The sequence below is a fragment of the Rhizobacter sp. Root1238 genome, assembly GCF_001425825.1.
Taxonomy (GTDB): Bacteria; Pseudomonadota; Gammaproteobacteria; order Burkholderiales; family Burkholderiaceae_C; genus Rhizobacter.
Window position 1 is genome coordinate 54,246 of record NZ_LMDM01000010.1, and the last position, 53,659, is coordinate 107,904.

58 protein-coding genes and 1 tRNA gene (2 of these 59 only partly in view) are annotated in these 53,659 nt (G+C 68.2%); 12 read left to right on the forward strand and 47 right to left on the reverse strand.

The features are described from left to right. The 23 genes from ASC98_RS10220 to ASC98_RS10330 all read right to left on the reverse strand — a co-directional run. Positions 1–340, reverse strand: the 5' portion of a protein-coding gene (locus ASC98_RS10220; RefSeq protein WP_056807915.1) for a DUF1178 family protein. The gene continues 122 nt to the left of window position 1, outside the view; only the first 340 of its 462 coding nucleotides appear in the window; its start codon is at positions 338–340; its stop codon lies off the left edge, out of view. 170 nt (positions 341–510) lie between these two features. After that, on the reverse strand, positions 511–1,995 hold the full coding sequence (gene nuoN, locus ASC98_RS10225; protein ID WP_056808106.1) for an NADH-quinone oxidoreductase subunit NuoN: 1,485 nt from the start codon (positions 1,993–1,995) through the stop codon (positions 511–513). Between the two features lie 13 nt (positions 1,996–2,008). Next, the gene (locus ASC98_RS10230) at positions 2,009–3,484 is read right to left on the reverse strand and encodes an NADH-quinone oxidoreductase subunit M (RefSeq protein ID WP_056807918.1); all 1,476 of its coding nucleotides are present in this window, start codon (positions 3,482–3,484) and stop codon (positions 2,009–2,011) included. Positions 3,485–3,508: 24 nt separating this feature from the next. Next, positions 3,509–5,587, reverse strand: coding sequence for an NADH-quinone oxidoreductase subunit L (gene nuoL, locus ASC98_RS10235; protein WP_056807920.1), 2,079 nt, complete (start codon positions 5,585–5,587; stop codon positions 3,509–3,511). Positions 5,588–5,594: 7 nt separating this feature from the next. Beyond that, positions 5,595–5,921: an NADH-quinone oxidoreductase subunit NuoK gene (gene nuoK / locus ASC98_RS10240; protein ID WP_056807921.1), complete on the reverse strand. Its 327-nt coding sequence runs from the start codon at positions 5,919–5,921 to the stop codon at positions 5,595–5,597. Beyond that, positions 5,918–6,592, reverse strand: a complete 675-nt coding sequence (locus ASC98_RS10245) for an NADH-quinone oxidoreductase subunit J (RefSeq protein WP_056807923.1) — start codon at positions 6,590–6,592, stop codon at positions 5,918–5,920. The genes nuoK and ASC98_RS10245 overlap by 4 nt, the downstream gene beginning before the upstream one ends. A gap of 135 nt (positions 6,593–6,727) precedes the next feature. Continuing rightward, entirely contained in the window at positions 6,728–7,225 is a 498-nt protein-coding gene (nuoI, locus tag ASC98_RS10250) for an NADH-quinone oxidoreductase subunit NuoI (protein WP_056807925.1), read from the reverse strand. A gap of 12 nt (positions 7,226–7,237) precedes the next feature. Further along, positions 7,238–8,302, reverse strand: coding sequence for an NADH-quinone oxidoreductase subunit NuoH (gene nuoH / locus ASC98_RS10255; RefSeq protein WP_056807927.1), 1,065 nt, complete (start codon positions 8,300–8,302; stop codon positions 7,238–7,240). 7 nt (positions 8,303–8,309) lie between these two features. After that, positions 8,310–10,631, reverse strand: coding sequence for an NADH-quinone oxidoreductase subunit NuoG (gene nuoG / locus ASC98_RS10260; RefSeq protein ID WP_056807929.1), 2,322 nt, complete (start codon positions 10,629–10,631; stop codon positions 8,310–8,312). Positions 10,632–10,649: 18 nt separating this feature from the next. Then, entirely contained in the window at positions 10,650–12,017 is a 1,368-nt protein-coding gene (nuoF, locus tag ASC98_RS10265; RefSeq protein WP_056807932.1) for an NADH-quinone oxidoreductase subunit NuoF, read from the reverse strand. 12 nt (positions 12,018–12,029) lie between these two features. After that, positions 12,030–12,512, reverse strand: a complete 483-nt coding sequence (gene nuoE, locus ASC98_RS10270; protein ID WP_056807934.1) for an NAD(P)H-dependent oxidoreductase subunit E — start codon at positions 12,510–12,512, stop codon at positions 12,030–12,032. Then, positions 12,509–13,765, reverse strand: coding sequence for an NADH-quinone oxidoreductase subunit D (locus tag ASC98_RS10275; RefSeq protein WP_056807936.1), 1,257 nt, complete (start codon positions 13,763–13,765; stop codon positions 12,509–12,511). Before ASC98_RS10275 ends, nuoE begins: the two co-directional genes overlap by 4 nt. 24 nt (positions 13,766–13,789) lie before the next feature. After that, positions 13,790–14,386, reverse strand: coding sequence for an NADH-quinone oxidoreductase subunit C (locus ASC98_RS10280; RefSeq protein WP_056807937.1), 597 nt, complete (start codon positions 14,384–14,386; stop codon positions 13,790–13,792). Positions 14,387–14,394: 8 nt separating this feature from the next. Continuing rightward, entirely contained in the window at positions 14,395–14,871 is a 477-nt protein-coding gene (locus ASC98_RS10285) for an NADH-quinone oxidoreductase subunit B family protein (RefSeq protein ID WP_056807940.1), read from the reverse strand. 108 nt (positions 14,872–14,979) lie between these two features. Further along, positions 14,980–15,339, reverse strand: a complete 360-nt coding sequence (locus tag ASC98_RS10290) for an NADH-quinone oxidoreductase subunit A (RefSeq protein ID WP_056807942.1) — start codon at positions 15,337–15,339, stop codon at positions 14,980–14,982. Positions 15,340–15,400: 61 nt separating this feature from the next. Further along, positions 15,401–15,485, reverse strand: a tRNA-Leu gene (locus tag ASC98_RS10295). 154 nt (positions 15,486–15,639) lie between these two features. Beyond that, positions 15,640–16,071: a preprotein translocase subunit SecG gene (secG, locus tag ASC98_RS10300; protein WP_056807944.1), complete on the reverse strand. Its 432-nt coding sequence runs from the start codon at positions 16,069–16,071 to the stop codon at positions 15,640–15,642. Positions 16,072–16,102: 31 nt separating this feature from the next. After that, complete coding sequence (tpiA, locus tag ASC98_RS10305; protein WP_056807946.1) at positions 16,103–16,843, reverse strand: triose-phosphate isomerase; 741 nt, start codon at positions 16,841–16,843, stop codon at positions 16,103–16,105. A gap of 23 nt (positions 16,844–16,866) precedes the next feature. Further along, positions 16,867–17,853, reverse strand: coding sequence for an NAD(P)H-quinone oxidoreductase (locus tag ASC98_RS10310; RefSeq protein ID WP_056807948.1), 987 nt, complete (start codon positions 17,851–17,853; stop codon positions 16,867–16,869). Positions 17,854–17,923: 70 nt separating this feature from the next. Continuing rightward, entirely contained in the window at positions 17,924–20,038 is a 2,115-nt protein-coding gene (pnp, locus tag ASC98_RS10315) for a polyribonucleotide nucleotidyltransferase (protein WP_056807949.1), read from the reverse strand. A gap of 207 nt (positions 20,039–20,245) precedes the next feature. After that, positions 20,246–20,515: a 30S ribosomal protein S15 gene (gene rpsO, locus ASC98_RS10320; RefSeq protein ID WP_047502936.1), complete on the reverse strand. Its 270-nt coding sequence runs from the start codon at positions 20,513–20,515 to the stop codon at positions 20,246–20,248. A 127-nt stretch (positions 20,516–20,642) separates the two neighbouring features. Further along, complete coding sequence (locus ASC98_RS10325; protein ID WP_056807952.1) at positions 20,643–21,794, reverse strand: pyridoxal phosphate-dependent aminotransferase; 1,152 nt, start codon at positions 21,792–21,794, stop codon at positions 20,643–20,645. 55 nt (positions 21,795–21,849) lie between these two features. Then, on the reverse strand, positions 21,850–23,133 hold the full coding sequence (locus tag ASC98_RS10330) for a branched-chain amino acid ABC transporter substrate-binding protein (RefSeq protein WP_056807954.1): 1,284 nt from the start codon (positions 23,131–23,133) through the stop codon (positions 21,850–21,852). A 93-nt stretch (positions 23,134–23,226) separates the two neighbouring features. Between ASC98_RS10330 and ASC98_RS10335 the strand changes: the two genes are divergently transcribed. Continuing rightward, entirely contained in the window at positions 23,227–23,655 is a 429-nt protein-coding gene (locus ASC98_RS10335; protein WP_056807956.1) for an Hsp20/alpha crystallin family protein, read from the forward strand. Here the strand turns inward: ASC98_RS10335 and tsaD are convergent. Further along, positions 23,648–24,706: a tRNA (adenosine(37)-N6)-threonylcarbamoyltransferase complex transferase subunit TsaD gene (gene tsaD, locus ASC98_RS10340; RefSeq protein WP_056807958.1), complete on the reverse strand. Its 1,059-nt coding sequence runs from the start codon at positions 24,704–24,706 to the stop codon at positions 23,648–23,650. The two genes, ASC98_RS10335 and tsaD, sit on opposite strands and share 8 nt — an antisense overlap. A 184-nt stretch (positions 24,707–24,890) precedes the next feature. On the opposite strand from tsaD, the gene ASC98_RS10345 reads away from it, so the two are divergent. The 5 genes from ASC98_RS10345 (at position 24,891) to ASC98_RS10365 (ending at position 29,140) form a co-directional block, all read left to right on the forward strand. After that, positions 24,891–25,184 carry a hypothetical protein gene (locus tag ASC98_RS10345; protein ID WP_157598296.1) on the forward strand — a complete coding sequence of 98 codons (294 nt, stop codon included), beginning with the start codon at positions 24,891–24,893 and terminating at the stop codon, positions 25,182–25,184. Between the two features lie 64 nt (positions 25,185–25,248). Continuing rightward, a complete protein-coding gene (locus ASC98_RS10350) occupies positions 25,249–25,899 on the forward strand; it encodes an ANTAR domain-containing response regulator (RefSeq protein ID WP_056807962.1) in 651 nt (216 codons plus the stop codon). A 288-nt stretch (positions 25,900–26,187) separates the two neighbouring features. Continuing rightward, positions 26,188–27,411 carry a CmpA/NrtA family ABC transporter substrate-binding protein gene (locus ASC98_RS10355; RefSeq protein WP_369820486.1) on the forward strand — a complete coding sequence of 408 codons (1,224 nt, stop codon included), beginning with the start codon at positions 26,188–26,190 and terminating at the stop codon, positions 27,409–27,411. A gap of 20 nt (positions 27,412–27,431) precedes the next feature. After that, the gene (ntrB, locus tag ASC98_RS10360; protein WP_056807966.1) at positions 27,432–28,331 is read left to right on the forward strand and encodes a nitrate ABC transporter permease; all 900 of its coding nucleotides are present in this window, start codon (positions 27,432–27,434) and stop codon (positions 28,329–28,331) included. Between the two features lie 2 nt (positions 28,332–28,333). After that, positions 28,334–29,140 (forward strand): ABC transporter ATP-binding protein, encoded by an 807-nt coding sequence (locus tag ASC98_RS10365; protein ID WP_056807967.1) that lies wholly within the window; start codon positions 28,334–28,336, stop codon positions 29,138–29,140. Between the two features lie 7 nt (positions 29,141–29,147). On the opposite strand, the gene ASC98_RS10370 is transcribed toward ASC98_RS10365, so the two are convergent. From ASC98_RS10370 to uvrB, 11 genes are all read right to left on the reverse strand, one after another. Then, positions 29,148–29,471 carry a type II toxin-antitoxin system RelE/ParE family toxin gene (locus ASC98_RS10370; RefSeq protein WP_056807969.1) on the reverse strand — a complete coding sequence of 108 codons (324 nt, stop codon included), beginning with the start codon at positions 29,469–29,471 and terminating at the stop codon, positions 29,148–29,150. After that, on the reverse strand, positions 29,468–29,740 hold the full coding sequence (locus ASC98_RS10375) for a YlcI/YnfO family protein (RefSeq protein ID WP_056807971.1): 273 nt from the start codon (positions 29,738–29,740) through the stop codon (positions 29,468–29,470). Before ASC98_RS10375 ends, ASC98_RS10370 begins: the two co-directional genes overlap by 4 nt. 182 nt (positions 29,741–29,922) lie before the next feature. Beyond that, complete coding sequence (fdx, locus tag ASC98_RS10380) at positions 29,923–30,261, reverse strand: ISC system 2Fe-2S type ferredoxin (protein ID WP_056807973.1); 339 nt, start codon at positions 30,259–30,261, stop codon at positions 29,923–29,925. Positions 30,262–30,266: 5 nt separating this feature from the next. Next, a complete protein-coding gene (gene hscA / locus ASC98_RS10385) occupies positions 30,267–32,123 on the reverse strand; it encodes a Fe-S protein assembly chaperone HscA (RefSeq protein ID WP_056807976.1) in 1,857 nt (618 codons plus the stop codon). Positions 32,124–32,128: 5 nt separating this feature from the next. Beyond that, positions 32,129–32,647 carry a Fe-S protein assembly co-chaperone HscB gene (hscB, locus tag ASC98_RS10390; protein WP_056807978.1) on the reverse strand — a complete coding sequence of 173 codons (519 nt, stop codon included), beginning with the start codon at positions 32,645–32,647 and terminating at the stop codon, positions 32,129–32,131. Positions 32,648–32,711: 64 nt separating this feature from the next. Next, complete coding sequence (gene iscA, locus ASC98_RS10395) at positions 32,712–33,035, reverse strand: iron-sulfur cluster assembly protein IscA (protein ID WP_047502965.1); 324 nt, start codon at positions 33,033–33,035, stop codon at positions 32,712–32,714. A 4-nt stretch (positions 33,036–33,039) separates the two neighbouring features. Next, positions 33,040–33,447, reverse strand: coding sequence for a Fe-S cluster assembly scaffold IscU (iscU, locus tag ASC98_RS10400; RefSeq protein WP_056807980.1), 408 nt, complete (start codon positions 33,445–33,447; stop codon positions 33,040–33,042). A 30-nt stretch (positions 33,448–33,477) separates the two neighbouring features. Continuing rightward, positions 33,478–34,692 (reverse strand): IscS subfamily cysteine desulfurase, encoded by a 1,215-nt coding sequence (locus tag ASC98_RS10405; protein ID WP_369820487.1) that lies wholly within the window; start codon positions 34,690–34,692, stop codon positions 33,478–33,480. Positions 34,693–34,737: 45 nt separating this feature from the next. After that, the gene (locus ASC98_RS10410) at positions 34,738–35,274 is read right to left on the reverse strand and encodes a Fe-S cluster assembly transcription factor (protein ID WP_056807984.1); all 537 of its coding nucleotides are present in this window, start codon (positions 35,272–35,274) and stop codon (positions 34,738–34,740) included. Between the two features lie 181 nt (positions 35,275–35,455). Continuing rightward, positions 35,456–35,944 (reverse strand): low molecular weight protein-tyrosine-phosphatase, encoded by a 489-nt coding sequence (locus ASC98_RS10415; protein WP_056807986.1) that lies wholly within the window; start codon positions 35,942–35,944, stop codon positions 35,456–35,458. Further along, positions 35,941–38,139 (reverse strand): excinuclease ABC subunit UvrB, encoded by a 2,199-nt coding sequence (gene uvrB / locus ASC98_RS10420; RefSeq protein WP_082542335.1) that lies wholly within the window; start codon positions 38,137–38,139, stop codon positions 35,941–35,943. Before uvrB ends, ASC98_RS10415 begins: the two co-directional genes overlap by 4 nt. A 99-nt stretch (positions 38,140–38,238) precedes the next feature. Between uvrB and ASC98_RS10425 the strand changes: the two genes are divergently transcribed. From ASC98_RS10425 to nth, 6 genes are all read left to right on the forward strand, one after another. After that, positions 38,239–39,438, forward strand: coding sequence for an amino acid aminotransferase (locus ASC98_RS10425; RefSeq protein WP_056807988.1), 1,200 nt, complete (start codon positions 38,239–38,241; stop codon positions 39,436–39,438). 189 nt (positions 39,439–39,627) lie between these two features. Further along, entirely contained in the window at positions 39,628–40,935 is a 1,308-nt protein-coding gene (locus ASC98_RS10430; protein ID WP_056807990.1) for a polyhydroxyalkanoate depolymerase, read from the forward strand. Positions 40,936–40,942: 7 nt separating this feature from the next. Next, a complete protein-coding gene (gene rsxB / locus ASC98_RS10435) occupies positions 40,943–41,575 on the forward strand; it encodes an electron transport complex subunit RsxB (RefSeq protein ID WP_056807992.1) in 633 nt (210 codons plus the stop codon). 159 nt (positions 41,576–41,734) lie between these two features. After that, the gene (locus ASC98_RS10440; RefSeq protein ID WP_056807994.1) at positions 41,735–41,932 is read left to right on the forward strand and encodes a CsbD family protein; all 198 of its coding nucleotides are present in this window, start codon (positions 41,735–41,737) and stop codon (positions 41,930–41,932) included. 22 nt (positions 41,933–41,954) lie between these two features. Beyond that, positions 41,955–42,092 carry a hypothetical protein gene (locus ASC98_RS30270; protein ID WP_157598297.1) on the forward strand — a complete coding sequence of 46 codons (138 nt, stop codon included), beginning with the start codon at positions 41,955–41,957 and terminating at the stop codon, positions 42,090–42,092. Between the two features lie 58 nt (positions 42,093–42,150). Further along, positions 42,151–42,825 carry an endonuclease III gene (gene nth, locus ASC98_RS10445; RefSeq protein WP_056807995.1) on the forward strand — a complete coding sequence of 225 codons (675 nt, stop codon included), beginning with the start codon at positions 42,151–42,153 and terminating at the stop codon, positions 42,823–42,825. Here nth and ASC98_RS10450 read toward each other — a convergent pair. The 12 genes from ASC98_RS10450 to ASC98_RS10505 form a co-directional block, all read right to left on the reverse strand. Next, complete coding sequence (locus tag ASC98_RS10450) at positions 42,789–43,331, reverse strand: histidine phosphatase family protein (protein WP_056807997.1); 543 nt, start codon at positions 43,329–43,331, stop codon at positions 42,789–42,791. The two genes, nth and ASC98_RS10450, sit on opposite strands and share 37 nt — an antisense overlap. Next, positions 43,328–44,119, reverse strand: a complete 792-nt coding sequence (cobS, locus tag ASC98_RS10455; protein WP_200953119.1) for an adenosylcobinamide-GDP ribazoletransferase — start codon at positions 44,117–44,119, stop codon at positions 43,328–43,330. The genes ASC98_RS10450 and cobS overlap by 4 nt, the downstream gene beginning before the upstream one ends. 3 nt (positions 44,120–44,122) lie before the next feature. Then, positions 44,123–45,166 (reverse strand): nicotinate-nucleotide--dimethylbenzimidazole phosphoribosyltransferase, encoded by a 1,044-nt coding sequence (gene cobT / locus ASC98_RS10460; RefSeq protein WP_056807999.1) that lies wholly within the window; start codon positions 45,164–45,166, stop codon positions 44,123–44,125. A gap of 3 nt (positions 45,167–45,169) precedes the next feature. Then, the gene (locus ASC98_RS10465; protein WP_056808001.1) at positions 45,170–46,627 is read right to left on the reverse strand and encodes a cobyric acid synthase; all 1,458 of its coding nucleotides are present in this window, start codon (positions 46,625–46,627) and stop codon (positions 45,170–45,172) included. After that, on the reverse strand, positions 46,624–47,562 hold the full coding sequence (locus ASC98_RS10470; RefSeq protein WP_056808003.1) for an aminotransferase class I/II-fold pyridoxal phosphate-dependent enzyme: 939 nt from the start codon (positions 47,560–47,562) through the stop codon (positions 46,624–46,626). The genes ASC98_RS10465 and ASC98_RS10470 overlap by 4 nt, the downstream gene beginning before the upstream one ends. Beyond that, the gene (gene cbiB / locus ASC98_RS10475; RefSeq protein WP_082542336.1) at positions 47,559–48,530 is read right to left on the reverse strand and encodes an adenosylcobinamide-phosphate synthase CbiB; all 972 of its coding nucleotides are present in this window, start codon (positions 48,528–48,530) and stop codon (positions 47,559–47,561) included. Before cbiB ends, ASC98_RS10470 begins: the two co-directional genes overlap by 4 nt. 7 nt (positions 48,531–48,537) lie before the next feature. After that, a complete protein-coding gene (gene cobO, locus ASC98_RS10480; RefSeq protein WP_056808005.1) occupies positions 48,538–49,107 on the reverse strand; it encodes a cob(I)yrinic acid a,c-diamide adenosyltransferase in 570 nt (189 codons plus the stop codon). A 239-nt stretch (positions 49,108–49,346) separates the two neighbouring features. Continuing rightward, complete coding sequence (locus ASC98_RS10485) at positions 49,347–50,105, reverse strand: ABC transporter ATP-binding protein (protein WP_056808006.1); 759 nt, start codon at positions 50,103–50,105, stop codon at positions 49,347–49,349. Continuing rightward, positions 50,102–51,064, reverse strand: a complete 963-nt coding sequence (locus ASC98_RS10490) for an iron ABC transporter permease (RefSeq protein ID WP_082542356.1) — start codon at positions 51,062–51,064, stop codon at positions 50,102–50,104. Before ASC98_RS10490 ends, ASC98_RS10485 begins: the two co-directional genes overlap by 4 nt. A gap of 58 nt (positions 51,065–51,122) precedes the next feature. After that, positions 51,123–52,010, reverse strand: a complete 888-nt coding sequence (locus ASC98_RS10495) for an ABC transporter substrate-binding protein (RefSeq protein ID WP_082542337.1) — start codon at positions 52,008–52,010, stop codon at positions 51,123–51,125. Further along, positions 52,007–52,570, reverse strand: a complete 564-nt coding sequence (locus ASC98_RS10500; RefSeq protein WP_056808010.1) for a bifunctional adenosylcobinamide kinase/adenosylcobinamide-phosphate guanylyltransferase — start codon at positions 52,568–52,570, stop codon at positions 52,007–52,009. Before ASC98_RS10500 ends, ASC98_RS10495 begins: the two co-directional genes overlap by 4 nt. Before the next feature lie 9 nt (positions 52,571–52,579). Next, a protein-coding gene (locus ASC98_RS10505; RefSeq protein WP_157598298.1) for a TonB-dependent receptor crosses the window boundary here: on the reverse strand, positions 52,580–53,659 show its 3' portion. It continues 915 nt past the right edge of the window; the window shows 1,080 of its 1,995 coding nt (coding positions 916–1,995); the start codon falls outside the window, past its right edge; the stop codon is at positions 52,580–52,582.

Below are 53,659 nucleotides of genomic sequence, written 5' to 3' on the forward strand. Positions count from 1 at the left end.
CACCGTAGTGCATGCGGCGCGCCTCTTCGGCAAAGCGCTCGCCGACATCGTCGGTGTTCGCCATCACGTGCTGCACCGCCTTCAGCCACATCGCCTGCATCGTGATCGCCTCCGGCGTGGCCGGCAGCGCCGGCTCGGCCGGCGCGGGTGCCGCGGCCTTCGGCTCGCGAGCGCCCGACACGTTCAGGCGCGGTGCGCTCGGCAGCCGGGCGACGGTCTTGTCACCGCACAACGGGCATTCGACCAGCCCGCCATCGAACTGCGACTGGAAATCGGCTTCCGAGCCGAACCAGCCTTCGAAGCGATGGTCTTGCGCGCAGCACAGGTTGAGCACTTTCATGCGCGCATTATCAGCAGACGCGGCCGCCCGCGGGGCCGATCGAGCGATGCCCCGTCGAAGAGCACGCCAATTCCGCAACGATCCAGCGGCCCCCGTGGAACCGGCTCCGCCGGGCCACTGGGGGCGCCCCCTTGAGGGGGAGGCGCGCAGCGCCTCGGGGGTGGGTCAATTCAGGTCGACAGCGCCTTCAGGATCGCCTGCGAGCACAACGCCATCAGGCCGCCCGGCAGGATGCCGAAGACCAGCACCGCCGCGCCGTTCAGCGACAGCACCAGCCGCACATCGCTCGCGGCGACGATCGGCTGCGTGTCGACCGGGTCTTCGAAGTACATCACCTTCACCAGGCGCAGGTAGTAGAACGCGCCCACCAGCGACAGCAACACCGCCAGCACCGCGACGACGATGTAGAAGGTGACGTTGGTCGTGATCAGCGCCTGCAGCACCGCGAGCTTGGCGTAGAAACCCACCGTCGGCGGGATGCCGGCCAGCGAGAACATGAAGATCGCCATCACGCCGGCGTACCACGGGTTGCGCTTGGCCAGGCCCTTCAGGTCGTCGATGTTCTCCGACTCGAACCCCTGGCGCGACAGCAGCATCACGACGCCGAAGGTGCCGAGCGTCGTGAAGACGTAGGTCACCATGTAGAACAGCGCCGAGCTGTAGCCGTTCGACGCCGACAGCGTGTTGCCGGTGATCACGGTGGTCGTGAAACCGAGCAGCATGAAGCCCATCTGCGCGATCGTCGAGTACGCCAGCATCCGCTTCAGGTTGCTCTGCGCGATGGCGGCCAGGTTGCCGAGGAACATCGACGCGATCGCCAGCACCATCATCATCTGCTGCCAGTCGCCGGCCACGCCCGACAGGCCCTCGACCAGCAGCCGGAAGGTCATCGCGAAGGCCGCGAGCTTCGGCGCGCCGGCGATCAGCAGCGTGACCGCCGTCGGCGCGCCGTGGTAGACGTCGGGCAGCCACATGTGGAACGGCACCGCGCCGAGCTTGAACGCGAGGCCGGCGACGATGAACACCAGGCCCAGCGCCAGCACGGTCGGGTTCAGCTGGCCGGTCGCGATCGCGTTGAACACCTTCGGGATGTCGAGCGAGCCGGTCGCGCCGTACATCATCGACAGGCCGTACAGCAGGAAGCCGCTGGCCAGCGCGCCGAGCACGAAGTACTTCATCGCGGCTTCGGTCGACTGCGCATGGTCGCGGCGCATCGCGGTCAGCGCATACAGCGACAGCGACATCAGCTCCAGGCCGAGGTAGATCACCAGGAAGTTGTTGGCCGCCAGCATCACCGAGATGCCGAGCAGCGAGAACAGCGACAGCGTGAACAGCTCGCCCTTCAGCATCTCGCGGCTCTCGGCGTACGGCCGCGCGTAGACCAGCGTCACCATCACCGCCAGCGCCGCAAAGAAGCCCAGCAGGTGGCCGAGCGGGTCGGTCACCATCATGCGCTGCATGCCGTAGACGGTGAAGCCGGCGTCGAAGTACAGCAGGTGCATGACGCCGACCACGGCGAGCGTCGCCTGCGTCAGCCAGTAGGTCGGCGTGCGCTTCGGGTCGGTGACCCACAGGTCGACCATCGCGACCACGCAGGCCATCGCGAGCAGCACCAGTTCCGGGTAGACGGCCAGCCAGTTCATGTCTTTGATCATCATTGCCGCCGCTTCAATTCAGTTTCGAGACGGCCACGTGCTTCAGCAGTTCGGTCACGCTGACGTGCATGGTGTCGGTAAAGGGCTTCGGGTACACGCCCATCCACAGCACGGCCACGGCCAGCAGCGCGAGCATCAGGAATTCGCGGGCGTTGATGTCTTCGAGCGCGCGCACGTCTTCGTTGGCCACCGGGCCGAAGTACACCCGCTTGACCATCCACAGCGTGTAGGCGGCGCCGAACACCAGCGTGGTCGCGGCCAGCGCGCCGAGCCAGAAGTTGGCCTTCACCGCGCCGAGGATCACCATCCACTCGCCGACGAAGCCGCCGGTGCCCGGCAGGCCGCAGTTGGCCATCGCGAAGAACACCGCCAACGCGGCGAACTTCGGCATCGTGTTGACGACGCCACCGTAGCTCGAGATCTCGCGCGAGTGCACCCGGTCGTACAACACGCCGATGCACAGGAACATCGCGCCGGACACGAAGCCGTGCGAGATCATCTGCACCAGCGCGCCGGAGACGCCGAGCTCGCTGAAGATGAAGAAGCCGAGCGTCGCGAAGCCCATGTGGGCGATCGACGAATAGGCCACCAGCTTCTTCATGTCCTGCTGCACCAGCGCGACCAGCCCGATGTAGACGACCGCGATCAGCGACAGCGCGATGATGAACCAGTCGTACGCATGGCTCGCATCGGGGGCGATCGGCATCGAGAAGCGCAGGAAGCCGTACGCGCCGAGCTTCAGCATGATGGCCGCCAGCACCACCGAGCCGCCGGTCGGCGCCTCGACGTGGGCGTCGGGCAGCCAGGTGTGCACCGGCCACATCGGCACCTTGACCGCGAACGCCGCGAAGAACGCGAAGAACAGCAGCGTCTGCGCGTTCATGTTCAGCGGCAGCTTGTGCCACGTGAGGATCTCGAAGCTGCCGCCCGACTTGAAGTACAGGAAGATCAGCGCGATCAGCATCAGCAGCGAGCCGGCCAGCGTGTACAGGAAGAACTTGAACGCCGCGTAGACCCGGCGCGGGCCGCCCCACACACCGATGATGATGTACATCGGGATCAGCGTGGCCTCGAAGAACACGTAGAACAGCAGGCCGTCGAGCGCGCTGAACACGCCGACCATGATCCCCGACAGGATCAGGAACGCGCCCATGTATTGGTTCACGCGCTCGGTGATCACCTGCCACGCGGCGATCACGACGATGACCGTGATGAAGGCCGTCAGCAGCACGAACCACACCGAGATGCCGTCGACCCCCAGGTGGTAGTGCACGTTCAGGCGCTCGATCCAGTCCAGGTTCTCCTGGAACTGCATCGCGGCGGTGCCGGCATCGAAGCCGGTGATCAGCGGAATCGTGACCGCGAAGCTCGCGATCGCGGCGACCAGCGCGATCCAGCGCACCGCATTGGCGTGCTCGTCGCGGCCGACCAGCAGCAGGACGATGCCCGCGACGATCGGCAGCCAGATGGCAAGGCTCAACAAACCCATGTTCTTGTTCTCCGGTGCCGCTTTTTACTTGCCGAACAGGCTGCTGGCGGCGCTCATCAGCGGTCCCCACAGCTGCCAGGTCATCAGGAGGATCACGCCGAGGATCATCACCAGCGCGTACCAGTAGAGGTAGCCGGTCTGCACGACGCGCACCACCGACGCGAACGCACCGACCGCGCGTGCCGAGCCGTCGATCAGCACGCCGTCGATGACGGCCTGGTCGCCGCCCTTCCACAGCCCGCGGCCGAGCAGGCGCGCGCCGGCCGACAGCACGTTCTCGTTGAACCAATCGAAGAAGTACTTGTTCTCGAGGATCGCGTAGACGAAGCCGAACTTCGACTTGAACCAGGCGGGAATCGCCGGCTTGACCATGTAGAACACGTAGGCGGTGACGACGCCGGCCAGCGCCAGCCAGAACGGCAGCGACATCAGCCCGTGCAGCGCCATCGCGACGGCACCGTGGAACTCGTTCTTCATCTCTTCCATCGCCGGGTGCTTTTCCGGGTTGATGAAGATCGCGTCCTCGAAGAAGCCGCCGTACAGCATGCCCTGGATTGTCATGAAGCCGATCACGACCGACGGGATCGCCAGCAGCAGCAGCGGCGCGGTGACGACCCACGGCGATTCGTGCGGCACGTGGACGTGCGGCTCGGCGTGGCCGTGCGCATCGTGCCCGTGCGCGTCGTGCGCATGCTCGTCGTCGTGGTGGTCGTGCTCGCCGGGGAACGGCTTGTGGCGGAAGTTCTCCTTGCCGTGGAAGACGAGGAAATACATCCGGAACGAATAGAAGGCCGTGACGAACACGCCGATCAAGACCGCGATGTATGCGAAGCCGGCACCCGGCAGGTGGCTTGCATGCACCGCCTCGATGATGCTGTCCTTCGAGTAGAAGCCCGAGAACAGCGGCGTGCCGATCAGCGCCAGCGAGCCCAGCAGCGACGTGATCCAGGTGATCGGCATGTACTTGCGCAGGCCGCCCATGTTGCGGATGTCCTGGTCGTGGTGCATGCCGATGATCACCGAGCCGGCCGCGAGGAACAGCAGCGCCTTGAAGAACGCATGCGTCATCAGGTGGAACACCGCGACCGAGTAGGCCGACGCGCCGAGCGCCACCGTCATGTAGCCGAGCTGCGACAGCGTCGAGTACGCGACGACGCGCTTGATGTCGTTCTGGATGATGCCGAGGAAGCCCATGAACAGCGCGGTGATCGCACCGATCACCAGCACGAAGCTCAGCGCGACGTCGGACAGCTCGAACAGCGGCGACATGCGCGCCACCATGAAGATGCCGGCGGTGACCATCGTCGCCGCGTGGATCAGCGCCGAGATCGGCGTCGGGCCTTCCATCGAATCCGGCAGCCACACGTGCAGCGGCACCTGGGCGCTCTTGCCCATCGCGCCGATGAACAGGCAGATGCAGGCCACCGTCAGCAGCATCCATTCGGTGCCGGGGAACACGGCCTTGGCCAGCTCGGGCGCCTTCGCGAAGATCTCGGTGTAGTTCAGCGTGTTGCCGAAGGCCAGCAGCAGGCCGATGCCGAGGATGAAGCCGAAGTCGCCGACCCGGTTCACCAGGAAGGCCTTCATGTTGGCGAACACCGCGGTCGGCCGCGTGAACCAGAAGCCGATCAGCAGGTACGACACCAGGCCCACCGCTTCCCAGCCGAAGAACAGCTGCAGCATGTTGTTGCTCATCACGAGCATCAGCATCGAGAAGGTGAACAGCGAGATGTACGAGAAGAAGCGCTGGTAGCCCGGGTCTTCCTCCATGTAGCCGATGGTGTAGATGTGCACCATCAGCGACACGAAGGTCACGACGCACATCATCATCGCGGTCAGGCCGTCGACCAGGAAGCCGATCTCCATCTTCAGCGAGCCGAGCGTCATCCACTCGTAGACGGTGGCGTTGAAGCGCGCGCCGTCGACGGCCACCGCCTTCAGCGTCATCGCCGAGATGATGAAGGCGATCAGCACGCCGAGGATGGTCACGGTGTGCGCGCCGCGGCGGCCCACCTGCTTGCCGAACAGGCCGGCGACGACGGCACCGACCAGCGGTGCCAGCGGCACCGCGAGCAGCATGTTCTGGGAGAGTTGTGCGGACATGGTGTGCTCAGCCCTTCAGCGAGTCGAGCTCGTCGACGTTGATCGTCGCGCGGTTGCGGAACAGGACCACGAGGATGGCCAGGCCGATGGCCGACTCGGCCGCGGCGACGGTCAGGATGAAGAACACGAACACCTGGCCCGCCATGTCGCCCAGGAAGTGCGAGAACGCGACGAAGTTCAGGTTGACCGCCAGCAGCATCAGCTCGATGGCCATCAGCAGCACGATCAGGTTCTTGCGGTTCAGGAAGATGCCGATCACCGACAGCGCGAACAGGATCGCGCCCAGCGTCAGGTAGTGGCCCAGCGTGACCGGGCCGAGGGCGAAGGTGCTCATGACTTGGCTTCTTTCTTGGCAACTCCTGCGACCAGCGGTGCGCTGTCCAGCGACGCGGGCGGTGCCGGCGGGGCTTCGACCTCGGCCTTCATCTTGACGATGCGCACGCGGTCGGCCTTCTTTGCGCGGACCTGCAGCGACGGGTCCATCGCCTTCGAATCCTTGCGCTGGCGCAGCGTCAGCGCGATCGCCGCGACGATCGCCACCAGCAGCAGCACGGCCGCGATCTGCAGCGGGTACAGGTAGTGCGTGTAGATCTGGATGCCGAGCAGCTTGGTGTTGCCCATCTGCAGCGCGGCGGCATCGGCCGCCGGCGCGCTGCGCACGTCGAAGCCGGGGATCAGCACCGCGGCCATCTCGAGCGCGATGACCACGCCGACCAGCGCCGCGACCGGGAAGTGGGTCCAGAAGCCCTGGCGCAGCGCGTCGACGTTGATGTCGAGCATCATCACGACGAACAGGAACAGCACCATCACGGCGCCGACGTAGACGAGCACCAGCGAGATCGCGAGGAACTCGGCATGCAGCAGCATCCACACGCAAGAGGCCGAGAAGAAGGCCAGCACCAGGAACAGCGCGGCATGCACCGGGCTGCGCGCGGTGATGACGCGGAACGAAGCTCCCAGCAGCACGGCCGAGAAGATGTAGAAAAGCGCGGTCGGGATGTCCATATTTGCTTTGCCAGTTTCTATCGCTCCACCCAAAAACACATCTGAGCTTCCTACCCAGCGGCCGCCGCGGAACCGGCTTTGCCGGGCCGCTGGCGGTGCCCCCTGGGGGGAGGCGCCGAAGGCGCTTCGGGGGGGTCAACGGTACTTGGCGTCTGCCTCCTTGTTGGCGGCGATCTCGGCTTCGTACCGGTCACCGACGGCCAGCAGCATGTCCTTCGTGAAGTACAGGTCGCCGCGCTTTTCGCCGTGGTATTCGAAGATGTGCGTCTCGACGATCGAGTCGACCGGGCAGCTCTCTTCGCAGAAGCCGCAGAAGATGCACTTGGTCAGGTCGATGTCGTAGCGCGTCGTGCGGCGCGAGCCGTCGTCGCGGATGTCGGACTCGATCGTGATCGCCATCGCCGGGCACACCGCCTCGCACAGCTTGCAGGCGATGCAGCGCTCTTCGCCGTTGTCGTAGCGGCGCAGCGCATGCAGGCCGCGAAAGCGCGGCGATGCCGGCGTCTTTTCTTCCGGGAACTGCACGGTGATGTGCGGCGACAGGAAATGCCGGCCGGTCAGGGCCAGGCCCTTGAACAGCTCGGTGAGCATGAAGCTCGAGAACAGGTCCTTGATGGAGGCCACTGCAGACATGGTCTTCTCTCCTTACTTCCAGAGGCTGAGCGGGGACTGCAGCCACAGCCCGACGACCACCAGCCACACGAGCGTGACCGGGATGAAGATCTTCCAGCCCAGCCGCATGATCTGGTCGTAGCGGTAGCGCGGGAAGGTCGCGCGCACCCACAGGAACATGGTCACGACGACGAAGGTCTTCAGGCCCAGCCAGATCCAGCCCGGGATCCAGGTGAACGGCGCGAAGTCGAGCGGCGACAGCCAGCCGCCGAGGAACAGCGTGACGCACAGGATCGACACCAGGATCATGTTCGCGTATTCGGCCAGGAAGAACATCGCGAACGACATGCCCGAGTACTCGACCATGTGGCCGGCGACGATCTCCGATTCGCCTTCGACGACGTCGAACGGGTGGCGGTTGGTTTCCGCGAGGCCCGAGATGAAGTAGACGACGAAGATCGGCAGCAGCGGCAGCCAGTTCCACGAGAACAGCGTGAAGCCGTGGGTCGCGGCGAACCCCTTGCCCTGCCCCATCACGATGTCGGTCATGTTCAGGCTGCCGCTGACCATCAGCACGACGACCAGCGCGAAGCCCATCGCGATCTCGTAGCTGACCATCTGCGCCGACGCGCGCAGCGCGCCGAGGAACGCGTACTTCGAGTTCGACGCCCAGCCGGCGATGATCACGCCGTAGACCTCGAGCGAGGTGATCGCCATCAGGAACAGCAGGCCGGCGTTGATGTTGGCGAGCGCCACTTCGGGGCCGAACGGCACGACGGCCCAGGCGGCCAGCGCCGGCATGATCGTCATCACCGGGCCGATCAGGAACAGCGGCCGGTTCGCCGCGGTCGGCAGGATGATCTCCTTGAAGATCAGCTTGACCGCATCGGCGATCGGCGTCAGCAGGCCCCACGGGCCGACGCGGTTCGGACCCGGGCGGATCTGCGTCCAGCCGATGGCCTTGCGTTCCCACAGCGTGAGGTAGGCGACGCAGCCCAGCAGCGGCAGCACGACGACGATGATCTTGATCAGCGTCCAGACCACCGGCCAGGCCGCCCCCAGGTACTGGGTGCCGTAGAGGTTGAAGGTATCGATCATGGTGTGCTCAGGCCTTCTCGATCGACAGCGGGCCGAACATCGCGCCGAGCGCGGCGGTCAGCGCATGGCCGGCGGGAACGCGCACGGTGCCGGCCGCGAGGCCCGCATCGAGGCGCGCCGGCAGCGTGATGGCGGCGCCGCCTTGCGAGACGCGCACGGTGTCGCCGTCCTTCAGGCCGAGCTGCGACCACTGTGCGCTGCCGATCGACGCGACCGGCGGGCGGGCATCGGCGGTCAGCTGCAGCGACGTCGCGCGGCGCACCAGGCTGTCGGCCGAATAGATCGGCACGTCGGCGATGCGTTCGATGCCGGTGCCCGCCGCTGCGGTCGCCGACGCGGTCTGCGTCGTCGCATTGCTCAGGCGAGCGGCCACCGTGGCGACATCGCCCAGCGCTTCGGCGCGCACTTCTTCGGAGGTCTCCTGGTCGAAGCCCTTCAGGCCCAGCAGGTTGCCGAGCACGCGCAGCACCTTCCAGGCCGGGCGGGCGTCGCCCAGCGGCTTGACGACGCCGTGGAAGCTCTGCACGCGGCCTTCGGCGTTGACGAAGGTGCCCGAGGTTTCGGTGAACGGCGCGATCGGCAGCAGCACGTCGGCGACGTCGAGCGCCGCGTCCTTGAACGAGGTCAGCGCAACCACCATGTCGGCCGATTGCAGTGCCGTCTTCGCGACCACCGGGTTGGCGGCATCGAACTCCGGCTCGACATTCAGCAGCAGGCAGGCGCGCAGCGAACCGCTGAGCATCTCGCCGGCGTTCAGGCCGCTGGCACCCGGCAGCGCATTGACGAGCTGCGCGCCGACGCTGTTGCCGGCTTCGGTCAGGTAGCCGACGCTGGCGCCGGTCTGCGCGCCGATCCAGTTGGCCAGGGCCAGCAGTTCGGTGGCTTGCGGATGCTGCGCGGCGGCGTTGCCGAGCAGCACGGCCTTGCGTTCGCCGCTCAGCAGCGAGGCTGCAACCGCATTGGCGGCATCGGTCGCCACGAACGACGACGGCGCAGCGACGCCCTTCGCGGCCGCCACGGCCGCGGCGATCGCGCCCAGCGCACCGACCCAGCCGCTCGGCGCCACCGCCTGCTGGCTGGCCATCGGCATCAGCCAGTCATCGGCCAGCGCGTGCAGGCTGTGCACCTTGGCGCCCTTGCGGGCGGCCTGGCGGATGCGCTGCGCGAACAGCGGGTGGTCCTTGCGCAGGAACGAACCGACGACCAGCACGCGCTGCAGCGCCGACAGCGATGCGATGCTGGTGCCGAGCCAGCGCACGCCGGCTTCGCCCGCGCTGCGGAAATCGGCATGGCGCGTGCGGTGGTCGATGTTCTCGCTGCCCAGGCCGCGCACCAGCTTCGCGAGCAGGTGCAGCTCTTCGACGGTGGCATGCGCCGAGCCGACGGCGCCGATGCTCTTCGCGCCGTGGTCGGCCTTGATCTGCGACAGGCCCTTGGCCACGTACTCGAGCGCGGTGGTCCAGTCGACCGTCTTCCATTCGCCGCCCTGCTTGATCATCGGTGCGGTCAGGCGCTGCTCGCTGTTGACGGCTTCGTACGAGAAGCGGTCGCGGTCGGCCAGCCAGCATTCGTTGATGTCTTCGTTCTCCAGCGGAACGACGCGCAGCACCTTGTTGTTCTTGACCTGCACGATCAGGTTCGCGCCGGTGCCGTCGTGCGGGCTGACGCTCTTGCGGCGCGACAGCTCCCAGGTGCGGGCGCTGTAGCGGAACGGCTTGCTGGTGAGCGCGCCGACCGGGCAGATGTCGATCATGTTGCCCGACAGCTCGCTGTCGATGGTGTCGCCGGCGACCGTGGTGATCTCGGAGTGCTCGCCGCGGTGGATCATGCCGAGCTCCATCACGCCCGCCACTTCCTGGCCGAAGCGCACGCAGCGCGTGCAGTGGATGCAGCGGCTCATCTCTTCCATCGAGACCAGCGGGCCGACGTCCTTGTGGAAGACGACGCGCTTTTCTTCGGTGTAGCGCGACGACGACCCGCCGTAGCCGACCGCCAGGTCCTGCAGCTGGCATTCGCCGCCCTGGTCGCAGATCGGGCAGTCGAGCGGGTGGTTGATCAGCAGGAACTCCATCACGCCCTGCTGGGCCTTCAGCGCCTTGTCGCTCTTGGTGCGGACGATCATGCCCTGCGTCACCGGCGTGGCGCAGGCGGGCATCGGCTTCGGCGCCTTCTCGACGTCGACCAGGCACATGCGGCAGTTGGCCGCGATGGACAGCTTCTTGTGGTAGCAGAAGTGCGGGATGTAGGTGCCCGCCTTGTCGGCCGCATGCATCACCATGCTGCCTTCGGTGACCTGGACCTTCTGGCCGTCGAGTTCGATTTCAATCATGTGAGAAAGCCCAGCAGGTCAGGCGTGCACCTTGACCGCGCAGGTCTTGTGCTCGATGTGATGGATGAACTCATCACGGAAGTGTTTGATCATCGCGCGCACCGGCATCGCCGCCGCATCGCCGAGCGCGCAGATGGTGCGGCCCTGGATGTTGTCGGCCACCGAGTTCAGCAGGTCGATGTCTTCCATGCGGCCCTGGCCGTGCTCGATGCGGTCGACCATGCGGAACAGCCAGCCGGTGCCTTCGCGGCACGGCGTGCACTGGCCGCAGCTCTCGTGCATGTAGAAGTACGACAGGCGCAGCAGGCTCTTGACCATGCAGCGGGAGTCGTCCATCACGATGACGGCGCCGGAGCCGAGCATCGAGCCGGCCTTCGCGATGGCGTCGTAGTCCATCGTCGTGTCCATCATGATGGCCGCCGGCAGCACCGGGGCCGACGAGCCGCCGGGGATCACCGCCTTCAGCGTGCGGCCCTGGCGCACGCCGCCGGCGAGTTCGAGCAGCTTCGAGAACGGCGTGCCCAGCGGCACCTCGAAGTTGCCGGGGCGTTCGACGTCGCCGACCACCGAGAAGATCTTGGTGCCGCCGTTGTTCGGCTTGCCGATCTCGAGGTAGGGCTGGCCGCCGTTGCGGATGATCCACGGCACCGCGGCGAAGGTCTCGGTGTTGTTGATCGTGGTCGGCTTGCCGTACAGGCCGTAGCTGGCCGGGAACGGCGGCTTGAAGCGCGGCTGTCCCTTCTTGCCTTCGAGCGATTCGAGCAGCGCGGTCTCTTCGCCGCAGATGTAGGCGCCGAAGCCGTGCGCGCCGTGCAGCTGGAAGCTGAAGTTGGAGCCGAGGATCTTGTCGCCGAGGAAGCCGGCCGCGCGGGCTTCTTCGAGCGCGGCTTCGAAGCGCTCGTACACCTCGAAGATCTCGCCGTGGATGTAGTTGTAGCCGACCGTGATGCCCATCGCGAACGCGGCGATCGCCATGCCTTCGATGACGATGTGCGGGTTGAACATCAGGATGTCGCGGTCCTTGCAGGTGCCCGGCTCGCCTTCATCCGAGTTGCACACCAGGTACTTCTGCCCCGGGAACTGGCGCGGCATGAAGCTCCACTTCAGGCCGGTCGGGAAGCCCGCGCCGCCACGGCCGCGCAGGCCGGAGGTCTTGACTTCGGCGATGACCTGCTCGGGGGTCATCGGCTCGCCGGTGGCGCCCTGGAACTCGCCGGTCAGGATCTTGCGCAGCGCCTGGTAGCCGCCGCGCGCGACGTAGTCCTTCAGCGACCAGTTGCGGCCGTTCAGGTCGGCATAGATCTGCGCGCCGATGTGGCGGCCGTGGAAGCAGGTCTCGGCGCCGGTGGCCTGGAACTTCGAGAGGTCCAACAAGGGTTGCGACATGGTTCGTTCCGTTTACTTCGCCGCGCGCAGCGTGTCGACGAGCTCGTCGAGGCGCTGCTCGTCCATGAAGCTGCACATCTGGCGGTCGTTGACCAGCATCACCGGCGCATCGGCGCAGGCGCCCAGGCATTCGCTCTTCTGCACGGTGAACAGGCCGTCGGCGGTGGTGCCGCCTTCGTCGACGCCGAGCCGGCTGCACAGGTGCTCGAGCGCGGTCTGGCCGCTGCGCAGCTGGCACGGCAGGTTGGTGCAGACGTTGAGCTTGAAGGTGCCCCGCGGCTGCTGGTTGTACATGTTGTAGAAGGTCGTCACCTCGTGCACCGCGATCGGCGGCATGCCGAGGTACTCGGCGACCAGCTTCTCGCTGTCGGCCGAGACGAAGCCCTGCTCCTGCTGCACGATGGCCAGGCAGGCCATCACGGCGGACTGCTTCTGGTCGGCGGGGTACTTGGCCACTTCGCGGTCGAAGCGGACGCGGGTCGATTCCGAAATCATCGGTCGATTTCTCCGAACACGATGTCCATCGTGCCGATGACCGCGACGGCGTCGGCGATCATGTGGCCACGGGCCATCTCATCAAGGGCTGCCAGGTGCGCGAAGCCGGGGGCGCGGATCTTCAGGCGGTACGGCTTGTTCGCACCGTCGCTGACGATGTAGATGCCGAACTCGCCCTTCGGGTGTTCCACCGCCGCGTAGGCTTCGCCTTCGGGCACGTGGAAGCCTTCGGTGAAGAGCTTGAAGTGGTGGATCAGCTCTTCCATGCTGGACTTCATCTCGACGCGTCCGGGCGGCGCCACCTTGTGGTTCGCGGTGATGACCGGGCCGACCGGGTTGGCACGCAGCCAGTCGACGCATTGCTGCACGATGCGGTTGGCCTGGCGCATCTCCTCGACGCGCACCAGGTAGCGGTCGTAGGTGTCGCCGTTGACGCCGACCGGCACATCGAAGTCCATCTTGTCGTAGACGTCGTAGGGCTGCTTCTTGCGCAGGTCCCAGGCGATGCCCGAGCCGCGCAGCATCGCGCCGCTGAAGCCGAGGTTCAACGCACGCTCGGGCGACACGACGCCGATGCCGACGGTGCGCTGCTTCCAGATGCGGTTGTCGGTGAGAAGCGTCTCGTAGTCGTCGACGTTCTTCGGGAAGCGCTTGCTGAAGTCCTCGATGAAATCGAGCAGCGAGCCCTGGCGGTTCTCGTTCAGGCGGCCGATGGTCTTCGCGTTGCGGACCTTCGATGCCTTGTACTGCGGCATCGCATCGGGCAGGTCGCGGTAGACGCCGCCCGGGCGGAAGTAGGCCGCGTGCATGCGCGCGCCCGACACCGCCTCGTACATGTCGAAGATGTCCTCGCGCTCGCGGAAGCAGTAGATGAGGATGTTCATCGCACCGCAGTCGAGCCCGTGCGCGCCCAGCCACAGCAGGTGGTTCAGGATGCGGGTCAGCTCGGCGAACATCACGCGGATGTACTGCGCGCGCAGCGGCACGTCGACGCCCAGCAGGCGCTCGATGGCCAGGCAGTACGCATGCTCGTTGGACATCATCGACACGTAGTCGAGGCGGTCCATGTAGGGCAGCGACTGGATGTAGGTCTTGCTTTCGGCCAGCTTCTCGGTCGCGCGGTGCAGCAGGCCGATGTGCGGATCGGCGCGCTGGATCACTTCGCCATCGAGCTCCAGCACGAGCCGCAGCACGCCGTGGGCTGCCGGGTGCTGGGGTCCGAAATTGAGCGTGTAGTTCTTGATTTCAGCCATGTCATCGCCTCGAGGCGCGAGCCTCTAGTGCAGCCCGCCGTAGTTGTCTTCGCGAATGATGCGCGGCGTGATCTCGCGCGGCTCGATCGTCACCGGCTGGTAGATCACGCGCTTCTGCTCGGGGTCGTAGCGCATCTCGACATGGCCGGTGGTCGGGAAATCCTTGCGGAACGGGTGGCCGATGAAGCCGTAGTCGGTCAGGATGCGGCGCAGGTCGACGTGGCCGTCGAACAGGATGCCGTACAGGTCGAAGGCCTCGCGCTCGAACCAGTTGGCCGAGTTCCAGACCTCGTTGACCGAGGCCACCATCGGCAGGTCGTCATCGGGCGCGAACACCTTCAGGCGCAGCCGCCAGTTGTGCGTGATCGACAGCAGGTGCGACGCGACGCAGTAGCGCAGGCCTTCGTTCGGCTGGTCCTTGTACGACGAATAGTCGAGGCCGCACAGGTCGACCAGCTGCTCGAAGCGCAGCGCCGGGTCGTCGCGCAGCGCGAGCGCGACGGCGGCGTAGTGCTCGGCGGTGACGGTCAGCGTGAGTTCGCCGCGGTCGCGCACCAGGCGCTTGATCTTGCCGGCAAAGGCCGCTTCGAGCGCCGCCTGCAGGGTGTCGAGTTTGCTCATGCGGGCTTTCAGCGGGCGATGGTGTTTTCGCGGCGAATCTTGGTCTGCAGCTGCAGCACGCCGTACAGCAGCGCCTCGGCGGTCGGCGGGCAGCCGGGCACGTAGACGTCGACCGGCACGATGCGGTCGCAGCCGCGCACCACCGAATAGCTGTAGTGGTAGTAGCCGCCGCCGTTGGCGCACGAGCCCATCGACAGCACCCAGCGCGGCTCGGCCATCTGGTCGTAGACCTTGCGCAGCGCCGGCGCCATCTTGTTGCACAGCGTGCCGGCGACGATCATCAGGTCGCTCTGGCGCGGGCTGGGACGAAACAGCATGCCGAAGCGGTCGATGTCGTAGCGGGCGGCGCCCGCGTGCATCATTTCCACCGCGCAGCAGGCCAGACCGAAGGTCATGGGCCACAGCGAACCGGTCTTCGACCAGTTGATCAGCGTGTCGACGCTGGTGGTGACGAAGCCTTCTTTCAGAACACCTTCGATACTCATAGTCCAATTCCTGCCGTTAGCGAGACGGGCCGAGCGCCGGGCCGCCCCAAGCCGGCCCGCATCCCCTTGGGGGATCGGCCGACGTACTCGTCGGACGAGGGGTTCACATCACTCCCAGTCAAGGGCGCCTTTTTTCCACTCGTAGGCAAAGCCGACGACGAGGATTCCCAGGAACACCATCATCGACCAGAAGCCTGCCGGACCGATTTCCTTGAGCGACACCGCCCACGGAAAGAGAAATGCAATCTCGAGGTCGAACAGGATGAAGAGAATCGCGACGAGGTAGTAGCGCACGTCGAACTTCATGCGCGCGTCTTCGAAGGCCTCGAAGCCGCATTCGTAGGGGGAATTCTTCGCGGTGTCCGGCTTGTGCGGACCCAGCAGGAAACCGAGCACCTGAGGCGCTACGCCTACCCCTACGCCGACCAGGATGAACAGGATGACGGGCAGGTAGGGAGCGAGGTTCATGGTGTGGTTTGAGCGGTCTTGAAACAAACGAGGCACTGGGTAAGTGCCTCGTTCAAAGATCTGGTGCCGTCGGCGAGACTCGAACTCGCACAGCTTTCGCCACTACCCCCTCAAGATAGCGTGTCTACCAATTTCACCACGACGGCTTTTTTCAAACACTCATCAATTTTGCTGCCCGGTTGGCATGAGGACTGGCTTACCGGGCAGCCGCAAATTCTAACCTCAAAGACCCCGGGTTTACGCGCTGTGCACCGTAGTGCAGCACGACAGTCGGATACCCGCAAAGGTCCTTGATGCGAATCACTTGGTCGGGATCGCGCCCGCGCCCGACGCGGCCTGCACCGGCGCGGCCGGCACGACCACCGCCGAGGCGGCGTCCGCCGGGGCCGAGGCACCGGAAGCCGCACCCGACGCACCACCGGCGGGAGCGCTTGCAGCGATGCCGGGCGCGCGGTCGAGGATGGTCGAGCTCGACGACGGCGAGGCGCTTGCGCGCTCGTGCGAGAAGTACGCGAGCGTCAGCGTGCAGACGAAGAAGACCGCCGCGCACACCGCCGTCGAGCGCGACAGGAAGTTCGCGCTGCCGGTGGCACCGAACAGGCTGCCGGACGAGCCGCTGCCGAACGAGGCGCCCATGTCGGCCCCCTTGCCGTGCTGCACCAGCACCAGGCCGATCATGATCAGGGCCGCCAGCATCTGGATGGCCACGACGAAATTCAACAGCACTTGCATTGTTCTTGCTCCAGAAAAATCATTCGCGCGGTCAGGCCGCGGCTTTGCAAATGGCCGCGAAATCCGCGGCCTTCAGTGACGCCCCGCCGATCAGCCCGCCGTCGATGTCGGCTTGGGCAAACAGGCTGGCGGCGTTGTCGGCTTTCACACTCCCGCCGTACAACAACAACATCTCGTCGGACTTCTGCGTCGCCGCGTGCAGTTGCGCGCGCAGCAGCGCATGCACCGCCTGCGCCTGCTCGGGCGACGCGGTGCGGCCGGTGCCGATCGCCCACACCGGCTCGTAGGCCACGACGACCTGCGAGATGCAGTGCGCGAGCGTGTGGATCACTGCCGACAGCTGGCGCTTGACCACCGCATCGGTCTGGCCGGCTTCGCGCTCGGCCAGCGTCTCGCCGACGCAGACGATCGGCGTCAGCTTGTGGGCCAACGCCGCCTTCGCCTTGTCGGCCACCAGTTGATCGGACTCGGCATGCAGAGCACGGCGCTCCGAATGGCCGACGATCACGTAGCGGCAACCGAACTCGGCCAGCATCGACGCCGACACCTCGCCGGTGAAGGCGCCGCTTTCATGTTTCGAGCAGTCCTGTGCGCCCCAGGCCAGGCGATGGCCCTGCAAGGACAGCGCGACCTCGCCCAGGTACGGGAACGGCGCGCAGACCGCAACGTCGGCATCGAACGGGCCGGCTTCGACCAGCCCGGCCAGCAGCTCGGCATTGGCCACGCGGCCGCCGTTCATCTTCCAGTTGCCGACGACGAGTTTGCGACGCATGCCCGAAGCTCCTTGTTGGATGCTCACCATGTGAGCACCAGCTTGCCGATGTGCTGGTTCGATTCCATCAGCGCGTGGGCCTCGGCCGCCTGCGCGGCCGGGAACACCTGGTGGATCACCGGCTTCACGCGACCGGCTTCGAGCCAGGGCCATGCGTGCGTGCGCAGCGCCTTCGCGATCGCGGTCTTGAACGCGACCGAACGCGGGCGCAGCGTCGAACCCGAAATGGTCAGGCGACGGCGCAGCACGGCACCGGCGTCGATCTGCGCGGTGGTACCGCCCTGCACCGCGATCAACGCGATGCGGCCGTCGTCGGCCAGGCACTGCAGTTCGCGCGCGAGGTAGTCGCCGGCCACCATGTCGAGGATCACGTCGGCGCCGCGGCCGTCGGTGACCCGCTTCACTTCGGCGACGAAGTCGTGCGTGCGGTAATTGATCGCGTGGTCGGCGCCGAGCGACACGCAGGCGGCGCACTTCTCGTCGCTGCCTGCCGTTGCGATCACGCGCGCGCCGAACGCCTTGCCCAGCTGGATCGCGGTGACGCCGATGCCGCTGGTGCCGCCCTGCACCAGCAGCGTCTCGCCGGGCTGCAGGTGCGCGCGGTCGAACACGTTCGACCAGACGGTGAAGAAGGTCTCGGGCAGGCTCGCGGCCTCGATGTCGCTGAAGCCCTTCGGCACCGGCAGGCACTGGCCGACCGGCGCGACGCACAGCTCGGCATAGCCGCCACCGGCCACCAGCGCACAGACGCGGTCGCCGATCGCGATGCCGGCGGCCGACATCGCCGCCGCATCACCGTCGACCACCTCGCCCGCGACCTCCAGCCCCGGCAGGTCGGACGCCCCCGGCGGCACCGGGTACAACCCCTTGCGTTGCAGCACGTCGGGCCGGTTGACGCCCGATGCAGCCACACGGATCAGCAACTCGCCGGCCGCAGGCACCGGTGCCGCGCGCTCGATGGCACGCAGCACGTCGGGCGCGCCGGGGGAGGTGATCGCGATGGCTTTCATCGGAAGCTCGGTGGGCAGGACGCCGCCACACGGCCACCGCGTCGGGACGCAGCGGCCGCGCGGCCGGTCATCATTCCTGCGCAGGCGCCTGGTCGCGGTCGATCAGGGCCTTCATCGACAGCTTGACGCGGCCCTTCTCGTCGGTCTCGAGCACCTTGACCTTGACGATCTGGCCTTCCTTCAGGAAGTCGGTGACCTTCTCGACGCGCTGGTGCGCGATCTGGCTGATGTGCAGCAGGCCGTCCTTGCCCGGGAGCAGGTTGACCAGCGCACCGAATTCGAGCAGCTTGGTGATCGGGCCTTCGTAGACCTTGCCCACTTCGACTTCGGCGGTGATCTCTTCGATGCGCTTCTTCGCGTAGGCGGCCTTGTCGGAGTCGGCCGACGCGATGGTGATCGTGCCGTCTTCGCCGATGTCGATCGTGGTGCCGGTTTCTTCGGTCAGCGCACGGATGGTCGCGCCGCCCTTGCCGATCACGTCACGGATCTTCTCCGGGTTGATCTTCATCGTGTACAGGCGCGGTGCGAACTGCGAGACCTCGGTCTTGGCTTCGCCCATCGCTTCGGTCATCTTGCCGAGGATGTGCAGGCGGGCTTCCTTGGCCTGCGCCAGCGCGACCTGCATGATTTCCTTCGTGATGCCCTGGATCTTGATGTCCATCTGCAGCGCGGTCACGCCGGCGGTCGTGCCGGCGACCTTGAAGTCCATGTCGCCCAGGTGATCTTCATCGCCGAGGATGTCGGTCAGCACCGCGAAGCGGTTGCCGTCCTTGATCAGGCCCATCGCGATGCCGGCGACGTGCGCCTTCAGCGGCACGCCGGCGTCCATCAGCGCGAGGCAGCCGCCGCACACCGAGGCCATCGACGACGAACCGTTCGATTCGGTGATCTCGGAGACGACGCGCATCGAGTACGGGAACTCGACGCGGTCCGGCAGCACCGCGACCAGCGCGCGCTTGGCCAGGCGGCCGTGGCCGATCTCGCGGCGCTTCGGGGTGCCGACGCGGCCGGTTTCGCCGGTGGCGAACGGGGGCATGTTGTAGTGCAGCATGAAGTGCTCGCTGAACTCGCCGGCGAGTGCATCGATCTTCTGCGAATCGCGGTCGGTGCCGAGCGTCGCGGCGACCAGCGCCTGCGTCTCGCCGCGGGTGAACAGCGCCGAGCCGTGGACACGCGGCAGCACGCCGTTGCGGATCTCGATCGCGCGCACGGTGCGGGTGTCGCGGCCGTCGATGCGGGGCTCGCCCTGCAGGATCTGGCTGCGCACGATGCGGGCTTCGATGTCGAACAGCACGTTGTCGACCTTGACCTTGTCGACCACGACGCCTTCGGCGGTCAGCGCGGCGACGACCGACGCGGTGGCTTCGCGCGTGGCCTGCGTGCGGGCCTGCTTCGAGCGGATCTGGTAGGCGGCGCGCAGCTTCTCTTCGGCCAGGCCGGTGACCTTGCCGATGAAGGCTTCGTCCTTGGCGGGCGCGGCCCAGTCCCAGGTCGGCTTGCCGGCGTCACGCACGAGTTCGTTGATCGCGGCGATGGCGATCTTGCTCTGGTCGTGGCCGTAGACCACGCCGCCGAGCATCACTTCTTCGCTCAGTTGCTGGGCTTCGGATTCGACCATCAGCACGGCGGCTTCGGTGCCGGCGACGACCAGGTCCATCTGCGAATCGAGCAGCTGGGTCTTGCCCGGGTTCAGCACGTACTGGCCGTTGACGTAGCCGACGCGCGCGGCACCGATCGGGCCGTTGAACGGGATGCCGGAGATCGCGAGCGCGGCGCTCGAGCCGATCAGCGCGGCGATGTCGGCCGAGACTTCCGGGTTCAGCGACAGCACGTGGATCACGACCTGGACTTCGTTGTAGAAGCCTTCGGGGAACAGCGGGCGCAGCGGGCGGTCGATCAGGCGCGAGGTCAGCGTCTCGAGTTCGCTCGGGCGGCCTTCACGCTTGAAGAAGCTGCCGGGGATCTTGCCGGCGGCGTAGGTCTTCTCGATGTAGTCGACGGTCAGCGGGAAGAAATCCTGGCCAGGCTTCGCATTCTTGGCACCGACCACGGTGGCGAGGATCACGGTGTCCTCGATGTCGACCAGCACGGCACCGCTCGACTGGCGGGCGATCTCGCCGGTTTCCATGCGGACCGTGTGCTGGCCCCATTGGAAGGTCTTGGTGACTTTGTTGAACATGCTCATGTCTTTTCTCCGGTTTGTTGTCAGCGCCAGGTGAGGGCGGCGCCTTTGCACCCGGAACTGCGGCAACCTGGCGCGATGCCATTCCAGCGGCGCTCGTGTCCTTGAACGCTGGTGGAATGACACATCGTCATCTGTGGGTGCTCAGCTCCAAAAGCGCAAAGAGCCTGTGCTGGTGATCCAGACAGGCTCTCGGCTTTCATTCGCGGATTACTTGCGCAGACCCAGCTTCTGGATCAGCGCGGTGTAGCGGTCGGCATCGGTCTTGCGCAGGTAGGCCAGCAGGCTCTTGCGGGTGTTGACCATCTTCAGCAGGCCGCGCCGACCGTGGTGGTCCTTCAGGTGCAGCTTGAAGTGGGGGGTCAGCTCGTTGATGCGGGCGGTCAGCAGGGCCACTTGCACTTCGGGGGACCCGGTGTCGTTGGCGCTGCGGGCATTGGCCTTGACGATCTCGGCCTTGTTCAGATCTGCGACGGACATGTCAGTTTCCTGATGATCCCGCCACGTTGCTGGGCGGGAGGTTGCTACTTGCGGTCGCGGGTGAAACTGACCCGCGCCGTGCGACTTGCTTCACGCACCGAAGGGTTCAGAGCGCAAAGCCCGTCGATTATAGCCTCAACGCGCGTTTCAGCCGCTCCACCCCGTCGACCAGCCGCTCAGGGTCGCGCGACGCGAAGCACCAGCGCAGCCAGCCTTCAGCCTCGTCGCCAAAGGCCGCCCCGGGCGCGAGACCCAGCCCGACGCCGGTGACCAGCCGCTTCGCCAGCGCCAGCGAATCGTCTTCGCCGTCGACCCGGAAGAACGCGTACATGCCGCCCGCCGGCAGCGCGAGCGTGACGCCCGGCAAGGCCTGCAGGCGCGGCACCAGCGTGTCGCGGCAGGTCTTCAGCCGGCCGATCAGGCCCGGCACGAAGTCGGCGGCGCCCTGCAGCGCCGCGATGCCGGCGCGTTGCACGAACACCGGTGCGCACGAGGTGTTGAACTCGATCAGCTTGCCGATGTCGGCGGTCAGCGCGGCCGGCACGACCAGCGAGCCGAGCCGCCAGCCGGTCATCAGGAAGCTCTTCGAGAAGCTGTGCGCGACCACCAGCCGGTCGTCGGCCTCGGCGATGTCGAGGAAGCTCGGCGCCGCAGCCTGACCCGGCTCGTAGTACAGCCGCTCGTAGACCTCGTCGGCGACGATCCAGGTGCCGGTGCGGCGGCAGTGGTCGAGCACCGCCTGCTGCTCGGCGCGGGTCATCGTCCAGCCGGTCGGGTTGTTCGGCGCGTTGACCAGCAGCAGCCGGGTCTGGTCGGTGATCGCGGCCAGCAGGCGGTCGAGGTCGAGTTGCCACGCGCCGTCGCGCACCTGCAGCGACACCCGCCTCACGTCCGCCCCGAGGATCGCCGGTTGCGCGGTGATGTTCGGCCACACCGGCACCACCGCAACCACCTCGTCGCCGGCGCCGACCAGCGCCTGCGTCGCGATCATCAGCCCGTTGACGCCCGACGACGTCACCGCGATGCGGCCGGCATCGACCGGCCGGTGCAGCGCGCTCGCATAGGCGGCCAGCGCCTCGCGCAATTCGGGCAGGCCGAGGTTGTGCGCATAGGCCGTCTCGCCGCGGCGCAGCGAGGCGACCGCCGCTTCGGTGACGAAGTCCGGCGTCGGCTCGTCGCTCTCGCCGAACCAGAACGGCAGCACGTCGGTGCGACCGATCGCCGCGTTCGCGACCTCGCGGATCTTCGATGCAGGCAGCTGGCGGATCACATCTCTCATCAGGACTCCTTCGTGCTTCGCACTGCGGTGTTCGCCTTGGGGCGGCCCGGCGGGCTCACGGCCGCTCCATCGCACAGCGGTGCGGCATCTCGGTCTGGGACTCGGTGAGCTGCAACACGGTCTTGAAGCCGTAGCCGGAGCCCTCGTTGTCGAAGCGCACGCCGGGGCTGCCGACGCGCTGCATCACGCTGACGACCAGCGGCTGCTCGAACTGGTGATCGGCGGCGCGCATCGTGCCATGGTGGAAGCCGCCGAGGTGGCGCGGGTCCAGCTTCAGGCCTTCGAGCGCACGCGCCACCGCCAGCGGGTCGGCACTGCCGGCCTTCTCGATCGCGGAAGCCAGCATCTCGACCATCGCCTGCATGCGCATGTGCACGTAGTCGTCCTGCGGATTCGGGAAGCGCTCGCGGAAGCCCGCGTAGAACTTGTCCGACGCCGCACCACCGAGGTTCGGATGCCATTCGGCCACCGCCAGCACGCGGTCGACACCGGCCTCGCCGATCGCCGCCGGCGCGCCGAGCGCGTTGCCGTAGAAGGTGTAGAAGCGCGCGTCGAGCCCGGCCTCGCGCCCGGCGCGGATCAGCAGCGTCAGGTCGTTGCCCCAGTTGCCGGTGAGCACCGCCTGCGCGCCGCTCGCCTTGATCTTCGCGGCGTACGGCAGGAAGTCCTTGATGCGGCCGAGCGGGTGCAGCTCGTCGCCGACGATCTCGATGTCCGGCCGCTTGGCCGCGAGCATCGTGCGCGCCTGGCGCAGCACGCTCTGGCCGAAGCTGTAGTCCTGGCCGATCAGGTAGACCTTCTTGACGCGCGCATCGGCCGCCAGCACGTCGGTCAGCGCCTGCAGCCGCATGTCGGCATGCGCATCGAAGCGGAAGTGCCAGAAGCTGCATTTCTCGTTCGTCAGCGCCGGGTCGACGGCCGAGTAGTTCAGGAAGATCGCGCGGCGCGACGGCTCGCGCTGGTTCTGCTTGTTCAGCGCATCGATCAGCACCGCTGCGGTGGCCGAGCTGTTGCCCTGCATCACGAAGCCGATCTTCTGGTCGATGGCCGCGCGCAGCAGCGACAGCGCCTCTTCGTTGCTGCCCTTGCTGTCGAAGCGCACCAGCTCGAGCGGATGGAGGCCATCCGGCAGCTTCACGCCGCCGCGCTGGTTCACCCGCTCGACGGCCCACAGCAGGTTGCGCGAGACCGCCTCGCCGGCATTCGCGAACGAACCGGACAGGCCTTCGATCAGCGCGACGCGCACCGGCTCCGGTGCAGGCGCCGCGACGCCCTGCCCCGCCATCGCACACCACGCCAGCAGTGCGCCGCAGCGCTTCACCCAATCCGCGATCTGCATTTTTCAACCCACTTGAAAACAAAAATGCCGCTCCAAGTTTCAGCGGCATGGTTGCTGCGCTGTGCAGCGATTGAATGGATTGTAGGAGCCATCATGTTCGTTCTGACCCCCTCGCTGTCGTCGCGCCGTGCCACCTCGCTGGAGCGCGCTTTCGATCACCTGTTCGCCGACCGCCTGCCGCCCGCACCGGCCCAGCCGCGCGTGCCGGCCCTCGACGTCGTCGAGAGCGATACCGCGTACACGCTGACGCTGGACCTGCCGGGCCTCGCGAAGGACCAGCTGAAGGTCTCGGTGGAAGGCCGCCGCGTGACGCTGGAAGCCGGCGACGCGAAGACCGCCGATGCGAAGGAAGGCGAGCGCGTGCTGTACCGCGAGCGCGCCGCCGCGCACTACGCCCGCACCGTCGCGCTGCCGGCCGAAGTGGACCAGGCGAACTCGAGCGCGAAGTTCGAGAACGGCGTGCTGACGCTGACGCTCGCGAAGCGCGTGCCGACCGGCGCGACGCAGATCAGCATCAGCTGATCGCGGCCGGCGCGTCGGCCGCGGCCAGCGACGCCAGCGGCCAGCGCGGCTTCACGTCGAAGCCGTAGTCGTGGCCGGCCGTCGCGCCGCGCTGCAGGCGCATCGCGGCAGCCAGCGCGATCATCGCGCCGTTGTCGGTGCACAGCGCCAGTTCGGGGTAATGCACCCTGACCTGGCGCTTCGCACATTCGGCGTTCAACTGCGCACGCAGGCGGCTGTTGGCACCGACCCCGCCGGCGACGACGAGCCGCTTCAACCCGGTCTGCTTCAGCGCGCCGAGCGACTTCTTCAGCAGCACCTCGACGATCGCGGCCTGCGTCGACGCGGCCACGTCGGCGCGCTGCACGTCGGTCGGCGTGTCACCGAGCTTGCGCAGCTGCGTCATCACCGCGGTCTTCAGCCCGGCGAACGAGAAATCGAGGTCGCCGCTGTGCAGCAGCGGCCGCGGCAGCGCATAGGCATCCGGCCGACCCGATTCGGCCAGCTGCGCCAGCGCCGGCCCGCCCGGGTAGCCCAGGCCGAGCAGCTTGGCCGACTTGTCGAAGGCTTCGCCGGCCGCATCGTCGATGCTTTCGCCGAGCAACTCGTAGCGGCCGACGTCGTCGACCCGCATCAGCTGCGTGTGCCCGCCCGACACCAGCAGCGCGACGAACGGAAACTCCGGCGGATCGCTCGCGAGGAACGGCGACAGCAGGTGGCCTTCGAGGTGGTGCACGCCGAGCACCGGCTTGCCGAGCGCCGCGGCCAGCGCGCAGGCGACACCGGCCCCGACCAGCAGCGCCCCGGCGAGGCCCGGCCCACGCGTGAACGCCACCACGTCGACATCGGCCAGCGACGCGCCGGCCTCGTGCAGCACCTGCTCGGTCAGCGGCAGCACGCGGCGGATGTGGTCGCGCGAGGCCAGCTCAGGCACCACGCCGCCATAGGCCTGGTGCATCGCGATCTGGCTGTGCAGCGCGTGAGCCAGCAGGGTCGGCATCCCCGCCGGGCCGGCCTCCACCAGCGCCACGCCCGTTTCGTCACACGATGATTCCACGCCCAGGACCTTCATCCGGCGAGTGTAGCCAGCGCGCCCGAGCGACCCGTCTCCGCCAAATCCGTCACGGCCGACACAAGGGTTTACCCTTTATCCCTATCCGACCCCCTTCCCCGTTCGGCCGCGGGCGACTACCCTCCGACCCCGAGCAGTGCACCGAAGCAACTGCCAACTACAACAACGTCGTTAGGGAACCCCCATGAAGGAATACCGCCTGTTGGCCTGGACGGAGCTACCCGCGCCGTTCCATCGCACTGCGTATCGCCGGATGCTGAGCGACATGTCGCACCGGCACATGACGCTGGAGCAGCTGGCGTCCATCGCCGGGCTGAAGCGCCAGGAGGTGCAACTCTTCATCGACGCGCTGGAAGCGCAGGGACTGCTGGAAGAGCGGGAGTTCGACGAGCCGCACACCGATTCGGTGTTCGACTCGCTGCGGCCGCTGGGCGGCTGGATCCGCCGCGCACTGCACACCACACCGCACGAGCGCTGATTTTCCGGCGATCCGGCACACGCCGCGCCCACCGCGTGGCGCGGATGTTGCTGCGCTCGTCGCCATGAAGCCGCCGCGCGCGCCGACCGCCCCGGTCCTGCGCATCGTCATCGTTGCCCCCGACACGCTCGCCCCCGACGGCAGCGAAGGCGCGCCCGACCCGATCGAGGCCGAGCGCTCGCGGGCGCTGCGCATCGGGCTGCTGGAGAACGGCTACAACATCGTCGCGGTGCTGCCGGCCGACGTCTACCTGCCGGACCGGTTGGCGCAGATCCAGCCCGACATGATCATCATCGACGCCGAAAGCCAGGCGCGCGACACGCTGGAGCATGTCGTGATGGCCACTCGCGATGCGCGCCGGCCGATCGTGCTGTTCACCGACGACGACGACACCAGCCACGTGCCCGATGCGATCGCCGCCGGCGTCACCGCCTACGTGGTCGCCGGGCTCGCGCCGGAGCGGGTGAAGCCGGTGCTCGATGTCGCGATGGCGCGCTTCCGGCATGAAGAAGGCCTGCGCCGCGAACTGGCCGATGCGCGCACCGAGCTGTCGGACCGCAAGCTGATCGACCGCGCGAAGGGCCTGCTGATGTCGCGCCAGGGGCTGAGCGAAGAAGCCGCGTATGCGCGGCTGCGCAAGGCCGCGATGGACAAGGGCCTGCGGCTGGCCGACGTGGCGCAGCGCATCCTCGACGTTTCCGACCTGCTGGGCTGAACGCGCACTCCGGCAGTGCGGCGAGCGGCGCACTTGGTGCATCGCAGCATCGCCACCCGGCCCTGCGCCCGGGAAGACCGCGGTGGCACGCCGCTTGCGTAAGCCCTTGCGGAAGGTCAACGGCGATCTTCCACAGACATCCGCACGCACCAAGGTTGGCGCGAGGCGGGTCGGACGATGGCGTCCCCACGTGACAGGCCCTGCCTGCACCGTGCGGACGCCTTTTTGTTTTTGCTTTCCGAGAACCTGAGCCACGCCATGACAAGCCCACTCACGCGAAAGAACCTGATGAGCCGCCGAACCCTGATCAAAGCCGCTGCCGCCGGCGGTGCAGCCGGCCTCGTGCCCGGGCTGCAAAGCGCCGTGTACGCCCAGGGCTCGGACAAGCCCGAGAAGGAAGAAGTGCGCATCGGCTTCATCCCGTTGACCGACTGCGCATCGGTCGTGATGGCCTCGGTGCTCGGCTTCGACAAGAAGTACGGCGTCAAGATCATCCCGACCAAGGAAGCCTCGTGGGCCGGCGTGCGCGACAAGCTGGTCAACGGCGAACTCGACATGGCGCACGTGCTGTACGGCCTGGTCTACGGCGTGCACCTGGGCGTCGGTGGGCCGAAGAAGGACATGGCCGTGCTGATGACGCTGAACAACAACGGCCAGGCGATCACGCTGTCGAAGAAGCTGGCCGACAAGGGCGCGGTCGACGGTGCGTCGCTCGCCAAGGTGATGGCCGCCGACAAGCGCGAGTACACCTTCGCGCAGACCTTCCCGACCGGCACGCACGCGATGTGGCTGTACTACTGGCTCGCGAGCGTCGGCATCAACCCGATGAAGGATGCCAAGGTCATCACCGTGCCGCCGCCGCAGATGGTGGCCAACATGCGCGTCGGCAACATGGACGGCTACTGCGTCGGCGAGCCCTGGGGCCACCGCGCGATCATGGACGGCATCGGCATCACCGCGGTGACCACGCAGGACATCTGGAAGGACCACCCCGAGAAGGTGCTCGGCACCACCGGCGAGTTCGTCAAGAAGTACCCGAACACCGCACGCGCCGTGATGATGGCGGTGATCGAGGCGAGCCGCTGGATCGACGCGAGCCTGCAGAACAAGCTGAAGATGGCCGAGACGGTGGCCGACAAGTCGTACGTCAACACCGGCGTCGACGCGATCAACCAGCGCATCCTGGGCCGCTACCAGAACGGCCTCGGCAAGACCTGGGACGACCCCAACCACATGAAGTTCTTCAACGACGGTGCGGTGAACTACCCGTACCTGAGCGACGGCATGTGGTTCCTGACGCAGCACAAGCGCTGGGGCCTGCTGAAAGACCATCCGGACTACCTCGGCGTCGCGAAGCAGATCAACCAGATCGAGCTCTACAAGCAGGCCGCGGGCGCGATGAAGATCAGCGTGCCGAAGGAGCCGCTGCGCAGCGCGAAGCTGATCGACGGCATCGTCTGGGACGGCAAGGACCCGGTCAAGTACGCCGACGGTTTCAAGATCAAGGCCTGAGGGCCGCCCAGGAGAACGCCATGGTCAGTGCCGTGTTTCACTCGCCGCTCGGGGGCCTCGACGACGAGGCGCCTGCCGCCTCGACACCCCCCGCTGCGCCAGCGGCCGCGCCGGCTGCCGCCGCGCGCCGGCCCCGCAAGCCTTTCGACTGGAACGGGCTGTTGCTGAAGGTGTTGCCGCCGCTGATCGGCGTCGGCTTGCTGGTCGGCATCTGGGCCTTGCTGACGATGAACGGCGGCAGCTTCCCGACGCCGGCGGCGACCTTCGCCGAAGCGGTCAAGCTGTTCGCCGATCCGTTCTACAGCAAGGGCCCGAACGACCAGGGCATTGGCTGGAACATCCTGTTCTCGCTGCAGCGCGTCGCGATCGGCTTCGGGCTGGCGGCGCTGGTCGGCATCCCGGCGGGCTTCCTGATCGGGCGCTTCAGCTTCCTGAACCACATGGTGTCGCCGCTGATCAGCCTGCTGCGTCCGGTGTCGCCGCTCGCGTGGCTGCCGATCGGGCTGCTGGTGTTCAAGGCCGCGAACCCGGCGGCGATCTGGACGATCTTCATCTGCTCGATCTGGCCGATGGTCATCAACACCGCGGTCGGCGTGCAGCGCGTGCCGGCCGACTACCTGAACGTGGCGCGCGTGCTGAACCTGTCCGAGTGGAAGGTGATGACGCGCATCCTGTTCCCTGCGGTGCTGCCGTACATGCTGACCGGCGTGCGGCTGAGCGTGGGCACCGCCTGGCTGGTGATCGTCGCGGCCGAGATGCTGACCGGCGGCGTCGGCATCGGCTTCTGGGTGTGGGACGAGTGGAACAACCTGAACGTCACGCACATCCTGATCGCGATCTTCGTGATCGGCATCGTCGGCCTGCTGCTCGAATGGGCGCTGGTTTCGATCGCCAAGCGCTTCACCTACGACGAGGTCTGACCATGGCATCGAACTCCAGCTTCATCGAGGTGCACCAGGCCGAGATGGTCTTCAGCACGAAGAAGGGCCGCTTCCACGCGTTGCGCGACATCAACCTGTCGGTCGCGAAGGGCGAGTTCGTCACGTTGATCGGGCATTCGGGCTGCGGCAAGTCGACGCTGCTGAACCTGATCGCCGGGCTCACGCTGCCGACCGGCGGCTCGTTGATCTGCGACAGCCGCGAGATCGCCGCGCCCGGGCCGGAGCGCGCGGTGGTGTTCCAGAACCATTCGCTGCTGCCGTGGCTGACCTGCTACGAGAACGTGCACCTGGCGGTCGAGCGGGTGTTCGGCGCGAGCGAATCGAAGGCGCAACTGAAAGAGCGAGCGCTGGCGGCGCTGGGGCTCGTCAACATGGCGCACGCTGCGGCGAAGCGACCGCACGAGATCTCGGGCGGCATGAAGCAGCGGGTCGGCATCGCACGCGCGCTGGCGATGGAACCGAAGGTGCTGCTGATGGACGAGCCCTTCGGCGCGCTCGATGCGCTGACCCGTGCGCACCTGCAGGACGAGTTGCTGAAGATCGTCGCGCGCACGCACAGCACGGTGGTGATGGTGACGCACGATGTCGACGAGGCAGTGCTGCTGTCGGACCGGATCGTGATGATGACCAACGGGCCGGCCGCAACCATCGGCGAGATCCTGAGCGTCGACCTGACCCGGCCGCGCCATCGGATCGAGCTGGCGGAGGACCCGAAGTACGTGCACTGCCGCAAAGAGGTGCTGGACTTCCTCTACACGCGGCACGGCCACGTCGAGCGGGCCGCCTGAGCATCCGTCAGTGGTAGTCGTCCTCGCGTTGATGCCTGAGCGCGAGGACCGTGACCGTTCCGGCGTTCTCGATCTCGTACAACGCGACGTAGCCCCTGCCACGCAACGGAATGATCAGCTCTCGCTGGAACACGCTGCCGGCTGACGATTTGCGGTACAGAAAAGGCGCGCGTCCCAGGCGATGTTCGACCTCGTCTCGAAGGGTGTCGATGGCGTCCTGGGCATGATCGAAGTCTTCGATCGTTTCAGCCTCCTGCAGCAGGAAGTCGAAGAGTTCGATGAGATCGTTGCGGGCTTCGTCGGTGTAGCGGACCTTGAAATTCCCGCTCATTCCAGCACGCGTTTGCGCCGATCGTCCAGCCTGCGCTGAAGTTCATCGTGCACATCGGCTGCAGCATGGTAGACCCCGGTACGCCGCGCCTCTTCCGCGGAGTTCAATCCGCGTGCGATGAATTCGTCTTGCACACGGCGACGCTGGATGGTGTCGCGCACTGCCGTCTCGATCAGGCTGCTCAACGTTTCGCCTTCGCGCAGCACGCCTTCGGCGGCCTCCCGGAGTTCGGCGTCGACGCGCAGCGAGGGAAAGGTGGCGGGCTTCATGGATTGCGTTGCAATTGCGACGCAGCGAGTGTAGCCCCGGAAACGTCGCCATTGGCATGGCACACCGCTTGCATAAGGAATTGCGGCAAGAGCGATGCGCTTGTCGTCTATCTCCTCAGTAGGGCCCAGCCCTTTCCGGACCGCCTGATCCGCGTGGATCAGGCGGTTTTTTTACGTCCGGATCAGTGGTTTTCCTTCGCGTGGTTGATCGTGTACTTCGGGATCTCGATCGTCACGTCGGTCTGCGACAGGATCGCCTGGCACGACAGCCGCGACTGCGGCTCCAGCCCCCAGGCCCGGTCCAGCAGGTCTTCTTCGGATTCGTCCATCTCGCCAAGCGACGAGAAGCCCTCGCGCACCACGACGTGGCAGGTCGTGCACGCGCAACTCAGCTCGCAGGCGTGCTCGATCTCGATGCCGTTCTCGAGCAAGGCCTCGCAGACCGAGGTGCCCGGCGATGCGGTGATCTGGGTGCCGGTCGGGCAGTATTCGGGGTGGGGCAGGATCTTGATGACAGGCATGGGGCTCAGACCTCCTCGACGCGCCGGCCGGCCAGCGCCTGCCGGATGCCGCGGTTCATGCGCTCGGCCGCAAAGGCTTCGGTGCCCTTGGCCAGCGCCTCGACGGCGGCGTCGATCTGGTGGTGATCTTCGGATTCGCGGCTCGCTTCGAGCGCCGCGAGCAATTGAGCGATCGCGGCCTGCTCGTCGGCGCCCAGCAGGTCGCCATCGGCGGCCAGCGCGGAGCGGGTCGCGAGCAGCATGCGCTCGGCCTCGACGCGCGACTCGCGCAGGCTGCGCGCGCGCATGTCGGCATCGGCGGTGCTGAAGCTCTCGGTCAGCATGCGCGCGACCTCGTCGTCGGACAGGCCGTAGCTCGGCTTCACGGTGATCGCGGCCTCGACGCCGGACACCTCCTCGCGGGCACTGACGCTCAGCAGGCCGTCGGCATCGACCTGGAAGCTGACGCGGATGCGCGCCGCACCGGCCACCATCGGCGGCATGCCGCGCAGCTCGAAGCGCGCCAGCGAACGGCAGTCGCTGACCAGCTCGCGCTCGCCCTGCACCACATGCAGCGCCAGCGCGGTCTGGCCGTCCTTGAAGGTCGTGAACTCCTGCGCGCGTGCCGTCGGGATCGTGCTGTTGCGCGGGATGATGCGCTCCACCAGCCCGCCCATCGTCTCGAGTCCCAGCGACAGCGGGATCACGTCGAGCAGCAGCAGTTCGTCGGCACCGGCATTGCCGGCCAACGCATTGGCCTGGATCGCGGCGCCGAGCGCGACGACCTCGTCCGGGTTCAGGTTGGTCAGCGGCGTCTTGCCGAAGAACCCGGCCACCGCCGCCTGCACCATCGGCATGCGCGTGGACCCACCGACCATCACGACGCCGTGCACCTCGTCCTTCGTGGCCTGCGCGTCGCGCAGCACCTTGCGCACCGCCGCCAGCGTGCGCGCCATCAGCGCGGCGGCCAGCGATTCGAACTGCTCGCGCGTCACGCGCACCGCCAGCTCGCCGGACGACAGCGGGCTCGCCAGCGTCGCGTGATCGGCCGACGACAGCTTCTCCTTCGCGGCACGTGCGGCCACCAGCACCGCGCGCTTGTCCTGCGGCGTGTCGGCACGCAGCCCGGCTTCGGCCAGCGCCCAGTCGGCCAGCGCGCGATCGAAGTCATCGCCGCCCAATGCCGAATCGCCGCCGGTCGCGACGACCTCGAACACGCCCTTCGTCAGCTTCAACAGCGAGATGTCGAAGGTGCCGCCGCCCAGGTCGTACACCGCGTACAGGCCTTCGGAGCCGTTCTCGAGCCCATAGGCAATCGCCGCGGCGGTCGGTTCGTTGATCAGGCGCAGCACGTTCAGGCCGGCGAGCTGCGCGGCGTCCTTCGTGGCCTGGCGCTGCGCGTCGTCGAAGTAGGCCGGCACCGTGATCACCGCGCCGAACAGGTCGTCGGCGAAGGTGTCCTCGGCACGGTAGCGCAGCGTCGCGAGGATCTCGGCCGACACTTCCACCGGCGACTTCACGCCGTCGATCGTGCGCAGCTGCACCATGCCGGGCGCATCGACGAAATCGTAGGGCAGCTTGTCGACGTGGGCGATGTCGCGCAGCCCGCGCCCCATGAAGCGCTTGACCGACACGATGGTGTTGGCCGGGTCGACCGCGGCCTGCGCCAGCGCGCCGTGGCCGATCTCGCGCCGGCCTTCGGGCAGGTAGCGCACCGCCGACGGCAGGATCACGTGGCCGGCTTCGTCCGGCAGGCATTCGGACACGCCGTTGCGCACCGCCGCCACCAGCGAATGCGTGGTGCCGAGGTCGATGCCGACCGCGATGCGGCGCTGGTGGGGATCGGGGGCGCCCCCGGGTTCGGAAATTTGCAGCAGGGCCATGGTGTCTATTGTCCCAGCGCTTCCAGGCGCTGATCGACGTCGTCGGCAAAGCGCTCTACGAACATGAGGGCTCTGACCTGTTGCGCCGCGGCCGCCCAGTCGTGGCGCTCGTCGAGCGCGGCCTGCAATGCGGCGAGCGCCTGCCTGCGATGCGATGCCACGTCGTCGGCAAGGACTTCGACGGCGGGCAGGTCGCCGGCATCGTCGAGTGCCTCGCGCCATTCCATCTGCTGCATCAGGAAGCTGCCGGGCATCGCGGTGTTGTTCTCGGCGTCGATCGCCGCGCCGTTCAGCTCGCACAGGTAGGCGGCGCGTTGCAGCGGGTTCTTCAGGCGCTGGTACGCCTCGTTCACCCGCACCGCCCATTGCATCGCGATGCGCTGGGCCGATGCGCCCTCGCTGGCGAAGCGGTCGGGGTGCACCTCGGCCTGCAACGCGCGCCAGCGGGCATCGAGCTCGTCGCGGTCGAGCGCGAAGCGCCGCGGCAGGCCGAACAGTTCGAAATCGTCGCTATCGAGCTTCATGGCTTGATTTCAGGCAACAAAAAGGCGCGGCTTGTGGCCGCGCCTGGTTGGCAAGCGCCGAGCGCTAGACGCGGAAGGACTCACCGCAACCGCAGCGGTCTTTCTCGCGCGGGTTGCGGAACTTGAAGCCTTCGTTCAAGCCCTCGCGCACGAAGTCGAGCTGCGTGCCGTCGATGTACGGCAGGCTCTTCGGGTCGACCAGCACCTTCACGCCACGGTCTTCGAACACCGCGTCTTCGGGCGCCACGTCGTCGGCGTATTCCAGCTTGTAGGCCAGGCCCGAGCAGCCGGTCGTCTTGATGCCCAGCCGGACACCGACGCCCTTGCCGCGCTTGGTGATGTAGCGCGACACGTGGCGTGCCGCGGCTTCGGTCAGCGTGACGGCCATGGCGTCAGTGCGTGGTGGCAGGCACCGCAGCGCCGGTCTTCGCCTTGTAGTCGTTCACCGCCGCCTTGATCGCGTCTTCGGCCAGGATCGAGCAGTGGATCTTGACCGGCGGCAGCGCCAGTTCTTCGGCGATGTGCGTGTTCTTGATCGACAGTGCCTCGTCGAGCGACTTGCCCTTGACCCATTCGGTCACCAGCGAGCTCGACGCGATCGCCGAGCCGCAGCCGTAGGTCTTGAACTTCGCGTCTTCGATCAGGCCCGTCACCGGATTGACCTTGATCTGCAGCTTCATCACGTCGCCGCAGGCCGGTGCGCCGACCATGCCGGTGCCCACGGTGTCGTCGCCCTTCTCGAACGAGCCGACGTTGCGCGGGTTCTCGTAGTGCTCAACCACTTTTTCGCTGTAAGCCATTTCAGTGCTCCGTACTTCCTGTCTACAACTTCAGTGGGCAGCCCACTGAATCGTGCTGATGTCGATGCCGTCCTTGAACATTTCCCACAACGGCGAGAGTTCGCGCAATTTCGCGACGCGGTCTTTCAGCGTCGTGATCACGTAGTCGATTTCTTCGGTGGTCGTGAAACGACCGATGGTCATGCGCAGGCTGGAGTGCGCAAGCTCATCGCTGCGTCCCAGGGCGCGCAGCACATAGCTCGGTTCCAGGCTGGCCGACGTGCAGGCCGATCCTGACGACACCGCGATGCCCTTGATGCCCATGATCAACGATTCGCCTTCGACGAAGTTGAACGACATGTTCACGTTGTGCGGCACGCGCCGCTCGGCGTGGCCGTTCAGGAAGGTCTGCTCGATGTCCTTCAGGCCGTTGATCAAGCGCTGCTGCAGCATGCGGATGCGCTCGTTGTCGGCGCCCATCTCGGCGCGCGCGATGCGGTAGGCCTCGCCCATGCCGACGATCTGGTGCGTCGCGAGCGTGCCCGAGCGCATGCCGCGCTCATGGCCACCGCCGTGCATCTGCGCTTCGATGCGCACGCGCGGCTTGCGGCGCACGTACAGCGCGCCGATGCCCTTCGGGCCGTAGGTCTTGTGCGAAGCCAGGCTCATCAGGTCGACCGGCAACGCAGCCAGGTCGATCTCCACCTTGCCGGTCGCCTGCGCCGCATCGACGTGGAAGATGATGCCGCGCTCGCGGCACATCGCGCCGATCGTCTCGATGTCCTGGATGACGCCGATCTCGTTGTTGACGAACAGCACCGAGACCAGGATGGTGTCGGGGCGCATCGCCGCCTTGAGCTTGTCGAGGTCGAGCAGGCCGTCTTCCTGGACGTCGAGGTAGGTCACCTCGAAGCCCTGGCGCTCCAGCTCGCGCATCGTGTCGAGCACGGCCTTGTGCTCGGTCTTCAACGTGATCAGGTGCTTGCCGCGCGTCTTGTAGAACTGCGCGGCGCCCTTCAGCGCCAGGTTGATCGATTCGGTCGCGCCCGAAGTCCAGACGATCTCGCGCGGATCGGCGCCGACCAGCGCCGCGACCTGCTCGCGTGCCTTCTCGACCGCGGCTTCCGCTTCCCACCCCCATGCGTGGCTGCGCGACGCCGGGTTGCCGAAATGCTCGCGCAACCACGGGATCATCGCGTCGACCACGCGCTGGTCCACCGGCGTCGTCGCGCCGTAGTCCATGTAGATCGGGAAATGGGGGGTCATGTCCATGGGAATCAGCTGCAGCGAATGAACGAGATTTGGATGTGCTTACTTCGAGAAGGCAGCGCCGCCGAGTGCGAAGACCGAATTCGGGGCGGTGATCTTGATCGGCTTGACGACCGGCTGCGTCGAGATCGCGCGCTTGACCGGTTGCTCCTCGATCGAGATGCCCTTGGCCAGTTGCTCGTCGACCAGCTTGCGCAGCGAGATCGAATCGAGGTATTCGATCATCTTGGAATTCAGGCTGGCCCACAGGTCGTGCGTCATGCAGCGGCCGGAGTCCTCGCCCATGCAGTTTTCCTTGCCGCCGCAACCGGTGGCATCGATCGGCTCGTCGACTGCAACGATGATGTCGGCGACGGTGATTTCCTCGGATTTGCGACCCAGCGAATAACCGCCGCCGGGGCCGCGGGTGCTCTCGACGAGCCCATGGCGGCGCAGCTTGCCGAACAGCTGCTCGAGGTAGGACAGCGAAATCTGCTGACGGGCGCTGATGGCTGCCAGCGCGACCGGGCCCGAAAGCTCACGCAGAGCCAGGTCGATCATCGCGGTCACTGCAAAACGGCCTTTGGTGGTCAGACGCATGAAATTCTCCTGAAGCCGATGAAGGCCAACTATGTCAACGAAGCAGATGAGGGCGATTTCACGCTTGTCGAGTCCCCGCTTGCCTTCTCCGGGGTAACCCTCGGTTGATCCCGAGAGAATTGCTCAAGTATAGATGAAACCTAGTTTTTTGGTCGGCATTGGGGCTGAAAGTTCCGTGGGGTTATTCGATCCTTGACGAGGACAGATGCTGGACAAGTCCATCGCAGGCATCCTCGACCAGGTCAAGCACATGATCGAAGCCGTCCGGCCCGCCCTGGTACGGATCCGGCACCGCCGGGCTCGCGAAGCGCACGCCGTGCTGCGTCAGGCGTCCCAGCTTGGCGCGGTGCTGCGGCGGGCAGCGCTCTTCCAGTTCGGCGAGGTTGTCCCAATCCATCGCCAAGATGAGGTCGAAGCGCTCGAAATCAGCAGCCGTCACGACCCGCGCCCGCAGATTCGCCAGGTCGTAGCCGCGCCGCGCCGCGTGCTTGATCGAGCGCGGATCCGGCGGCTCGCCGCCATGCCACGAGTGCGTGCCGGCCGAGTCGACCGCCACCGCGTCGCCCAGCCCGGCGGCGCGCAGCTTGTGGCGCAGCACCGCCTCGGCGGTCGGCGAGCGGCAGATGTTGCCCATGCAGACCATCAGCACCCGCAGCGGCTTCGCCGTCATGCCTTGCGGGCGCCGGCCGCGGGCAGCACCACCACGTTGTCGGTGCCGGGCGCGCCGAAGGCCTGCTCGCGCAGGTGGGCCAGCTGGTCGCGCACGCGGGCGGCCTTCTCGAATTCGAGGTTGCGGGCGTGCTCGAGCATCTGCTTTTCGAGCTGCTTGATGCGCTTGCCGAGGTCCTTCTCGCTCATCGCCTCGACCTCGGCGGTCTCGGCCGCGTTCTTCAGGTCGTCCTTCGCGCCCTTTTCGCTGTAGACGCCGTCGATCAGCTCGCGGATCTGCTTCTTCACGCTGCGCGGCGTGATGCCCTGCTCCAGGTTGTGCTGGATCTGCTTCGCGCGGCGGCGCTCGGTCTCGTCGAGCGCGCGGCGCATCGAGTCGGTCATCTTGTCGGCGTACAGGATCGCCTTGCCGTTGATGTTGCGCGCCGCGCGGCCGATGGTCTGGATCAGCGAACGCTCCGCGCGCAGGAAGCCTTCCTTGTCGGCATCGAGGATCGCCACCAGCGACACCTCCGGAATGTCCAGCCCTTCGCGCAGCAGGTTGATGCCGACCAGCACGTCGAAGGTGCCCAGGCGCAGGTCGCGCAGGATCTCGACCCGCTCCACCGTGTCGATGTCGCTGTGCAGGTAGCGCACCTTGACGCCGTTGTCGCTGAGGTAGTCGGTCAGCTGCTCGGCCATGCGCTTGGTCAGCGTGGTGATCAGCACGCGCTCGTGGATCTCGACGCGGTCGCGGATCTCCTGCAACACGTCGTCGACCTGGTGCGTGGCCGGCCGCACCTCGACGACCGGGTCGACCAGCCCGGTCGGCCGCACCACCTGCTCGACCACCTGGCCGGCGTTGCGCTTCTCGAAGTCGGCCGGCGTCGCCGAGACGAACACCACCTGGCGCATCTTGCGCTCGAACTCCTCGAACTTGAGCGGCCGGTTGTCGAGCGCCGACGGCAGCCGGAAGCCGTACTCGACCAGCGTGGTCTTGCGCGCCCGGTCGCCGTTGTACATGCCGCCCAGCTGGCCGATCAGCACGTGCGATTCGTCGAGGAACATCAGCGCATCGCGCGGCAGGTAGTCGACCAGCGTCGACGGCGGCTCGCCCGGCGCCGAGCCCGACAGGTGGCGCGTGTAGTTCTCGATGCCCTTGCAGTGGCCGATCTCCTGCAGCATCTCCAGGTCGAAGCGGGTGCGCTGCTCCAGGCGCTGCGCCTCGACCAGCTTGCCGTCCTTCACCAGTTCGTCGAGCCGCGTGCGCAACTCGGCCTTGATGGTGTCGATCGCCGCGACCACGCGGTCGCGCGGCGTCACGTAGTGGCTGGACGGATAGACGGTGAAGCGCGGGATCTTCTGGCGGATGCGCCCGGTCAGCGGGTCGAACAGCTGCAGCGTCTCGACCTCGTCGTCGAACAGCTCGATGCGGATCGCCAGTTCGGAGTGCTCGGCCGGGAACACGTCGATGGTGTCGCCGCGCACGCGGAAGGTGCCGCGGCTGAAGTCCATCTCGTTGCGCTGGTACTGCATGCGGATCAGCTGCGCGATCACGTCGCGCTGGCCCGTCTTGTCGCCGGTGCGCAGCGTCATCACCATGCGGTGGTAGTCGCTCGGGTTGCCGATGCCGTAGATCGCGCTGACCGTGGCGACGATCACCACGTCGCGCCGTTCCAGCAGGCTCTTGGTGGCACTCAGCCGCATCTGCTCGATGTGCTCGTTGATCGAGCTGTCCTTCTCGATGAACAGGTCGCGCTGCGGCACGTAGGCTTCGGGCTGGTAGTAGTCGTAGTAGCTGACGAAGTACTCGACCGCGTTCTTCGGGAAGAACTCGCGGAACTCGCTGTACAACTGCGCCGCCAGCGTCTTGTTGGGCGCGAACACGATGGCAGGACGGCCCATGCGGGCGATCACGTTGGCCATCGTGAAGGTCTTGCCGGAGCCGGTGACGCCGAGCAGCGTCTGGTAGGTCAGGCCGTCCTCGATGCCTTCGGCCAGCGCGGCGATCGCGGTCGGCTGGTCGCCGGCCGGCGCATACGGCTGGAACAGCTGGAACGGCGAGTCGGGGAAGGCAACGAACTCGCCGTCGACCGGCTCGTCCACCGGCGTGTCGGCGAGCACGATGTCGGGGCCGCCCCGAGGCGCCTTCGGTGCAAGCTTCGGCGCGGGCTTCGCGACCTGTTTGGGGGCCTGTTGACGGGGCAGGTCGGCCATGGCGATTAAAATCCTCGGGTTTTCCTGTACCGGAAGTGCACAGGGAAATCGGCAAGCCTAGCCCAAATCCTGCATTCGCTCTACTGACAAGGACTGTCCATGACCTCGCTGTTCGCCGCTGTCGAAATGGCACCTCGCGACCCCATCCTCGGCCTGAACGAGCAGTTCAACGCCGACCCGAACCCCGCCAAGGTGAACCTGGGCGTCGGGGTCTACTACGACGACAACGGCAAACTTCCGCTGCTGAAATGCGTGGCCGAGGCCGAGCGCCAGATGCAAGAGACGCCGAAGCCGCGCGGCTACCTGCCGATCGACGGCATCGCCGCGTACGACAAGGCGGTGCAGGGCCTGGTGTTCGGCGCCGACAGCGCCGAAGTCGCCGCCGGCCGCGTCGCCACGGTCCAGGGCCTGGGCGGCACCGGCGGGCTGAAGATCGGCGCCGATTTCCTGAAGCGGATCAACCCCGCCGCCAAGGTGCTGATCAGCGACCCGAGCTGGGAGAACCACCGCGCGCTGTTCACCAACGCCGGCTTCACGGTCGAGACCTACCCCTACTACGACGCCGCGAAGCGCGGCGTCAACGTCGACGGCATGCTGGCCGCGCTGAACGCCGCACCGGCCGGCACGGTCGTCGTGCTGCACGCCTGCTGCCACAACCCGACCGGCTACGACATCACCCCCGCCGACTGGGCGAAGGTGATCGACGCGGTCAAGGCGCGCGGCCTGGTGGCCTTCCTCGACATGGCCTACCAGGGCTTCGGCGAAGGCATCGCCGAAGACGGCGCGGTGATCGCGCAGTTCGTCGCCGCCGGCATCGACTTCTTCGTCGCGACCTCGTTCTCGAAGAGCTTCTCGCTGTACGGCGAGCGCGTCGGCGCGCTGAGCGTGCTGTGCAGCTCCAAGGACGACGCCGCCCGCGTGCTGAGCCAGCTGAAGATCGTGATCCGCACCAACTACTCCAACCCGCCGACGCACGGCGCCCAGGTCGTCGCCACCGTGCTGACGACGCCGGCGCTGCGCGCGATGTGGGAAGACGAGCTGGCCGGCATGCGGGTGCGCATCAAGCAGATGCGCACCGCGCTGCTGCAGAAGCTGCAGGCCGCCGGGATCAAGCAGGACATGAGCTTCATCACGCAGCAGAAGGGCATGTTCAGCTATTCGGGCCTCAACAAGGACCAGATGCAGCGTTTGCGCAGCGAATTCGGCATCTACGGCGTCGATTCGGGCCGCATCTGCGTCGCGGCGCTGAACAGCAAGAACATCGACGCGGTCGTTGCCGCCATTGCCAAAGTCAGCTGACGCGACACGTGCTGTCACGCAAGTGACAGTCCGACAAGAAGGCCGCACCATTCTGGGCGGCCTTTTTGCCTTTATTCCGGGTTTGCACCAAAGCAGTCCCCAGGCACGATGCACTTCGCCTGCCTAGAATGCTGCAACGCACAACTTGTGTGAAAGCGATTGCGCGAAGCGGTCGCAAAGGAAACCCGAATGTTGTACCAGTGGTATGAAGCCCAGCGCGCGCTGTTGAGCCCGTTCTCCGAGTTCGCCAGCGCCTCGTCCAAGCTGTACAGCCACCCGCTGTCACCGTTCACGCACACGCCGATGGCGCAGCGCGTGTCGGCCGGGCTGGACCTGATGCACCGGCTGTCGAAGGAATACGAGAAGCCGCAGTTCAACATCACCTCGGTGCGCGTCGGCACGGTCGACGTCGCGGTGCAGGAGCAGGTGGCGCTCGAGAAGCCCTTCTGCCGGCTGCTGCGCTTCAAGCGCTTCACCGACGATTCGCCGGCGCTGACGCTGATGAAGGATCAGCCGACCGTGCTGGTCGTCGCGCCGCTGTCGGGCCACCATTCGACGCTGCTGCGCGACACCGTCAAGGCGCTGCTGCAGGACCACAAGGTCTTCATCACCGACTGGACCGACGCCCGCATGGTCGAGCAGGCCGCCGGCCCGTTCCACCTGGACGATTACGTCGCCTACGTGCAGGAGTTCATCCGCCACGTCGGGCCCGAGGTCAACGTGATCTCGGTGTGCCAGCCGACGGTGCCGGTGCTGGCCGCGATCTCGCTGATGGCCAGCCGCGGCGAACCCACGCCGCGCACGATGACGATGATGGGCGGCCCGATCGACGCCCGCAAGAGCCCGACGGCCGTCAACAACCTGGCGATGAACAAGAGCTACGACTGGTTCGAGAACAACGTCATCTACCGCGTGCCGGTCAACTACCCCGGCGCCGGCCGCCGCGTGTACCCGGGCTTCCTGCAGCACAGCGGCTTCATCGCGATGAACCCGGACCGCCACCTGAAGTCGCACTACGACTACTTCATGGACCTGATGCGCGGCGACGACGACAACGCCGATTTCCACCGCACCTTCTACGACGAGTACAACGCGGTGCTCGACATGCCGGCCGAGTACTACCTCGACACCATCAAGACGGTGTTCCAGGACTTCGCGCTGGTCAACGGCACCTGGGAAGTCGACGGCGAGTTGGTGCGCCCGCAGGACATCACGACCAGCGCGCTGCTGACGATCGAAGGCGAACTCGACGACATCTCCGGCGCCGGCCAGACCAAGGCGGCGCACGAGCTGTGCACCGGCATCCCGAAGTCGCGCCAGTTCCACTACGACGTCGAAGGCGCGGGCCACTACGGCATCTTCTCGGGCCGCCGCTGGCGCGAGAAGGTCTACCCGCAGGTGCGCGACTTCATCGCGTCGCACCAGGCGGAAATGAAGCAGCCGGTGAAGCTCGCCAAGCCGACGGCCCGCAAGGCCGCTGCGCGCAAGGCGGCCTGACGGCGTCGTGGACCGGGCCGCGCTCACCGACGCCCTCGACGCCGCCCTGCCGCAGACGCAGTGCACGCGCTGCGGCTACCCCGACTGCCGCCGCTACGCCGAAGCCATCGCCGACGGCGAGGCGGCGATCAACCAATGCCCGCCCGGCGGTGCCGACGGCATCGCCCGTCTGGCGCGCCTGACCGGCCTGCCGGTGCTGCCGCTGAACCCGCTGAACGGCAGCGAAGGCCCGCGCCGCCTCGCGGTGATCGACGAGGCCTGGTGCATCGGCTGCACGCTGTGCCTGAAGGCCTGCCCGGTCGACAGCATCGTCGGCGGGCCGAAGTCGATGCACACGGTGATCGATCCGCTGTGCACCGGCTGCGAGCTCTGCATCCCGGTCTGCCCGGTCGACTGCATCTCGCTGGTCGACGCGAGCGAGGGCCGCACCGGCTGGGACGCCTGGAGCCCGGCGCAGGCCGACGAAGCGCGCGAGCGCTTCGATTTCCACCGCGAACGGCTGGCACGCGACGAGCAGGAGCGCCTGGCCCGCATGGCGGTCCGCAGCGCGCCATCGACGGTGGCCGGCACCGAGGTGAGCGTCAAGAGCAGCGTCATCGAAGCCGCGCTGGCCCGCGCGCGGCAGCGCAAGCCCGGCTGAGCGCACCGGGCAGCTTGTCAGCAAATTCCTACAGCTGAATCAGCCGTGTCCTATCCGGGCCCCGCGCCGGCACCGACGAGGGCGGTCACCCTGCCCGCCTACGCTTGCGCCACGGATTACCGAAGGCGGTCGTCCAACTTCACCGCGCAAGGAGCTGCAATGCATCACGATCGGATCCGGGGCCGCTGGAAGGAATTCAAGGGCCAGGCCCGTGAGAACTGGGGCCGCGTCACCGGCAACCAGAACGATGTGGAACAAGGTCAACGCGAACGCCACGCCGGCAAGCTGCAGCGCAAGCATGGCGCCTACGAGGACGAAGCGCGCGAACAGATCCGCGAGCTGCAATCCCGCTACTGACCGTCGATCAAGGAGTACCGCCATGCGACGACTGCTGTTGGCATTTCTGTTGATGGTCAGCATGGGAGCCACGTTGTCCCTCACCGCGTGCGACAAGCTCGGCTCCGGCACGCCGAAGCCGACCACCGAGCCGCCGCCGGCGGCCAGCGCGCCACCCTGAACGCCAGGGCGTCGACACAGCGGGTCGAGGCGTCGCGGGGCTGAGACAATCCCCGCCGATGACCGACGACCAGATCCCGCCCTTCTTCGCGACGCTCCAGGCTGCCAACCCGCAGCCGAACACCGAGCTCGAATACACCAACGTCTTCGAGTTGCTGGCCGCGGTGCTGCTGTCGGCCCAGGCCACCGATGTCGGCGTCAACAAGGCGACGCGCAAGCTGTTCGCGATCGCGCCGACGCCGCAGAAGATGCGCGCGCTCGGGCTTGATGGCATCACGCAGCACATCAAGACCATCGGCCTGTACCGCAACAAGGCGAAGAACCTGTTCGAGACCTGCCGCATCCTGATCGACGAGCATGGCGGCGAGGTGCCGCGCTCGCGCGAGGCGCTGGAGGCGCTGCCCGGTGTCGGGCGCAAAACCGCCAACGTGGTGCTGAACGTCGCGTTCGGCGAGCCGACGATGGCGGTCGACACGCACATCTTCCGCGTCGGCAACCGCACCGGGCTGGCGATGGGCAAGAACCCGTTCGAGGTCGAGATGGGCCTGCTGAAGCGCGTGCCCGAGGGCTACCTCGTCGACGCGCACCACTGGCTGATCCTGCACGGCCGCTACGTCTGCCTGGCGCGCAAGCCGCTGTGCTTCGAATGCGGCGTGGCGCCGTACTGCGATTCGCGGCCGGGCGGGCCGCGCCAGATCTACACGCTGACCGGCGAGGACACGCGCACGCCGTAGCCGGGCGCCGCCGGCCAGTCGGCGGCGCGGGCGGGCACGATGCCGTCGCGCACGCAACGCATGGCATTCAACCAGCCGGCATGCGCGACGATGCAGGCGTGCGGCGGCAGCTCAGCCTGCAGCTCATGGCAACGCGCCAGCAGTTGCGCGACCGTCTCGCCGCCGCCCGGTGCGCCGTGCAGGAAGTCGTCACACCACGCATCGACCGCTGCCGCGCCGATCTCGTCCCACGTCCGCCCGTCCCAGGCGCCGAAATCCAGCTCGCACAGCCGGCGGTCGATGCGGTGAGCCCAGCCCCAGCGCGCGAGCCAGCGGCCCACGTCGGCACAGCGCCGCAGCGGCGAGGTCCACACGATCCGCGGCCATCCCTCGCGCCGCGCAGCCCGGCGGATGCGGTGCGCGAGGCGCTTGCTGCGGCGCCGGTCGACCGGCACGTCGGTGTGGCCGATGCAGCGCCCGGCCACGCCGTCGGGCCGCGGGTGGCGCCAGGCATCGATCCGATTCATGCCCAGCGCAGCGCGACCACCCAGCCCAGCAGCGCGAGCACTTCGGTGATCTGCTGCGTGGCGCCGAGCGTGTCGCCGGTGATGCCGCCGAGCCGGCGGTGGAACCAGCGGCCGCAGACGACGCTGCCCAGCACGACGCCGGCGAGCGCGAGCGCGACAGAGGGCCACCAGCCCCAGCGAACCGCGACCAGCGCGGCGGCCAGCAACATCACCCAGCCGAGCGCGACGCCGACCCCGAGCGCCGACACCTTCTGCGCGAGCGGCTTCGCCTTCGCCAGCGACACCTCGCCGGCATACGGCAGCACGCGGATCAGCACCACCGCCGCGGCCCGCGACGCGGTGTGCGCGAGCAGCAGCGCCGGCACCGCCAGGGCCATCGGCAGCGCCGACAGCGTCGCCGCCTTCAGCCCGAGCACCAGCACCAGCGCGACCGCGCCATAGCTGCCGATGCGCGAGTCCTTCATGATCTCCAGCGCCCGCTCGCGGCTCACCGCGCCGCCGAGCGCATCGCAGGTGTCGGCCAGCCCGTCCTCGTGGAAGGCACCGGTCAGCCACACGGTCGCCGCGATCGACAGCCACACGCCGATCGCGGTGCCGAGGACCTGGCTGCCGACGGCCAGCACCAGCGCCGCGATGACGCCAACGAAGAAACCGACCAGCGGGAAATGGCGCGCGCTCGCGTTCAGCCAGTCGGGCTCGAAGCCGATGCGCGCCGGCACCGGCACGCGCGTGAAGAACTGCAGCGCGACGGCGATCAACCGCAGCTCATGCAGCACGGCCTTCAGCATGGCTCAGGACTCGCTGCGGTCGGAGACGCCGGCCGATTCGAAGCTCGCCATCTCGGCCAGCACGCGCACCGCGCTGTCGAGCAGCGGCCACGCGAGCGCAGCGCCCGAGCCTTCGCCGAGGCGCAGCCCCAGGTCGAGCAAAGGCTCGCCGCCCAGCTCGCCCACCATCAACGCATGGCCCGGTTCGGCCGAGCGGTGTGCCAGCACGCAGTAGCCGGCGAGCGCCGGCGCGAGCCGCGTCGCGACCAGCACCGCGGCGCTCGCGATGAAGCCGTCGACGACGACGACGCGCCGCTCGGCCGCCGCCTGCAGCGCCGCACCGGCCAGCATCGCGATCTCGAAGCCGCCGAAGGCCGCCAGCGCATCGAGCGGCTGCGTCGCGCCCGCGTGGCGCTCGAGCACCTGCGCGAGCACCGCGCGCTTGCGGGCCAAGCCCGCATCGTCGAGCCCGGTGCCACGGCCGACGCAGGCATCGATCGGCTGGCCGCTCAGCCGCGCGAGCAACAGCGCCGCGCTGGAGCTGTTGCCGATGCCCATCTCGCCCAGCAGCACCGCATTGCCGGGCAGCTCGTGCACGACGGCCATGCCGGCCGCCAGCGCCTGCTGGCACTGCGCCTCGCTCATCGCCGGCCCGGCCAGCGCATCGGCGGTGCCGCGCGCGACCTTGCGGTCGACCAGGCCGGCGCGCGGCGCGAAGTCGTGCGCGACGCCGGCATCGACCACCGTCAGCGCGAGGCCGTGCTGGCGTGCCAGCACGCTGACGGCCGCGCCGCCGGCGAGGAAGTTCTCGACCATCTGCCAGGTGACGTCGCTCGGGAAGGCCGAGACGCCGCGCGCCACGAGGCCGTGATCGCCGGCGAACACCAGCATCTGCGGCCGATCGAGCTTCGGCGCCTCGCTGCGCTGGATCAGCCCGAGCTGCAGCACGAGCGATTCGAGGCGGCCGAGCGAGCCCTGCGGCTTGGTCTTGCGGTCGAGCCGCTGCTGCAGCCGCTGCGCGAGCGCGGCGTCGTGGATCGGGGCGATGGAAGGCAGTTCGAAGCGCATGGGTCAGTCCCGCGGGGGTTGGAGGAGTTGCATCAGTGCGCCGGGCGCGAAGTGCGCATCGGCGAAATCGGCGAGGCCGTCGAACACGTCGTCGAGCGTGCGCGCGCGCTGGCCGAACAGCGCGCGCAGCACCTCGTCGCATTCGAACACGCCGTGCGCGTAGAGGCCGAGCACGTTGCCGCGCTGCCAGCCGATCGGCTCGCCGTCGGCATTGCGCAGCGCGACCGCGAGCGGCGCGGTGGCCTGCGTGCGGCCGTGGCGGATCTCGTAGCCGCGCAGCGCAGCCTGCGACAGCGCGGCCCACGGCCCGTCCAGCGTCTCGAAGCGCGCGCTCACGGTGCTGAGCCGCTTGTCGCGCTCGAAGCGCGTGGCCAGCGGCAGCAGCCCGAGACCTGCCGCGTCGCCGTCGATGCCGAACGGATCGCTCAGCGATTCGCCGAGCATCTGCAGCCCGCCGCACAGCCCGAGCACCGGGCGGCCGGCCGCGGCATGCCGGCACACCGCATCGGCCAGGCCTTGCGCGCGCAGCCAGGCGAGGTCGCTGCTGGTGTGCTTCGAGCCGGGCAGCACGATCCAGTCGGCATCGGCCAGCGCGGCCGGTGTGCGCGCCCAGCGCAGCCGCACGCCGGGCAGGTGGCGCAGCGGCTGGAACTCGTCGAGATTGCTGATGCGCGGTGGCGCGAGCACGCTGATGCGCAGCCCGTCGGCATCGCCGCTCGGGGTGTCGTCGAACACGCCGTCTTCTTCCGGCAGGCCGTGGCCGCGCCACATCGGCAGCACCGCGAGCGTCGGCACGCCGGTCAGCTGCTGCAGCTGCGACGGACCGGGTTCGAGCAGCCGCGCGTCGCCGCGGAAGCGGTTCAGCACGAAGCCGCGCAGCAGCCGCTGCTCGTCGGGCGCGAGCAGCTGGTGGGTGCCGTACAGGTGGGCGAAGGCACCACCGCGGTCGATGTCGGTGACCAGCAGGCAGGCGGCGTCGGCCGCCAGCGCGGTGCGCATGTTCACGTAGTCGCTGTGGCGCAGGTTGATCTCGGCCGGCGAGCCGGCGCCTTCGATGACGATCACGTCGTGCTCCGCCTGCAGCGATTGCAGCGCGTCGCGGGCGTGCGGCCACAGCAGCGCGCTGCGGTCGTGCCACGGGATGCCGGCCAGGTCGGCGCGCACCTCGCCCATCAGCACCACCTGGCTCGCGGTGTCGCGCTCGGGCTTCAGCAGCACCGGATTCATGCGCACATCGGGCGCGGCGCGCGCGGCCAGCGCCTGGAAATACTGCGCGCTGCCGATCTCGCCGAGCCGGCCTTGCAGCCCCGGCACGACGCGCGCGTTGTTGCTCATGTTCTGCGCCTTGAACGGCGCGACCTTCAGCCCCTGGCGGGCATACCAGCGGCACAGCGCGGTCGCGAGCCAGCTCTTGCCGGCCCCGCTGGTGGTGCCGAGGACCATCACGGCGCGGGCGCTCACGTGCTGGTCTCCCGCCACGCACGGGCCAGCGCATCCTGGGCCTCGGGCGGCTGCACGCTGATCCGCACGGCGCCCGGCAGGCCCATCGAGGTGGTGTCGCGCAGCTTGATGCCGCGCTCGCGCAGCGCCGGCAGGCGTTCGATCAGGCCGTCGGCGCGCGCGAGGTGGAACGGCGTCTCGCTGTCCTCGCACTGCCAGCCGAGCGAGGCGCAGAGGTCGAGCTGGCGCAACTTCCAGCGGCGCAACGTGGCCAGCGAATCGTGCAACCACTGCTGCGTGCCGGGCTGGGTCCACGCGGTCAGCATCGCGACGCCATGGGCGCCGAGCGGCCACGAGGGCGCGAGATCGCGCAGCGGTCGAACGAGCGGATCGGCTTCAGGGGCGATGGCATAGGCCGCGCGGATGCCGGTCAGGCCCAGCGCCTTGTTCGGCGACCACAGTTGCCATGCGGTGTCGGACATCCGGTGTTGCTGCCCTGACAGTTGCAGCGGGGCGTAGGCGCAGTCGATGACGTGGACTGCGCCGTCGATCCACGGCAGCGGTGCCGACCGGCCGAGCGGGCTGCTTGGAGACGCATGCCAGACCAGCGCCGCGGCATCGCGTTCGACGTCGCACAGGCCGCGCGCCGCCGCTGCAGCCGCGTAATCGCCGTAGCAGGGGCGCGGGATGAACACGCCGGCGCCCGGCGTGGCGAGTGCGATGGCGGTGCTGATGCGCGCGATGAACTCGCTGGCGCTGGCGGCAATCACGATGCGATCGGCAGTGACGCGGTGGTGCGCGGCGAGGGCTGCGCGCAGCGCGGTGTACGACGGGTCGGGGTAGCGGCTCGCGTCGACCTCGCTCCACGCGATCGGCGCGGGGCCGCAGGCGTTCGCGTTGGTCGAGAAGTCGTGGCGCGGAATGCCGCGCGCGTCAGGGCCGCCGTGGGTCGTCATGGAAGGACCCGCCCTTCGACACGGGCCTTCGACAGGCTCAGTCCCTGCTCAGGGAGAACGGGAGGGGTGCCGTGGTGCCACAGCAGCAGTGCAGAGACCGCGACCGCCATGGAAATCCACGCAGCCACGCCGGCGCACCGCAAGGCCGCCGCCACGTCCGCAGCCTGCGGCGCCCTCGCCTGCGCATTCAACGTGTACACCCCCGGCTTGCCGAGCCGCACGCCCAGCCGCAGCGCCATCGCGCCCATCGGCCAGCCGCCGTTCGGCGACGGGGTCAGGCGGGCCTGGCCCTGCAGCATGCGCCACTGCGCCAGGCGCAGCGACGGATACAGCAACACCGCCGTGAGGCGCGCAGGCAGCCACGACAGCACGTCGTCCGCCCGTGCCGCCCACTTGCCGGCCCATTCCCACTCGCCGCGGTAGCCCCACATCGCGTCCGCGGTGTTCGCGAACCGGTAGACCACCGCGCCGGGCAGGCCGGCGACCGCATACCAGAACAGCGGCGCGACCAGCGAATCGCTCAGGTTCTCGGCCAGCGTCTCGATCGCGGTCTCGCGGATCTCGTCGGCGCCGAGTGTCGAGGTGTCGCGGCTCACGATGCGCGACAGCCGCAGGCGGGCCGCCTGCAGCCCCTCGCCGAGCGCCGCCTCGATCGCGGCCACCTCGTCGCGCAACATGCGCCACGCGAACGTCGGCTTCAGCAGCAGCGCGAGCACCGGCACCGCGGCCCACCACGGGCAAGCCGCGAGTTCACGCTGCAGCCACATGGCAGCGGCCGCCAGCGCGGCGGCGATGACGGTCCACGCGAGCGCACCGCCGACGAACGCCCGACGTGGCGTATGACGCCGCAGCCGCCGTCCGATCGGCGCGAGCAGCCGCCCCAGCCACGCCACCGGGTGCAGCGCATTGCGCGGTTCGCCGAAGCAGGCGTCCCCGAGCCAGGCCAGCAGCAGCGCGGCGGCGAGCATCACCGCATCAGTCCTCGATGCCGCGCTGCGCCGGCACGCCGGCCTGGTAGTGGTGCTTGACCAGCGTCATCTCGGTGACGGTGTCGGCCAGCGCGACCAGCTCGGCCGGCGCGCCGCGCCCGGTCAGCACGACGTGCACGTGGGCCGGCCGTTCGCGCAGGCAGGCCAGCACCGCGTCGAGCGCCAGCCAGCCGTAGCGCAGCGGGTACATCACCTCGTCGAGCACGACCAGGAAATGCTCGCCGGCGCGGATCGTCGCCTCGGCCCGCGCCCAGCCGTCCTTCGCGAGCTGCGCCGAATGCTCGAGGTCGCGGCTCTTCCAGCTGAAGCCGTCGCCCAGCCCCTCGATCGGCACGCCGAGCTGCTCGAACACCCGGTGCTCGCCGAAGCGGGCCGACGGCACCTTCATGAACTGGTAGATCTTCACCGCCTTGCCGCGGCCGTGGGCGCGCAGCGCGAGGCCGAAGGCCGCGGTGCTCTTGCCCTTGCCGTCGCCGGTGTGGACGATGACCAGGCCGCGGCGCTCGCCGTCGGGCTTGTCGCTGCGGCGTTCGGTGGGAGGGGCTTCAATCTGCATTTCAATGTCCCGCGGAAGGAAGGAACCACCCACGCCCGTTCGGGCTGAGCTTGTCGAAGCCCTGTCCACACAAACCGTTCGGGCTCAGCTTGTCAAAGCCCTCTGCACACAAACCGTTCGGGCTGAGCCTGTCGAAGCCTGCCCCTGGCACTTCGGCACGCCCAGCGCGAACGGAGGTATGCGAGCGGGGCTTCGACAAGCTCAGCCCGAACGGGGCCATGGGACTCATCGTCATGACACTACAGGTTGGGCAAGGTCAGGAACCGCTCGCCGACGCGCTGCACCCGCACCGCGTGGTCGAACACCGATTCGAGCGCGGCATGCACACGCGGATCGTCGTGTGCGCCTTCGGCCGCAATGCGGCCATGCTGCATCACGACCAGCCGGTCGGCCTGCAGCGCGAGCGACAGGTCGTGCAGCACGCTGACCACCGTCTGCGTGCGCGCGAGGCGCTGGAACAGGCGCACCAGTGCCACCTGGTGCGGCGGGTCGAGGTGGGTGGTCGGTTCGTCGAGCAGCAGCACCGCCGCCTGCACCGCCAGCGCGCGGGCGATCAGCGCGCGCTGGCGCTCGCCGCCCGACAACTCGTGCAATTGCCGGTGCTGCCACGCCTGGCATTCGGTCGACGCCATCGCCGCATCGACGATCGCCTCGTCGGCCGGCCCCGGCGGCGTGAACAGGCCCAGGTGCGGCAGGCGGCCGAGGTGCACCACGTCGCGCACCGTCAGCTCGCCGCGGGCCTCGCCCTGCTGCGCCAGCCACGCGAGGCGCTGGGCGCGTTCACGCGCAGGCCAGTCGGCCAGCGGCCGGCCTTGCAGGGTCACGCTGCCGGCGGCCAGCGGCTGCAAGCCGGCCAGCACGCGCAACAGCGTCGACTTGCCGACGCCGTTCGGCCCGACGATCACCGTCCAACCCGGCTGCAGCGCGAGCGACAGGCCGTTCAGCACCGGCGTACCGCCGAGCGACACGCGCAGTTCCTCGCAGCTCAACGCGCTCATTCGATCCCCCGCCGGTGCAGCAGCCACAGCAGGTAGCCGCCGCCGAGCAGCGCGGTCAGCACGCCGACCGGCAGCTCCTGCGGTGCGATCAGCAGCCGCGCCAGCACGTCGGCCGCCAGCAGCAGCGTGCCACCCACCAGCGCGCTGACGACCAGCAGGTAGCCCTGGGCCGACGGCGCGAAGCGCCGCACCAGGTGCGGCGCGACGAGGCCGACGAACGCGATCAGCCCGGACTGCGCGACCGCCAGCCCGGTGGCCAGCGCCAGCACGACCACCAGCACCAGTCGCAGCCGCGGCAGGTCGAGACCCAGGCTCAGCGCGCTGTCGATGCCGAGCGTCAGCGCATCGAGCGCGCGCGCCAGCCGCCACGCCAGCGGCACGCACACCAGCGCGCCGGCCCCGAGCAGCAGCACGCTGTCCCAGCCGAGGAACGAGGTGCTGCCAAGCATGAACCACTGCTTGCCACGCAGCGCATCCGGTGCGACCGTGGTGACGAGGTCGCTGGCCGCGCCAAGCACGACGCCAACCACCACGCCGGCCAGCAGCAGCCGCGTCGTGTGCTGCGCGCCGCGCGACAGCAGCAGCGTCAGCAGCACGCCGCCGAGCGCGCCGAGGAAGGCGCCGAGCACCAGCCCGGCGCGCGACAGCAGGTCCGCCGCCGACAGGCTGATGTAGTGCCCCGCCAGCGCCTGCGCGGCCAGCCCGAGCACGACCGCGAGCGTCGCGCCCGACGCCGCGCCCAGCAGGTACGGATCGGCCAGCGGGTTGCGGAACAGCCCCTGCGCGACCGCACCGGCCAGCCCGAGCAACGCGCCGACCAGCCAGGCACCCAAGGTGCGCGGCGCGCGGATCTGGCCGACGATCAACGACGCGTCCGGCCCCCACAGCGACGGCAGCGACCAGCCCTCGCTGCCGGACGCGAGGCCGGCGACGACCAGCAGCAGCGTCGACAGCAGCATCGCGGCGACCAGGCGCCGCCGCAGTCGGCGTGCAGGACCGATCACGTCAGCGTTCACGTCAGCGCGGCTCCGGGAGACCGGCGACGCAGCCGGCCAGTTGCAGCGCCGCCTCGCCCATGCGCGGCCCCGGGCGGATCAGCACCTCGTACGAGGCCGGGTCGAAGCCGCAGACGCGCCCGCGCTGCACCGCGCGCAACGCGCTCCAGCCCGGCCGCGCCGGCATCTCGCCGACGTTGCGCTGCGCGCCGATCAGGATGTCGGGCTGCGCCTTCAGCACGTACTCCGGGTTCAGCTTCGGGAACGGCCCGAGCTCGGGCGCGACGATGTTGCCGAGGCCGAGCCGCGTCAGCGTCTCGCCGATGAACGAGCTGCTGCCGGCGGCGTACGGCGACGCATCGACCTCGAAGTAGACCCGCTGCCCGCGCACCCGGGCCGGCACGCGCGCCGTGGCCTCGGCCATCTCTCGCTGGATGCGCGCCCACACCGGCGCGGCGCGCTCCGGCGTGCCGAGCAGCTGCGCGATCGTGCCCAGGCTGCGCTGCACATCGGCATGCGTCTTCGATTCGACGACGACGACGCGCACGCCGAGCTGTTCGAGCCGCTCGATGATGCGCGCCGCGGTGGCGGCGAGCACCACGTCGGGCTTCAGCGCGACGATGCGCTCGACCTGCGCATCGTCGATGCCGCCCAGCTTCGGCAGCGCCAGCACCTCGGCCGGCGAATTGGAATAGCGGTCGGTGCCGACCAGCCGCGCGCAGCCGCCGAGCGCGCAGACGCTCTCGGTCAGCGACGGCAGCAGGCTGATCACGCGCTGCGGCGGCGCGGCCAGCGTCAGCGCGCGGCCGCGGTCGTCGGTCAGCGCGATCGGCGCGGCGGCCGCCGACAGACCGGCCAGCGCCGACAGCAGCACGGCAACGCCCCGTGCCAGCAATGCAGTCTTCGTCATCGTGCGTCCGGCTTCACCGTCATCTCCAGCCCCGCCACCATCAGCGTCACGCGCGCGCAGTGCGCCGCCACCGCCTGGTGCAGGCGCCCCAGTTCGTCGACGAAGTGTCGCGCCTCGCGCGTCATCGGCGACAGGCCCAGCCCGATCTCGTTCGACACCAGCACCACCGGGCCGGGCGCAGCATCGAGCGCGCGCAGCAGCGCTTGCGACGCCGCGTGCCAGCTCTCGGGCGCCGGGGCGACGCCGTGCATCGGCATCAGCCAGTTGGTGGCCCACAGCGTCAGGCAGTCGATCACCAGCAGGCGCTGCCGCCCGCTGTGCTCGGCGACGGCCAGCGCCAGGTCGGTCGGCACCTCGTGCGTGCTCATCCGCGGCACGCGCTCGGCACGGTCGCGCCGGTGCTGCGCGATGCGCTCGCGCATCTCGCCATCGCCGGGCAGCGCGGTGGCGAGCAGCGCCGCCTCGTGCCCCGGCACCGCGAGCCACGCGATCGCACGCGACTCGGCGCAGCGCGACTTGCCGCTGCGCTGGCCGCCGAGGATCAGTTCATGGCTTGCCATCGGACCCGATCAGAACTGGAGGCGGATGGAGCCGGTGAACGCGCGGCCATCTTCCGGGTAGATCGAGCTGGTCTGGCCGCTCGCGTCGCAGCGGAAGGCCAGCGTGTAGTACTTCCCGTCGGTCGCGTTGGTCACGCCGAATGCGAACTCCAGCATCTGCCACTGGTACGCGTAGCGCAGGTCGAGCGTGGTGTGGGCCGGCATCGTGCAGGCGTTCGCGAAGTCCGGCGTCTGCGACGACACGTAGTTCACGCCGGCGTCGACCCGGTGCCCCGCGGCGAACGACCAGTCGCCGCGCAGCGCGAGCGTGGTCTTCGCGGTCAGCGGCACGTCCTTGCCGTCGTTGCGGCCCGCCGTGAAGCGGGCCTGGCGCTGCGCCGCGACGACGCGCACGTTGGCCGTGCTGCCCAGCGCCTGGGACAGCTCGGCCTCGACGCCCTGGCGACGCGTCGGCTCGAAGTTGATGTTGGAGCCGGTGAAGGTACTGCCCGGCTGCGGCTCGTTCGGGTCGTAGCCGATCTCGTCGGTGAGCTTGCTGCGGTAGGCACGTACTTCGGCACGCGTGCCGCCGGCCTGCCAGCGCAGGCCGAGTTCGATGTCGCGCGACGTCTGCGGGCGCAGTTCGCGGACCGCGAAGCTGAACTCGTCGGCATTGGCGAGCCGGTAGCTGCGGCCGATGCGGCCATAGACCGAGGTCGAGGCCGACAGCGGCTGCAGCAGCCCCAGTTCCCACGCGCGCTCCGTGTCTTCGATCGCGAGCGGGCTGAAGCCGTCGTCCAGCGTCTTCTCGATGTGCTCGCTGCGGCCTCCGACGCTCACGCGCGTGCCACCCGCGAAGGTGTAGTCGTCCTTCGCGTACAGCGCGCGCGAGCTTTGCTCGGCGCGGCTGCCGAACGCGCCGTGCACGTCGCGCGCCCAGTCGCCACGGTCGAGACCGAACACCAGCGCATTGCTGCCGCCGGCCAGCGCCGCCGTGTGGCGCGCCCGCAGCGCGTAGGTGTTGGCATTGATGTCGTAGCTGTAGCTCGAGCTGCCGGTGGACTGGAGCGACTTGTCGCGCCACCCGGCGTCGACGCCGAGCCGCCAGTC

Bases quoted from the DNA above. Each gene is read 5' to 3' on its own strand.
- nuoN (WP_056808106.1), bottom strand. From the start codon at position 1,995: ATGATCAAAGACATGAACTGGCTGGCCGTCTACCCGGAACTGGTGCTG.
- ASC98_RS10230 (WP_056807918.1), bottom strand. From the start codon at position 3,484: ATGGGTTTGTTGAGCCTTGCCATCTGGCTGCCGATCGTCGCGGGCATC.
- nuoL (WP_056807920.1), bottom strand. From the start codon at position 5,587: ATGTCCGCACAACTCTCCCAGAACATGCTGCTCGCGGTGCCGCTGGCA.
- nuoK (WP_056807921.1), bottom strand. From the start codon at position 5,921: ATGAGCACCTTCGCCCTCGGCCCGGTCACGCTGGGCCACTACCTGACG.
- ASC98_RS10245 (WP_056807923.1), bottom strand. From the start codon at position 6,592: ATGGACATCCCGACCGCGCTTTTCTACATCTTCTCGGCCGTGCTGCTG.
- nuoI (WP_056807925.1), bottom strand. From the start codon at position 7,225: ATGTCTGCAGTGGCCTCCATCAAGGACCTGTTCTCGAGCTTCATGCTC.
- nuoH (WP_056807927.1), bottom strand. From the start codon at position 8,302: ATGATCGATACCTTCAACCTCTACGGCACCCAGTACCTGGGGGCGGCC.
- nuoG (WP_056807929.1), bottom strand. From the start codon at position 10,631: ATGATTGAAATCGAACTCGACGGCCAGAAGGTCCAGGTCACCGAAGGC.
- nuoF (WP_056807932.1), bottom strand. From the start codon at position 12,017: ATGTCGCAACCCTTGTTGGACCTCTCGAAGTTCCAGGCCACCGGCGCC.
- nuoE (WP_056807934.1), bottom strand. From the start codon at position 12,512: ATGATTTCGGAATCGACCCGCGTCCGCTTCGACCGCGAAGTGGCCAAG.
- ASC98_RS10275 (WP_056807936.1), bottom strand. From the start codon at position 13,765: ATGGCTGAAATCAAGAACTACACGCTCAATTTCGGACCCCAGCACCCG.
- ASC98_RS10280 (WP_056807937.1), bottom strand. From the start codon at position 14,386: ATGAGCAAACTCGACACCCTGCAGGCGGCGCTCGAAGCGGCCTTTGCC.
- ASC98_RS10285 (WP_056807940.1), bottom strand. From the start codon at position 14,871: ATGAGTATCGAAGGTGTTCTGAAAGAAGGCTTCGTCACCACCAGCGTC.
- ASC98_RS10290 (WP_056807942.1), bottom strand. From the start codon at position 15,339: ATGAACCTCGCTCCCTACCTGCCCGTCATCCTGTTCATCCTGGTCGGC.
- secG (WP_056807944.1), bottom strand. From the start codon at position 16,071: ATGCAAGTGCTGTTGAATTTCGTCGTGGCCATCCAGATGCTGGCGGCC.
- tpiA (WP_056807946.1), bottom strand. From the start codon at position 16,843: ATGCGTCGCAAACTCGTCGTCGGCAACTGGAAGATGAACGGCGGCCGC.
- ASC98_RS10310 (WP_056807948.1), bottom strand. From the start codon at position 17,853: ATGAAAGCCATCGCGATCACCTCCCCCGGCGCGCCCGACGTGCTGCGT.
- pnp (WP_056807949.1), bottom strand. From the start codon at position 20,038: ATGAGCATGTTCAACAAAGTCACCAAGACCTTCCAATGGGGCCAGCAC.
- rpsO (WP_047502936.1), bottom strand. From the start codon at position 20,515: ATGTCCGTCGCAGATCTGAACAAGGCCGAGATCGTCAAGGCCAATGCC.
- ASC98_RS10325 (WP_056807952.1), bottom strand. From the start codon at position 21,794: ATGAGAGATGTGATCCGCCAGCTGCCTGCATCGAAGATCCGCGAGGTC.
- ASC98_RS10330 (WP_056807954.1), bottom strand. From the start codon at position 23,133: ATGCAGATCGCGGATTGGGTGAAGCGCTGCGGCGCACTGCTGGCGTGG.
- ASC98_RS10335 (WP_056807956.1), top strand. From the start codon at position 23,227: ATGTTCGTTCTGACCCCCTCGCTGTCGTCGCGCCGTGCCACCTCGCTG.
- tsaD (WP_056807958.1), bottom strand. From the start codon at position 24,706: ATGAAGGTCCTGGGCGTGGAATCATCGTGTGACGAAACGGGCGTGGCG.
- ASC98_RS10345 (WP_157598296.1), top strand. From the start codon at position 24,891: ATGAAGGAATACCGCCTGTTGGCCTGGACGGAGCTACCCGCGCCGTTC.
- ASC98_RS10350 (WP_056807962.1), top strand. From the start codon at position 25,249: ATGAAGCCGCCGCGCGCGCCGACCGCCCCGGTCCTGCGCATCGTCATC.
- ASC98_RS10355 (WP_369820486.1), top strand. From the start codon at position 26,188: ATGAGCCGCCGAACCCTGATCAAAGCCGCTGCCGCCGGCGGTGCAGCC.
- ntrB (WP_056807966.1), top strand. From the start codon at position 27,432: ATGGTCAGTGCCGTGTTTCACTCGCCGCTCGGGGGCCTCGACGACGAG.
- ASC98_RS10365 (WP_056807967.1), top strand. From the start codon at position 28,334: ATGGCATCGAACTCCAGCTTCATCGAGGTGCACCAGGCCGAGATGGTC.
- ASC98_RS10370 (WP_056807969.1), bottom strand. From the start codon at position 29,471: ATGAGCGGGAATTTCAAGGTCCGCTACACCGACGAAGCCCGCAACGAT.
- ASC98_RS10375 (WP_056807971.1), bottom strand. From the start codon at position 29,740: ATGAAGCCCGCCACCTTTCCCTCGCTGCGCGTCGACGCCGAACTCCGG.
- fdx (WP_056807973.1), bottom strand. From the start codon at position 30,261: ATGCCTGTCATCAAGATCCTGCCCCACCCCGAATACTGCCCGACCGGC.
- hscA (WP_056807976.1), bottom strand. From the start codon at position 32,123: ATGGCCCTGCTGCAAATTTCCGAACCCGGGGGCGCCCCCGATCCCCAC.
- hscB (WP_056807978.1), bottom strand. From the start codon at position 32,647: ATGAAGCTCGATAGCGACGATTTCGAACTGTTCGGCCTGCCGCGGCGC.
- iscA (WP_047502965.1), bottom strand. From the start codon at position 33,035: ATGGCCGTCACGCTGACCGAAGCCGCGGCACGCCACGTGTCGCGCTAC.
- iscU (WP_056807980.1), bottom strand. From the start codon at position 33,447: ATGGCTTACAGCGAAAAAGTGGTTGAGCACTACGAGAACCCGCGCAAC.
- ASC98_RS10405 (WP_369820487.1), bottom strand. From the start codon at position 34,692: ATGACCCCCCATTTCCCGATCTACATGGACTACGGCGCGACGACGCCG.
- ASC98_RS10410 (WP_056807984.1), bottom strand. From the start codon at position 35,274: ATGCGTCTGACCACCAAAGGCCGTTTTGCAGTGACCGCGATGATCGAC.
- ASC98_RS10415 (WP_056807986.1), bottom strand. From the start codon at position 35,944: ATGACGGCGAAGCCGCTGCGGGTGCTGATGGTCTGCATGGGCAACATC.
- uvrB (WP_082542335.1), bottom strand. From the start codon at position 38,139: ATGGCCGACCTGCCCCGTCAACAGGCCCCCAAACAGGTCGCGAAGCCC.
- ASC98_RS10425 (WP_056807988.1), top strand. From the start codon at position 38,239: ATGACCTCGCTGTTCGCCGCTGTCGAAATGGCACCTCGCGACCCCATC.
- ASC98_RS10430 (WP_056807990.1), top strand. From the start codon at position 39,628: ATGTTGTACCAGTGGTATGAAGCCCAGCGCGCGCTGTTGAGCCCGTTC.
- ASC98_RS10440 (WP_056807994.1), top strand. From the start codon at position 41,735: ATGCATCACGATCGGATCCGGGGCCGCTGGAAGGAATTCAAGGGCCAG.
- ASC98_RS30270 (WP_157598297.1), top strand. From the start codon at position 41,955: ATGCGACGACTGCTGTTGGCATTTCTGTTGATGGTCAGCATGGGAGCC.
- nth (WP_056807995.1), top strand. From the start codon at position 42,151: ATGACCGACGACCAGATCCCGCCCTTCTTCGCGACGCTCCAGGCTGCC.
- ASC98_RS10450 (WP_056807997.1), bottom strand. From the start codon at position 43,331: ATGAATCGGATCGATGCCTGGCGCCACCCGCGGCCCGACGGCGTGGCC.
- cobS (WP_200953119.1), bottom strand. From the start codon at position 44,119: ATGCTGAAGGCCGTGCTGCATGAGCTGCGGTTGATCGCCGTCGCGCTG.
- cobT (WP_056807999.1), bottom strand. From the start codon at position 45,166: ATGCGCTTCGAACTGCCTTCCATCGCCCCGATCCACGACGCCGCGCTC.
- ASC98_RS10470 (WP_056808003.1), bottom strand. From the start codon at position 47,562: ATGACGACCCACGGCGGCCCTGACGCGCGCGGCATTCCGCGCCACGAC.
- cbiB (WP_082542336.1), bottom strand. From the start codon at position 48,530: ATGCTCGCCGCCGCGCTGCTGCTGGCCTGGCTCGGGGACGCCTGCTTC.
- cobO (WP_056808005.1), bottom strand. From the start codon at position 49,107: ATGCAGATTGAAGCCCCTCCCACCGAACGCCGCAGCGACAAGCCCGAC.
- ASC98_RS10485 (WP_056808006.1), bottom strand. From the start codon at position 50,105: ATGAGCGCGTTGAGCTGCGAGGAACTGCGCGTGTCGCTCGGCGGTACG.
- ASC98_RS10490 (WP_082542356.1), bottom strand. From the start codon at position 51,064: ATGCTGCTGTCGACGCTGCTGCTGGTCGTCGCCGGCCTCGCGTCCGGC.
- ASC98_RS10495 (WP_082542337.1), bottom strand. From the start codon at position 52,010: ATGACGAAGACTGCATTGCTGGCACGGGGCGTTGCCGTGCTGCTGTCG.
- ASC98_RS10500 (WP_056808010.1), bottom strand. From the start codon at position 52,570: ATGGCAAGCCATGAACTGATCCTCGGCGGCCAGCGCAGCGGCAAGTCG.